Annotated in this window: 60 protein-coding genes; 35 read left to right on the top strand and 25 right to left on the bottom strand. The window is 31.9% G+C overall.

Annotated elements, in window-relative coordinates; genetic code table 11:
• Positions 1-190 precede the first annotated feature (190 nt).
• Positions 191-2446 (top strand): TonB-dependent receptor, encoded by a 2256-nt coding sequence (locus tag Q4Q47_RS06160; protein WP_303305775.1) that lies wholly within the window; start codon positions 191-193, stop codon positions 2444-2446.
• 50 nt (positions 2447-2496) lie between these two features.
• Here the strand turns inward: Q4Q47_RS06160 and Q4Q47_RS06155 are convergent, their stop codons facing one another.
• Positions 2497-2925: a Rieske (2Fe-2S) protein gene (locus Q4Q47_RS06155; protein WP_303305774.1), complete on the bottom strand. Its 429-nt coding sequence runs from the start codon at positions 2923-2925 to the stop codon at positions 2497-2499.
• Between the two features lie 172 nt (positions 2926-3097).
• Between Q4Q47_RS06155 and greA the strand changes: the two genes are divergently transcribed.
• Together greA and Q4Q47_RS06145 are read left to right on the top strand one after the other, a co-directional pair.
• Positions 3098-3571: a transcription elongation factor GreA gene (gene greA, locus Q4Q47_RS06150; protein WP_303305773.1), complete on the top strand. Its 474-nt coding sequence runs from the start codon at positions 3098-3100 to the stop codon at positions 3569-3571.
• A 73-nt stretch (positions 3572-3644) separates the two neighbouring features.
• Positions 3645-4034 (top strand): HIT family protein, encoded by a 390-nt coding sequence (locus Q4Q47_RS06145; protein ID WP_303305772.1) that lies wholly within the window; start codon positions 3645-3647, stop codon positions 4032-4034.
• On the opposite strand, the gene Q4Q47_RS06140 is transcribed toward Q4Q47_RS06145, so the two are convergent.
• Positions 4029-4379, bottom strand: a complete 351-nt coding sequence (locus Q4Q47_RS06140; protein ID WP_303305771.1) for a hypothetical protein — start codon at positions 4377-4379, stop codon at positions 4029-4031. The genes Q4Q47_RS06145 and Q4Q47_RS06140 overlap by 6 nt on opposite strands.
• A complete protein-coding gene (locus Q4Q47_RS06135) occupies positions 4372-5535 on the bottom strand; it encodes a sensor histidine kinase (protein WP_303305770.1) in 1164 nt (387 codons plus the stop codon). The genes Q4Q47_RS06140 and Q4Q47_RS06135 overlap by 8 nt, the downstream gene beginning before the upstream one ends.
• 214 nt (positions 5536-5749) lie before the next feature.
• On the opposite strand from Q4Q47_RS06135, the gene Q4Q47_RS06130 reads away from it, so the two are divergent.
• The 8 genes from Q4Q47_RS06130 (at position 5750) to Q4Q47_RS06095 (ending at position 11497) form a co-directional block, all read left to right on the top strand.
• The gene (locus Q4Q47_RS06130; protein WP_303305769.1) at positions 5750-6619 is read left to right on the top strand and encodes a flavin reductase family protein; all 870 of its coding nucleotides are present in this window, start codon (positions 5750-5752) and stop codon (positions 6617-6619) included.
• 26 nt (positions 6620-6645) lie between these two features.
• A complete protein-coding gene (locus tag Q4Q47_RS06125) occupies positions 6646-7023 on the top strand; it encodes a DUF3127 domain-containing protein (protein WP_303305768.1) in 378 nt (125 codons plus the stop codon).
• Positions 7024-7146: 123 nt separating this feature from the next.
• Complete coding sequence (gene aat, locus Q4Q47_RS06120; RefSeq protein ID WP_303305767.1) at positions 7147-7770, top strand: leucyl/phenylalanyl-tRNA--protein transferase; 624 nt, start codon at positions 7147-7149, stop codon at positions 7768-7770.
• Between the two features lie 245 nt (positions 7771-8015).
• Positions 8016-9008, top strand: a complete 993-nt coding sequence (locus tag Q4Q47_RS06115) for a WG repeat-containing protein (RefSeq protein WP_303305766.1) — start codon at positions 8016-8018, stop codon at positions 9006-9008.
• Positions 9009-9260: 252 nt separating this feature from the next.
• Positions 9261-9734: an RNA polymerase sigma factor gene (locus Q4Q47_RS06110; protein WP_303305765.1), complete on the top strand. Its 474-nt coding sequence runs from the start codon at positions 9261-9263 to the stop codon at positions 9732-9734.
• 4 nt (positions 9735-9738) lie between these two features.
• Positions 9739-10290 (top strand): hypothetical protein, encoded by a 552-nt coding sequence (locus tag Q4Q47_RS06105; protein ID WP_303305764.1) that lies wholly within the window; start codon positions 9739-9741, stop codon positions 10288-10290.
• A gap of 87 nt (positions 10291-10377) precedes the next feature.
• A complete protein-coding gene (locus Q4Q47_RS06100) occupies positions 10378-10875 on the top strand; it encodes a sigma-70 family RNA polymerase sigma factor (RefSeq protein WP_303305763.1) in 498 nt (165 codons plus the stop codon).
• Positions 10859-11497 carry a hypothetical protein gene (locus tag Q4Q47_RS06095; RefSeq protein WP_303305762.1) on the top strand — a complete coding sequence of 213 codons (639 nt, stop codon included), beginning with the start codon at positions 10859-10861 and terminating at the stop codon, positions 11495-11497. Before Q4Q47_RS06100 ends, Q4Q47_RS06095 begins: the two co-directional genes overlap by 17 nt.
• Before the next feature lie 33 nt (positions 11498-11530).
• On the opposite strand, the gene Q4Q47_RS06090 is transcribed toward Q4Q47_RS06095, so the two are convergent.
• Positions 11531-12097, bottom strand: a complete 567-nt coding sequence (locus Q4Q47_RS06090; RefSeq protein ID WP_303305761.1) for a DNA-3-methyladenine glycosylase I — start codon at positions 12095-12097, stop codon at positions 11531-11533.
• 188 nt (positions 12098-12285) lie between these two features.
• On the opposite strand from Q4Q47_RS06090, the gene Q4Q47_RS06085 reads away from it, so the two are divergent.
• Positions 12286-12903: a thioredoxin family protein gene (locus Q4Q47_RS06085; RefSeq protein WP_303305760.1), complete on the top strand. Its 618-nt coding sequence runs from the start codon at positions 12286-12288 to the stop codon at positions 12901-12903.
• Here Q4Q47_RS06085 and Q4Q47_RS06080 read toward each other — a convergent pair.
• From Q4Q47_RS06080 to Q4Q47_RS06050, 7 genes are all read right to left on the bottom strand, one after another.
• Positions 12887-13603 carry an energy transducer TonB gene (locus tag Q4Q47_RS06080; RefSeq protein WP_303305759.1) on the bottom strand — a complete coding sequence of 239 codons (717 nt, stop codon included), beginning with the start codon at positions 13601-13603 and terminating at the stop codon, positions 12887-12889. The genes Q4Q47_RS06085 and Q4Q47_RS06080 overlap by 17 nt on opposite strands.
• A gap of 58 nt (positions 13604-13661) precedes the next feature.
• Positions 13662-14210 carry a hypothetical protein gene (locus Q4Q47_RS06075; RefSeq protein WP_303305758.1) on the bottom strand — a complete coding sequence of 183 codons (549 nt, stop codon included), beginning with the start codon at positions 14208-14210 and terminating at the stop codon, positions 13662-13664.
• Between the two features lie 37 nt (positions 14211-14247).
• Complete coding sequence (truB, locus tag Q4Q47_RS06070) at positions 14248-14967, bottom strand: tRNA pseudouridine(55) synthase TruB (protein ID WP_303305757.1); 720 nt, start codon at positions 14965-14967, stop codon at positions 14248-14250.
• Between the two features lies 1 nt (position 14968).
• Positions 14969-15766, bottom strand: a complete 798-nt coding sequence (uppP, locus tag Q4Q47_RS06065) for an undecaprenyl-diphosphatase UppP (protein ID WP_303305756.1) — start codon at positions 15764-15766, stop codon at positions 14969-14971.
• A 51-nt stretch (positions 15767-15817) separates the two neighbouring features.
• Complete coding sequence (locus Q4Q47_RS06060; protein ID WP_303305755.1) at positions 15818-16069, bottom strand: DUF3098 domain-containing protein; 252 nt, start codon at positions 16067-16069, stop codon at positions 15818-15820.
• Positions 16070-16235: 166 nt separating this feature from the next.
• Entirely contained in the window at positions 16236-17111 is an 876-nt protein-coding gene (locus Q4Q47_RS06055; RefSeq protein WP_303305754.1) for a cell division protein FtsX, read from the bottom strand.
• A gap of 187 nt (positions 17112-17298) precedes the next feature.
• Positions 17299-18216, bottom strand: coding sequence for a DMT family transporter (locus Q4Q47_RS06050; protein ID WP_303305753.1), 918 nt, complete (start codon positions 18214-18216; stop codon positions 17299-17301).
• Positions 18217-18453: 237 nt separating this feature from the next.
• Here Q4Q47_RS06050 and Q4Q47_RS06045 point away from each other — a divergent pair, with 237 nt between their 5' ends.
• From Q4Q47_RS06045 to Q4Q47_RS06025, 5 genes are all read left to right on the top strand, one after another.
• Positions 18454-21540, top strand: coding sequence for a leucine--tRNA ligase (locus Q4Q47_RS06045; protein ID WP_303305752.1), 3087 nt, complete (start codon positions 18454-18456; stop codon positions 21538-21540).
• Between the two features lie 49 nt (positions 21541-21589).
• The gene (locus Q4Q47_RS06040) at positions 21590-21988 is read left to right on the top strand and encodes a DUF302 domain-containing protein (protein ID WP_303305751.1); all 399 of its coding nucleotides are present in this window, start codon (positions 21590-21592) and stop codon (positions 21986-21988) included.
• Position 21989: 1 nt separating this feature from the next.
• Positions 21990-22256, top strand: coding sequence for a SemiSWEET family sugar transporter (locus Q4Q47_RS06035; protein ID WP_303305750.1), 267 nt, complete (start codon positions 21990-21992; stop codon positions 22254-22256).
• A gap of 80 nt (positions 22257-22336) precedes the next feature.
• Positions 22337-23035 carry a zinc metallopeptidase gene (locus tag Q4Q47_RS06030; protein ID WP_303305749.1) on the top strand — a complete coding sequence of 233 codons (699 nt, stop codon included), beginning with the start codon at positions 22337-22339 and terminating at the stop codon, positions 23033-23035.
• A gap of 250 nt (positions 23036-23285) precedes the next feature.
• Entirely contained in the window at positions 23286-25058 is a 1773-nt protein-coding gene (locus Q4Q47_RS06025; protein WP_303305748.1) for a MutS-related protein, read from the top strand.
• A 545-nt stretch (positions 25059-25603) separates the two neighbouring features.
• On the opposite strand, the gene Q4Q47_RS06020 is transcribed toward Q4Q47_RS06025, so the two are convergent.
• Together Q4Q47_RS06020 and Q4Q47_RS06015 are read right to left on the bottom strand one after the other, a co-directional pair.
• A complete protein-coding gene (locus Q4Q47_RS06020; RefSeq protein ID WP_303305747.1) occupies positions 25604-27145 on the bottom strand; it encodes a glycoside hydrolase family 5 protein in 1542 nt (513 codons plus the stop codon).
• Between the two features lie 186 nt (positions 27146-27331).
• Positions 27332-28222, bottom strand: a complete 891-nt coding sequence (locus Q4Q47_RS06015) for a thioredoxin domain-containing protein (RefSeq protein WP_303305746.1) — start codon at positions 28220-28222, stop codon at positions 27332-27334.
• A 390-nt stretch (positions 28223-28612) separates the two neighbouring features.
• Between Q4Q47_RS06015 and Q4Q47_RS06010 the strand changes: the two genes are divergently transcribed.
• The 5 genes from Q4Q47_RS06010 (at position 28613) to Q4Q47_RS05990 (ending at position 32632) form a co-directional block, all read left to right on the top strand.
• Positions 28613-29386, top strand: coding sequence for a sensor histidine kinase (locus Q4Q47_RS06010; RefSeq protein ID WP_303305745.1), 774 nt, complete (start codon positions 28613-28615; stop codon positions 29384-29386).
• A 57-nt stretch (positions 29387-29443) separates the two neighbouring features.
• The gene (locus tag Q4Q47_RS06005) at positions 29444-30139 is read left to right on the top strand and encodes a LytR/AlgR family response regulator transcription factor (RefSeq protein ID WP_303305744.1); all 696 of its coding nucleotides are present in this window, start codon (positions 29444-29446) and stop codon (positions 30137-30139) included.
• A gap of 80 nt (positions 30140-30219) precedes the next feature.
• Positions 30220-30681 (top strand): GNAT family N-acetyltransferase, encoded by a 462-nt coding sequence (locus Q4Q47_RS06000; protein ID WP_303305743.1) that lies wholly within the window; start codon positions 30220-30222, stop codon positions 30679-30681.
• 25 nt (positions 30682-30706) lie between these two features.
• On the top strand, positions 30707-31849 hold the full coding sequence (locus Q4Q47_RS05995) for a methionine aminotransferase (protein ID WP_303305742.1): 1143 nt from the start codon (positions 30707-30709) through the stop codon (positions 31847-31849).
• 3 nt (positions 31850-31852) lie between these two features.
• Positions 31853-32632, top strand: coding sequence for an amidohydrolase (locus Q4Q47_RS05990; protein WP_303308446.1), 780 nt, complete (start codon positions 31853-31855; stop codon positions 32630-32632).
• Here the strand turns inward: Q4Q47_RS05990 and Q4Q47_RS05985 are convergent.
• The 3 genes from Q4Q47_RS05985 to Q4Q47_RS05975 all read right to left on the bottom strand — a co-directional run bounded on the left by Q4Q47_RS05985 (position 32619) and on the right by Q4Q47_RS05975 (position 36229).
• A complete protein-coding gene (locus Q4Q47_RS05985; RefSeq protein WP_303305741.1) occupies positions 32619-34226 on the bottom strand; it encodes an Ig-like domain-containing protein in 1608 nt (535 codons plus the stop codon). The genes Q4Q47_RS05990 and Q4Q47_RS05985 overlap by 14 nt on opposite strands.
• A 521-nt stretch (positions 34227-34747) precedes the next feature.
• Positions 34748-35425: a ComF family protein gene (locus Q4Q47_RS05980; RefSeq protein ID WP_303305740.1), complete on the bottom strand. Its 678-nt coding sequence runs from the start codon at positions 35423-35425 to the stop codon at positions 34748-34750.
• A 72-nt stretch (positions 35426-35497) separates the two neighbouring features.
• The gene (locus Q4Q47_RS05975; RefSeq protein ID WP_303305739.1) at positions 35498-36229 is read right to left on the bottom strand and encodes a phospholipase D family protein; all 732 of its coding nucleotides are present in this window, start codon (positions 36227-36229) and stop codon (positions 35498-35500) included.
• 262 nt (positions 36230-36491) lie between these two features.
• Here Q4Q47_RS05975 and Q4Q47_RS05970 point away from each other — a divergent pair, with 262 nt between their 5' ends.
• Positions 36492-37103: a hypothetical protein gene (locus Q4Q47_RS05970; RefSeq protein ID WP_303305738.1), complete on the top strand. Its 612-nt coding sequence runs from the start codon at positions 36492-36494 to the stop codon at positions 37101-37103.
• A 180-nt stretch (positions 37104-37283) separates the two neighbouring features.
• Positions 37284-38825, top strand: coding sequence for a glycine--tRNA ligase (locus Q4Q47_RS05965; RefSeq protein ID WP_303305737.1), 1542 nt, complete (start codon positions 37284-37286; stop codon positions 38823-38825).
• A gap of 228 nt (positions 38826-39053) precedes the next feature.
• Here the strand turns inward: Q4Q47_RS05965 and Q4Q47_RS05960 are convergent, their stop codons facing one another.
• Both Q4Q47_RS05960 and Q4Q47_RS05955 read right to left on the bottom strand, forming a co-directional pair.
• Complete coding sequence (locus Q4Q47_RS05960; RefSeq protein WP_303305736.1) at positions 39054-39524, bottom strand: Lrp/AsnC ligand binding domain-containing protein; 471 nt, start codon at positions 39522-39524, stop codon at positions 39054-39056.
• A 284-nt stretch (positions 39525-39808) separates the two neighbouring features.
• Positions 39809-41173, bottom strand: coding sequence for a saccharopine dehydrogenase family protein (locus Q4Q47_RS05955; RefSeq protein ID WP_303305735.1), 1365 nt, complete (start codon positions 41171-41173; stop codon positions 39809-39811).
• Positions 41174-41254: 81 nt separating this feature from the next.
• On the opposite strand from Q4Q47_RS05955, the gene Q4Q47_RS05950 reads away from it, so the two are divergent.
• Entirely contained in the window at positions 41255-41653 is a 399-nt protein-coding gene (locus Q4Q47_RS05950) for a DUF423 domain-containing protein (RefSeq protein WP_303308445.1), read from the top strand.
• 60 nt (positions 41654-41713) lie between these two features.
• Positions 41714-43330 (top strand): phosphoenolpyruvate carboxykinase (ATP), encoded by a 1617-nt coding sequence (gene pckA / locus Q4Q47_RS05945; protein ID WP_303305734.1) that lies wholly within the window; start codon positions 41714-41716, stop codon positions 43328-43330.
• 81 nt (positions 43331-43411) lie between these two features.
• On the opposite strand, the gene Q4Q47_RS05940 is transcribed toward pckA, so the two are convergent.
• Together Q4Q47_RS05940 and Q4Q47_RS05935 are read right to left on the bottom strand one after the other, a co-directional pair.
• Positions 43412-44161, bottom strand: a complete 750-nt coding sequence (locus Q4Q47_RS05940) for a uroporphyrinogen-III synthase (RefSeq protein ID WP_303305733.1) — start codon at positions 44159-44161, stop codon at positions 43412-43414.
• 23 nt (positions 44162-44184) lie between these two features.
• Entirely contained in the window at positions 44185-44832 is a 648-nt protein-coding gene (locus tag Q4Q47_RS05935) for a DUF4271 domain-containing protein (protein ID WP_303305732.1), read from the bottom strand.
• A 295-nt stretch (positions 44833-45127) separates the two neighbouring features.
• On the opposite strand from Q4Q47_RS05935, the gene Q4Q47_RS05930 reads away from it, so the two are divergent.
• From Q4Q47_RS05930 to Q4Q47_RS05920, 3 genes are read left to right on the top strand one after another with little or no spacing between them, the layout of a single operon-like run.
• Complete coding sequence (locus Q4Q47_RS05930; protein ID WP_303305731.1) at positions 45128-45850, top strand: polyprenol monophosphomannose synthase; 723 nt, start codon at positions 45128-45130, stop codon at positions 45848-45850.
• 8 nt (positions 45851-45858) lie between these two features.
• On the top strand, positions 45859-47205 hold the full coding sequence (locus Q4Q47_RS05925) for a dihydroorotase (protein WP_303305730.1): 1347 nt from the start codon (positions 45859-45861) through the stop codon (positions 47203-47205).
• Positions 47202-47756: a DUF4296 domain-containing protein gene (locus Q4Q47_RS05920; protein WP_303305729.1), complete on the top strand. Its 555-nt coding sequence runs from the start codon at positions 47202-47204 to the stop codon at positions 47754-47756. The genes Q4Q47_RS05925 and Q4Q47_RS05920 overlap by 4 nt, the downstream gene beginning before the upstream one ends.
• Here Q4Q47_RS05920 and Q4Q47_RS05915 read toward each other — a convergent pair.
• On the bottom strand, positions 47731-48732 hold the full coding sequence (locus Q4Q47_RS05915; RefSeq protein ID WP_303305728.1) for an NAD-dependent epimerase/dehydratase family protein: 1002 nt from the start codon (positions 48730-48732) through the stop codon (positions 47731-47733). The two genes, Q4Q47_RS05920 and Q4Q47_RS05915, sit on opposite strands and share 26 nt — an antisense overlap.
• Before the next feature lie 321 nt (positions 48733-49053).
• Here Q4Q47_RS05915 and tyrS point away from each other — a divergent pair, with 321 nt between their 5' ends.
• Positions 49054-50349 carry a tyrosine--tRNA ligase gene (gene tyrS / locus Q4Q47_RS05910; RefSeq protein WP_303305727.1) on the top strand — a complete coding sequence of 432 codons (1296 nt, stop codon included), beginning with the start codon at positions 49054-49056 and terminating at the stop codon, positions 50347-50349.
• A 139-nt stretch (positions 50350-50488) separates the two neighbouring features.
• Here the strand turns inward: tyrS and Q4Q47_RS05905 are convergent, their stop codons facing one another.
• Entirely contained in the window at positions 50489-51469 is a 981-nt protein-coding gene (locus Q4Q47_RS05905) for a LuxE/PaaK family acyltransferase (RefSeq protein ID WP_303305726.1), read from the bottom strand.
• 208 nt (positions 51470-51677) lie between these two features.
• Positions 51678-52019, bottom strand: a complete 342-nt coding sequence (locus Q4Q47_RS05900; protein ID WP_303305725.1) for a T9SS type A sorting domain-containing protein — start codon at positions 52017-52019, stop codon at positions 51678-51680.
• A gap of 202 nt (positions 52020-52221) precedes the next feature.
• Here Q4Q47_RS05900 and Q4Q47_RS05895 point away from each other — a divergent pair, with 202 nt between their 5' ends.
• A complete protein-coding gene (locus tag Q4Q47_RS05895) occupies positions 52222-52902 on the top strand; it encodes a response regulator transcription factor (protein ID WP_303305724.1) in 681 nt (226 codons plus the stop codon).
• Positions 52902-53945 (top strand): sensor histidine kinase, encoded by a 1044-nt coding sequence (locus tag Q4Q47_RS05890; RefSeq protein WP_303305723.1) that lies wholly within the window; start codon positions 52902-52904, stop codon positions 53943-53945. Before Q4Q47_RS05895 ends, Q4Q47_RS05890 begins: the two co-directional genes overlap by 1 nt.
• On the opposite strand, the gene Q4Q47_RS05885 is transcribed toward Q4Q47_RS05890, so the two are convergent.
• On the bottom strand, positions 53919-54974 hold the full coding sequence (locus Q4Q47_RS05885) for a glycosyltransferase (protein ID WP_303305722.1): 1056 nt from the start codon (positions 54972-54974) through the stop codon (positions 53919-53921). The genes Q4Q47_RS05890 and Q4Q47_RS05885 overlap by 27 nt on opposite strands.
• 304 nt (positions 54975-55278) lie before the next feature.
• On the opposite strand from Q4Q47_RS05885, the gene trmB reads away from it, so the two are divergent.
• From trmB to Q4Q47_RS05870, 3 genes are all read left to right on the top strand, one after another.
• A complete protein-coding gene (gene trmB / locus Q4Q47_RS05880) occupies positions 55279-55956 on the top strand; it encodes a tRNA (guanosine(46)-N7)-methyltransferase TrmB (RefSeq protein ID WP_303305721.1) in 678 nt (225 codons plus the stop codon).
• Entirely contained in the window at positions 55956-56585 is a 630-nt protein-coding gene (locus Q4Q47_RS05875) for a lysine transporter LysE (RefSeq protein WP_303305720.1), read from the top strand. Before trmB ends, Q4Q47_RS05875 begins: the two co-directional genes overlap by 1 nt.
• Before the next feature lie 115 nt (positions 56586-56700).
• Entirely contained in the window at positions 56701-57030 is a 330-nt protein-coding gene (locus tag Q4Q47_RS05870) for an MGMT family protein (protein ID WP_303305719.1), read from the top strand.
• A gap of 15 nt (positions 57031-57045) precedes the next feature.
• Here the strand turns inward: Q4Q47_RS05870 and Q4Q47_RS05865 are convergent, their stop codons facing one another.
• On the bottom strand, positions 57046-57435 hold the full coding sequence (locus tag Q4Q47_RS05865) for a hypothetical protein (RefSeq protein ID WP_303305718.1): 390 nt from the start codon (positions 57433-57435) through the stop codon (positions 57046-57048).
• Positions 57436-57463 lie beyond the last annotated feature (28 nt).

Raw genomic sequence — 57463 nt, 5'->3', positions numbered from 1 at the left:
ATCAGTTTTCAGTTAGCAGTCTAAAACTTTTAGACTTTTTAACTTTTAACTTTTAATTTTTAACTTTCAGAAAGCTGAGATCATACCCAATGAACCTAGAACAGGTAATGCTGTTTAGGGATTTAAAAAATTAATTAATAACCATAAAGAATAATTACCTCTTTTTATTCGATTATAAGACATAATCGTAATGAAAAATTTATTTCTTTTTTTAACACTATTAGTGTTATCAGTCAGTGCCAATGCGCAAGAAAATCAAAGACAACAAGATTCAACCAAAACAGAGAAACTAGACGAAGTACTTCTTTCGGCAACTAGAGCTAAAGACAAAACACCAGTCGCTTTTACCAACATTAAAAAAGAACAGTTGGAGTCTATAAATCTAGGTCAGGATTTACCTATTTTATTAGATCAGTTACCATCTGTAGTAACTACAAGTGATGCAGGTGCAGGAGTTGGGTATACAGGGATTCGTGTACGTGGTAGTGATGCCACCAGAGTCAATGTGACTATCAATGGAATACCTTATAATGATGCGGAAAGTCAAGGGACGTTCTGGGTTAATATGCCAGATTTTGTATCCTCTGTAGAAGACATACAGCTACAACGTGGTGCGGGAACATCAACAAATGGATCAGGCGCTTTTGGAGCAAGCTTGAATTTAAAAACCTTAAACCCTTCAAGCCAAGGTTATGCTACAACTACGAATGCCGTTGGAAGTTTTGGAACCAGAAAGCACAATATTAGTATTGGGTCAGGTCTTAAAAATAACTTTTATGCAGAAGGAAGATTGTCTAATATTCAAAGTGATGGCTATATAGATAGAGCAAGAGCAGATTTAAATTCATACTATTTAGAAGCTGGTTTTTTAAATGAAAAAACAGCAGTAAAAGCGATTGTTTTTGGAGGAAAAGAAGAAACCTACCAGTCTTGGTATGGTACACCAGAAGCCGTTGTAAATAATGACAGAGATGGGATACAGGCATTTATTGATAGAAATTTTCCCTCTGATGAAGAAGCTCAGAATCTGTTAAATTCCGGAAGAACGTATAATTTTTACACTTACGATAATGAGGTGGATAACTATGAACAAACACATTATCAGTTACATTTTTCTCATCGATTTAATAGTCTCTTTTCTGCAAACATTTCAGGAAATTTTACCAGAGGAAAAGGGTATTTTGAACAGTATAAAGATGGCGAATCATTAGGTGATTACTTCCCTGATAATGTAAATGCATCTGATGAAGGAGACGTTATTAGGAGACGTTGGTTAGATAACGATTTTTATGCATTTGTTTATTCCCTTAACTATACAAAAGACAACCTAAATTTGTATTTAGGTGGCGGTTATAATACTTATAAAGGGGATCATTTTGGTGAGGTTATTTGGGATTCATTTGCGTCTTCAATACCAGTTAGAAGTCATTACTATTTTAGTTATGGAGATAAAACAGATTTTAATACGTATGTTAAAGCGGAATATAATATTAGTAGCAATTTATTTGCTTTGTTAGATTTACAATATAGAAGTGTAAATTATGAGTCTGTTGGAACAAGTTCAGATCTATTAAATATTAATGTAAAGGAATCGTATAATTTTTTCAACCCTAAAATAGGATTAACATATACAATAGATAATTATAATAGTATTTATGGTTCTTATGCTGTAGCTAACAGAGAACCGAATAGAGATGATTTGACTAAAAACCCTGTACGCCCAAAATCAGAAAAATTACATGATTTTGAGTTTGGTTACAAACTAAAAAGAGCAAACTTTTACGCAACTGTTAATCTATATCATATGAATTATAATGATCAGTTGGTTTTAACAGGAGATTTAGACGATGTAGGAGATCCTATTAGACAAAATGTAGCAAAGAGTTATAGGGCAGGAATAGAATTGCAAACGGGTTATAAAGTGTCTGATCAATTTAGAGTTGATGCGAATGCTACGTTTAGTCAAAATAAAATAAAAGCATTTGATTATGTAATTTATGATACTCAATATGATCCGAATACATTTGATAGCGTTTCTTATGAGCCCGTAGTTACACAATTTGAAGATACAGATATTTCCTTTTCACCAAGTATTATTTTTGGAAGTACTTTAACCTATTCTCCGATTAAAAATGGACGTATAGCATTATTGTCTAAATATGTTGGTAAGCAGTATTTAGATAATACGTCCAGTAATGATAAAAGCATGGATGCTTATTTTGTGAATAATTTGAATATATCTTATAAAATTCAACCAAAATGGATTAAAGAAATAGGACTTAATTTGTTGGTGAATAACTTATTCAATTCTGAGTACGTTTCTAACGGTTATACCTACAGTTATTTTTATAGACCAGTAGGATCATCTGATGCACCTATAACAGAGAATTTTTATTACCCACAGGCAACGACTAATTTTTTATTAGGCCTTACTTTAAAATTCTAATAAAATAAAGCCTTCTCAATTCCCCTCCAAAGGAGGGGTTAGAGGAGGCGTTAATTAAATATTAAGAGGTTATTTCCGTTTTTTTCTACTCTATAATTTTTTAAACCACATGGCAGGTTATTACTTCCTAATGGTTGTCCGGTAACTAAGCTATATTCATTGCCATCGTCACAGCCACAAGTAGCATTTAATCCGGAAGGAACAAGCGCAGAACAAGCGCTAGGTGTATGATTTGGGTCACTGGCATCCCATGCAAAAAAGTCGGCACCTGTACTGGCAACAATAATTCCCGCATTTCCTATGTTTTCTATGTATACAGAGTTTCCTGCAAAAGGTAATTGACTATATTGTGGTAAACTAAGATTGATATTAAGGTTGACGCCTAAGTCTAATAAAAATTTACAATTTTTATTATCAACAGAGTTTTTACTGCAAGATGATAAAATAATGAGGCTAATGAGGCAGAAAATGGATTTCATAGTAATTCTAAAAATTAAGAATGCAATTTACAACAAAAAGCAAATTGAGTTAAATATTTTGTATATTTGTTATACAATCTCGTGTAAGCGGGATTTTTTTATGCTGAACTCTTGCACTGAGCTATGTCAAAGTGTGTTTTCAGCATCTTTTATTAAGTAAAACGATGAAGTTATGAGTAAAGTATCATACTATACACCTGAAGGGTTAAAAAAATTAAGAGAAGAGCTAAAGCAGTTAAAGGATGTAGAGCGTGTAAAAGCTTCTAGAGCTATTGCTGAAGCTAGGGATAAAGGTGATTTAAGTGAAAATGCCGAATATGATGCTGCTAAAGAAGCACAAGGAATGTTAGAAATGCGCATTTCTAAATTAGAAGATGCATTAGCGGGAGCTCGTGTTATTGACGAGTCTCAGTTAGATAACTCTAAGATATTAGTATTGTCTAAAGTTAAAATAAAAAACCAAACCAATGGTATGGAAATGAATTATACTTTGGTAGCCGATGGAGAAGCAGATTTAGCTTCAGGCAAAATTTCTGTAAATTCTCCCATAGGTAAAGGGTTACTTGGTAAATCTGTTGGAGATGTTGCTGAAATTCAAGTGCCTAATGGGGTTATGAAATTTGATATTATAGAAATTTCCAGATAATTGATATACCTACACGCCATATTAGATTTAACGAAATGATGGCGAGAAACTCTAACAAAACCCTCTCAATAATATGGCTTCAATTTTCACAAAAATAGTTAACGGAGAAATTCCCTGTTATAAAGTTGCTGAAACAGACGACTTTTTAGCATTTTTGGACGTAAACCCAAATAGTAAAGGGCACACACTTTGCATTCCTAAACAAGAAGTTGATAAAATTTTTGATTTAGATGAAGCTACTTACAATGGTTTAATGAGTTTTTCAAGATATGTTGCTTTAGCCATAGAAAAAGCAATACCCTGTAAGCGAGTAGGTGTGTCTGTTATAGGTTTGGAAGTGCCACACGTGCATGTGCACTTAATTCCATTACATACTATGGAAGATGCTCGTTTTATTCAGAAGGTAAAACTTTCAACAGAAGAATTCCAAAACTTAGCAGAAACTATTAAAGCTCAATTATAAATTAGGATACATTGCTAACAATATTATGGCAATAGCTATAATAATAATTAAAATAATAGCAATCCATGAAGTTTTCTTTAAATAGGTTGATGCCCTTTTGGGAACAAATGCTTTTTTCTGATATTCAAAAACACGTTCAATATCATCGGTCCATTTTACTGGATAAATAATGGTATTGCATATTTTACAGGCAATTTCATGGCTAATTTGAGAAGTCATGGATCTATAAAACTTAGTGTCAATCACTTTTTGCTTGAAAGTTAAACGTAAACCTTCATTACTATAACACTCGGGGCAGTTGTTTTTTAATATAACTTCTTTTATGGTAACTAGTTTTTCAGACATAATAAGGGGCGCTTTTTAAACTAATCTGTATAGTGGTTCCTTTATCTTTTTGAGATTGTAAAACCTTTATTTTTCCATTGTGAAAATCTTCGATAATGCGCCGGGTGAGTGACAAACCTAATCCCCAGCCACGTTTTTTTGTAGTATATCCAGGGCTGAAGATTTTATTGAAATCTTTTTTAGGGATGCCTTTTCCGGTATCGGTAATGCTAATTTTTACATTGTCTTCTAACTGAGAAATTTCAACTATAAGCTTCCCTCTGCCTTTCATGGCATCAATAGCATTTTTAACTAGGTTTTCGATAGTCCAACTGTATAATTGTTTATTAAGATTTACGGGAATATCGCCATCTGGGATTATAATTTCAAAGTCTATAAGGTTTGAAGATCTTGCTTTTAAATAATCGTAAGAATCAATAGTTTCTTTAATAATATCGGAGACTTCTAAAGTAGGTAGAGAACCAATCTTACTAAAGCGTTCGGTAATGGTTTGTAATCGGTCAACATCTTTTTCAATTTCAGCAATATAATCTGGGTTAACATGTTCACTTTTTAAAATTTCGGTCCAACCTATTAAAGAAGATAGGGGGGTTCCAATTTGATGGGCTGTTTCTTTAGCCATACCAGACCATAATTTATTTTGGGTAGCATTCTTATTGCTACTATAAAAAAAGAAAATAACAGCACCGAATAAAAAAACAATAAGTAACAGTGCTAACGGATAATATTTTAATTTGTTTAGTAAGGGGGAATTGCCGTAGTATATTTTGCTAATAAGTTTACCATCAATTTTTACATTAATCGGAGTGTTTTCTTTTTCAAATTTTAAAATTAGTTTTTTAATATATGCCGAATCCTTAGCTTTATCTTCGTCTATATTATTAAAGTCAAAACTACCATCAGTGTTAACTTTAATCATAGGAGTTGTTTTGTTACTTGTAATCACCTTTAAAGGTAATTCACCTATATCTCCATTAAGATTATCAGTTTTTAATAAGTCAGATTGAGCAAACGACCAATTTTCCATTTTGGTGCGTTCTTCTTCCTTAAAATGCTGAAAAAACTCATAGGTTTTCCATAAAATGAGAGAGACAACAACGAAAGATGCTATTATAATAATCCAACGAAATGCGTTACCATATTTTGTAAAAACCATTAATAATCAAATTGAATTTGTAATATAATGCAAATCTGTTAAAATTATTGTTCAAGATGTTAGTAAATTGGTTTTTAGTAGAACAAGATATTTATTTGTTTGCTTTTTTAGATAGGATAAATTAGTTTATTTTGACAGAGGTAAACTAATAATAACCACTAGATTAAGTTTTAACGAATTTTTTAATTAGTTTTGTTGAAACTAAAAAAGGTTAATGACATCGTTTGAGCCAAAAAGCTTATCAACCAGTAAATTACATGGTTATTTGTTGAGTGCAGTTGCACCAAGACCAATTGCTTTTGCCAGTACTATGGATGCAGATGGAAGTCCAAATTTGTCGCCATTTAGCTTTTTTAATGTGTTTAGTGCGAATCCGCCTATCATGATATTTTCACCTGCACGACGTGTTAGAGATAATACGACAAAGCATACATTGCAAAATGTTGAAGCGACAAAAGAAGTGGTTATTAATGTAGTGAATTACGATATGGTTCATCAGATGTCGTTAAGTAGTACGGAATATCCGGCAGGAGTTAATGAGTTTGATAAATCGGGGTTAACCATGTTAAAATCTGATATTGTTAAACCATTTCGTGTAGCAGAGGCACCAGTACAGTTTGAATGCAAGGTGAACGATATTGTTAAGTTAGGAACAGAAGGAGGTGCTGGAAATTTAATTATTTGCGAAGTTGTTAAACTTCATATAGATAAGGATGTGCTTGATGAAAATGGTATTATAAATCAACAAAAATTAGATTTGGTTGCCAGAGCAGGCGGCAGTTATTACACGCGTGCTAAAAAAGGCTTTTTTGAAATACCAAAACCACTATCAACATTAGGAATTGGTGTTGATAATTTTCCAGATCATGTTAAAAATAGTATGGTTTTAACTGGAAATGATTTAGGTATGTTAGCCAATATAGAAACGTTGCCTACAGATGAAAGTGTGAAGCTTTTTGTTGAAGATTTAGGGGCACGGTATTCGAATATTAAAACGGCTACTCATAGACAAAAACATAAATTGGCACGTAATTACCTGAGTTTTGGTGATGTTGAAAGTGCTTGGAAAATATTGCTAAGTTAAATTTAAATAGATATAAATAATAATTAATGGAAGTTCAAGGAAGAATAAAAATGGTAGGAGAAACTCAAACTTTTGGGAGTAATGGGTTTAGAAAAAGAGAGATCGTAGTAACAACAGAAGAGCAATACCCACAACACATTATGGTGGAGTTTGTTCAGGACAAAACAGATTTGTTAAATAGTTACCAGGTAGGACAACAAGTTAAAATTAGTATTAATCTAAGAGGTAGAGAGTGGGTAAATCCGCAAGGAGAAACTAAATATTTTAACTCGATTCAAGGATGGAGAATTGAGGCTTTACAAGCTGAAGCTTCAGGTGAAAATTTACCACCAGTACCACCAGCGGATGCTTTTGAACCTGCTGGAGATTTAAAAGAAGACGATCATGATGATCTTCCTTTTTAAATAAAATGATTACCATTCCCGTCTTTCGAGTTCGCTCAAGATAGACTTCGGCGGGAATCTTAATAATATGGACCTCTTTGTTTATTGAAACTTGGAGGTTTTTATTTTTGAAATAAAACTATAATGCAATACCTAACAGAAAATATATGGTTTCCAGATGTGAATGAAGCTACCGAAGATGGTTTATTAGCTATAGGAGGCGATTTATCTGTTAAGCGTTTAGTGTATGCCTACCAAAAAGGAATTTTCCCGTGGTTTGAAGCAGAAGAGCCTATTTTATGGTGGTCGCCAAATCCACGTTTTGTACTATTTCCAGATAAATTAAAAGTATCAAAAAGTATGAAACAGATACTCCGTAATAAGGATTATATAGTTACTGTTAATAAGGCTTTTAAAGAAGTGATTATCGCATGCTCCGAAATAAAACGTGATGGCCAAAAAAGTACCTGGATTACAGATGATATGATTGGAGCTTATATGAAACTTCACGAATTAGGTTATGCAAAATCTGTTGAGGTTTGGAAAGGTGATACCTTAGTTGGTGGACTTTATGGAGTCGATTTAGGTAATGATGTGTTCTGTGGAGAAAGTATGTTTGCCAAAGAGAGTAATGCCAGTAAGGTAGGTTTTGTCACGTTTATTCAAAATACGCATTATAAACTTATAGACTGTCAGGTATACACAAATCATTTGGAAAGTTTGGGAGCTGAAGAGATTTCAAGAGCTATTTTTTTAGGGTACTTATAATAACTTGATTTTATAAAAATTTCCAACTAATTTCGTTCAACATTAGATGTAGAATAACTTGTGCCGAACTTATTTCAGTATTAAAAGGGTTTTATATCCTCAATGGTTAGCTGTAATTAGAATACTCATTTGCATATAAATTTGATGCTTAAAACCAAATGTCGTACAAATGTCGTCTATAAAACACTACTGATTTTTGGAAAGTTTTATGATTGAAGATAGTTTTACTTAAAATTTCAATTTGAATGGATAAGCTTGATTTTGGAAAAGAATTAATTAAAGTAAGAAAGGCTAGAGGCTTAACACAAGTAGAAGTTGCAGAAAAGTGTAATGTAACTGTACGCACAATTCAGAGAATTGAATCTGGTGCTGTAAAACCGAGAAGTTCTACTATTAAAATTATTTCTAAATCTTTAGAAGTTGATTTTTTTGAAATTTCAAATCAAAATTCAAAATTGAAAAACTATACTATTTTATGGTATCTAAAAGACCTTTTTAATTTTAAAACTAATGCAATGAAAAAAATTTCAATCCTATCTACTTCAATTTTAATTTTAACTTTTATATGTGTTAATATATTTAGCACCGAAGCACAATCTAAAAGCCCTAAAAAAGAAAAGAAAACAGTATTAAAAAGTCAAGACAAAAAAGTTGATTTGTCTAAAGGTTATGACGAATTTAAAATAGAAGGGAATTTTGTATTTGTCACAAAAAACAATAAGCATGGTTTGATGACTCTAGATGGAAAAACAATTATTCCTTGCGAATATGATAGGTTTGAAATAGAAGGAAGTTTTGTCTTTGTCCTAAAAGGCAATAAACGAGGATTGATGACTCTAGATGGAAAAACAATTATTCCTTGTGAATATGATAGGTTTGAAATAGAAGGAAGTTTTGTCTTTGTTCTAAAAGGCAGTAAACGTGGATTGATGACTTTAGATGGAAAAACAATTATTCCTTGCAAATATGATGGGTTTAAAGTAGAGGGTAGTTTTGTCTTTGTTTCAAAATACAACAAACGAGGATTGATGACTCTAGACGGAAAAACAATTATTCCTTGCGAATATGATAGGTTTGAAATAGAAGGAAGTTTTGTCTTTGTTTCAAAATACAATAAACATGGATTGATGAATCTGGATGGAAAAGTAATTGTTCCTTGTGAGTATGATACTATGAAAATTGAAGGTTCCATTGCAATTGTCACAATAAACGGAAAAACAAAACAAATACAAATTTAAAACTACCACTAACAAAGGTATAAGTAATTATTTGTTCTCGTTTCTTCTGAAAATCCTTGAGGATTTTTCAGTTTGGTGTGTACTGGCAAAGTTAGTTGTTAACTCACGACGAAACTGCCCATATCCAAAACGTTAAACAAAAACACTGATTTTTCAAACCCAAACCAAAATAAACACCCCTTTCTGTAATAATTTAACCATTTCTACAACGTATGTGGAAATAAATAATAATTACTATTAAAAATAAGAAAGGTGCCTGCACAAAACGAAAATTTCTTAAAAATCATCCATAAGCATCAAGCTTTAATTCATAAGGTTTGTAATATCTATCGTGATAGCAAGGAAGATAAGGAAGACTTATTTCAAGAAATAACTTACCAGTTATTTAGAGCTTACCCCAAGTTTGAGGGACGTTCTAAAGTAACCACATGGATGTATAGAATTGCATTAAATACAGCCATGGCAAGTTTTAGAAAAGCTAGAATTATTATATCCAAAGTTAAAGAAATTCCAGAATTACCACTTGAAGAAAAGCATGAAAGCATTAATAGAGAACGGTTATTTTCAGGAATTAGGCAATTAGATGATGCAGAAAAAGCAATAATTTCATTGTATTTAGATGGAGTTGATCATTCAGAAATTGCAGATATTATGGGTATTACCAAAAACAATGTAGGCGTACGCTTAAATAGAATTAAAAACAAATTAAAAACATTAATAAAATAAAATTATGGAATTAGATAATTTAAAACCTGAGTATCACAGTATGGATAATGATAATTCAAAATCTATTGAAAGCCTAAATAAAATGAAGTATTCAGGAAGCCATCCAGTTTTAAAAGGGATAAAAAAACAACTCGTTTTTGAGGGTATATTATGGACACTCATACTAATTGTATTTTATGATTTTTTCGATGGCCACTTGAAGGCATTTTATTGGAATGTACTTTTGGTAATGTCAATACTGTTAGTGTTATTACACAATGTGTTGGGGTTTATTATAGTTAGGGCACCAATTAACGATAGTAGTATAAAAGACTCACTAAGAAAGTATTTGAATAAAATAAAGAGTTATTCCAGAGTTTCTATTATTTCTAGAGTATTAGCTGTTGTTATTTTTATGGGATTTTTAACTTCTAATGTTGTTTGGGATAGTCGCAAAATTTGGACGAGTCTCGTATTTTTAGTTATTATGATGGTAGCGCAAGTCTATTTTCTGAATAAAGTTTGGAGACAACGTGTTAAAAAGATTGAAAATCAGATTGATGTATTAGAGAAATAAGTTGGCCCTATTAGGTAGATTTTTAAAAAAATCTCTGTGAGTGTGTAATAATATTTAATTTCTAGCACTAACCTTAAAAAACAATAGTTGAGTAACGATTTTTATACATTATCAATTTTACCCTATTCAGGAATAATTATAAAGATATGTAGGGCATATACTGATTCGCAAGAGGATTTTGAAGATTATTATCAAGAAGTCTGTTTGCAAATTTGGAGGAGTAAAGATAAATTCCGTGGAGATTCTCAATGGTCAACTTGGATATATAGGCTATCATTGAATATATGTTTAACGTTAATTAGAAAAAAGAAAAAAAATCGCCAGCATTATGCTTCAGATTATACACTTCAAAATCAAGTAGGAGAAGATAATAATTTTGCGTTTTCGGATGAATCACTTAATTTATTGTATGCAGCTATTAAACGATTGTCTGAATTAGATAGGGCTATTATTTTATTGTATCTAGAGGAAAAACCAAATAAAGAAATTGCAGATATAATTGGAACTACTCCTAATAACATTGGGGTTCGAGTTAACAGAATTAAGGAACGATTAAAAAAATTATTAGATGGAAAAATCAATTGAATCGATTTGGAAACAAGGGTTTTTAGAAGATAGTGCTATGGTGGCACCAAAGCTTAACAATCTTTACAATCAAAAGTCTATCCATATCATTGATAAATTTAAAAGAATGTTCAAAATAAACTTGAATGCCTTAGTGGTGTTTTCTTTTGTGCTTTTGCCTGCTTCATTTTTAGTGAAAATTCCAGTTATGGGTGTACTTATGTTTATTCTATTGAATGTCATAGTTATTGTCAATAAGAAACTACTAAAAGGTTTAAATAACATTGATAAAAATGAAAATAGTTATGAATATCTTAAATCTTTTGATAGTTGGATGAAAGTGCAGATTTCTATTAATAAAAAAATGTCTCGATACATTTACCCATATGTTTTTCTTGCTATGGTTTCTGGCTTTTGGTTTTCTAGCCCTTTCCGTGAGTCTATGCATAGAATATTAGGGAGCCATGAGGTGTATTTTATATCTGGCATACCTGTATTTTGGGTACTTGCCATGTTAATAATTGTAGTCCTGTTAGCAATTTTTGGTGCAAGGATTTATAAATGGGATTTGTACTTAGTTTACGGACGCATTTTAAGAAAACTAGATGAGTTAATTACCGATATGGAGGACTTAAGAGCATGACCCATAAATCACCAAGCTTATACTCTTTTAGAATCATACCTCATTATATCTAAAACAATCCACAACATGATCGTTTACCATACCCGTTGCTTGCATATGAGCATAAACAACCGTAGTGCCTACAAATTTAAACCCTCGTTTTTTCAGATCTTTACTAATAGTATCACTTAAAGGCGTATTAGCGGGAACATCTTTTAGAGTTTTATAGCTGTTTTTTATAGGTTTACCATCTACAAAGCCCCAAATGTATTTGCTAAAACTCCCAAACGCTTCCTGAACTTTTATAAAAGCTTGTGCATTAGTAACTGTAGCATTTACTTTTAATTTATTTCTAATGATGCCTGTGTCTTGCAGTAGTAAATCAATCTTATCTTGTTTGTAATTAGCAATCTTTTTATAATCAAAATAATCAAATGCTTTTCTGAAATTTTCACGTTTTCGTAAAACGGTAATCCAGCTTAAACCAGCTTGAAACGTTTCTAAAATTAAAAATTCAAAAAGAGTGTCATCATCATAAACAGGCTTGCCCCATTCTTCATCATGATAAACTTCATATAACTCATCACCGACACACCAATTGCATTTGTATTTTGTTTTCATGTTGTTTGTATCTATTGTTTTTTATTTGTCACATGTAGCATCCATATAATCATTGTCCTTGGGTATCGAACTTTTAGTTATGGATGTTTCATAAAATATTAAGTAAGGTTTAACGTAAAAGTATGACAAATATCATCTTAATTAAAAAATCAAGATGCTAATTTTGCATGATTCATTAAAAAAAGATTATGGACATCATTATAAAAAATAGTTTAGGTAAAAGTATTTCGTATCAGGCTTATAGAGATTTGGTAAAACAATTAGCCAAAGATAATTCGACTACTGGAAACGAAAAAACAGAAGCCTTAATTAATTATACAAAGCTTAATGATCGACGTATGAAACGTTGGGATAAAACTATCAAGATAACCGATGAAGCCATAAATAGAATAGGAGCTTTTAAAGAACCTATGACCTGGTTGGTAATTACAGAAAGTTGGTGTGGTGATGCTGCACATGTAATCCCTGTTCTGAATAAAGTAGCTGAGTTAAATGACAATATTGATTTTAAAGTGGTACTTCGTGATGAAAACCCTGAATTAATGGATGCCTTTTTAACTAATGGAGGTAAAGCTATTCCTAAATTAATCATGTTAGACAATAACACAGGAGATGTCTTAAATACATATGGGCCAAGACCAAGTGAGGCGACTAACTATGTTAATAGATTTAAGGCAAAACATGGTAAGTTAACTCCTGAATTTAAAGAAGATTTACAGCATTGGTATAACACTAATAAGGGACAAAATATTATAGACGATTTAATTGATATACTTTGTGAGTTGGAGTCTAGTGTTTGCCTATAAAGTAAAATGTAATAGACCCTAGTTGTGTTTTCTTTGTCGGATTTTTACTAAATTGAGAATCTTTAGCATACTCTAAAGCGTGTTCTATAAGACATTCGTTATCTGAAGTTGAAGAAGTATTTATATATGCATCTGTTACATTTCCGTTTTCGTTAACTGTAATATTCACAACTATTTTACCGTCAACCTCACATAAATAAACAGGAATTGGTATATATATTTTTTCTCTATCAACTAGTGAAAAACTAATGGTGCTTTTTGTGTTAGCACCTTCTCCTTGTTGCTTCTTTAATAAATCATTCACTTTGCTAAATGATGATAATTCATCTTCATTTACTTTAGAGTCATTAGAAGCTTCATACTTTTTAGTATAAGATTCTGTATTTTCTAAATCGCCATTAGATTTTGGCACATAATCTTCGGGAGGCGCAATAGGCTTAAAAGCTTCCGCGAAATGTTTATTATCTTTTGTTTCGTTAAAAGCGCTATTCGTTTCTGCTTTACTTGCATTTAGCTTCTCTAAAGCCTCTAATACTTTGATTTCTTCTTCAGTTAGCTCTTCTTCAGGCTCTATTTCATAATAGCTTTCTGAAGCAAATTTGTCCTGTTTTTTAAGGCTTAAGTTAAATACAGACATAATCACTGTTCCTGTGATCAAGAAGGTAATTAATAGGGCTTTATGTTGATTTGTTAGGTTCAAATCGTGTTTAATTCTTGAGAGTTATTTACGTAATATACGGCAAAATACACTAAAAAGTTTAAAATAGCATAAATTCTAAGAAAATTGAAACACTAGATAACCCTTCCAAGGTTTTATATCCAAACCGTTTTCTTGTGAAATCTAACCCAATTAAAAGTGAATTCCTAAAATCATCATCAAACATTTGAACTCCAATACCAAGCTTGTACATATTGCCTTTTTCAAAATCCTTACTAACCCCTAAAAGACTTCCGTAGCCACCTCGAACAAAAAAATTACTATCATCTGCGATAATATTATGTTGGAGACTTAAATAAGTGGGAAAAAAGTGAAGTCCTTGCTGTGAGTGGTAATCATACTCAAAATTTAACCCTAGTGAGGTGCGTTTGTCAAATTGATAACCAATAGTATTATTTACAAAAAACGCACTTGGATTTATTAATGTTTCACCATCATCATTATTAACAGTATAGTCCTCATTAATTGTTAATGTTGTAGCCAATGATATTTTATAAAAAAAACCACTTGTTTTTTCTTCACGTATTTGTGAATGACATAAATAAGATAAAAAAAATAGCAGAAAAAATAAAGGATAAATTTGCTTCATAAACGTTTAGATTTAATAAAACAATTTTTATCAACAACTATTCCGAATTAAGGTTTTTGATGAAGTTTTCAATAGTAACCGAATTATCAACATGGAAGTCGCCAATTTTAGTACGTCTTAGCGCAGATAAGTGTGCTCCGGAATTTAATGCTTTACCAAAATCGTTTGCTAAAGAACGAATGTAAGTACCTTTACTGCAAATCACTCTAAAATCAATATTTATTGAGCCTGTACTGAGCGCAGTCGAAGTATCAATTTTTGTGATTTCGAATTCTGAAATATGCACAGTTCTTGGTTTTATTTCAACAGTTTCACCCGCTCTGGCAAATTCGTATAATCGTTTTCCATCTTTCTTTAATGCTGAAAAAATAGGCGGATATTGTTGAATATCTCCAATAAATTGCTTCGTTGCCTTATGAATTAATGCTTCGGTAATATGACTGGTAGAGAATGTTTCGTTAATTTCAGTTTCTAAATCATAAGACGGTGTTGTGCCACCTAAAACAATAGTACCTGTGTATTCTTTAACCTGTCCTTGAAATGTATCAATTTGTTTGGTCATTTTACCTGTACAAATAACCAATAACCCAGTCGCTAAAGGATCAAGAGTGCCAGCATGCCCTACTTTTATTTTTTTAATGTTAAAAGCTTGTCGGATTTCCCAGCGTAATTTATTAACCACTTGAAAGGAAGTCCAGTTTAAAGGCTTGTCTATTAACAAGATTTGTCCAGAAAGATAGCCTTCTTTCGTTATCATCCTACGAATTTAATAATGAAAATACAATGGCAATAATACCAACGATGATACAGTAAATTGCAAAATAACTTAGCTTACTCTTTTTTACCAAAGAAATCATCCAAGTACAAGCAAATAATCCAGCAATAAAAGCAGCAATAAAGCCAATAGATAGTGACGTGAAATTTCCACTATCATAAGCTAAATCTCCACTAAAAATATCTTTAGCAATTTTACCAAATATTAGAGGAACAACCATTAAGAATGAAAAACGAGCAGCTTTTGTTTTATCGTTTCCTAATAAAACGGATGTTGAAATAGTAGCGCCAGAGCGCGAAATTCCTGGAATCATAGCAATGGCTTGAGAAATTCCAATGATAAAGGCGTTTTTAAAAGATACTTTTTTATTTGTGTCTTTAGCTTTGTCTGCTAAAAAAAGTAAAATAGCCGTAATAATCAGCATACATCCCACTAGTAGAATATTGCCCCCAAAAAGTTGTTCTAATTGTTCTTCAAAAAATAACCCTACAATAACCGCAGGAATCATAGACACTATAATTTTTGAAATGAATTGTAAATCTTCATTCCATTCAAATTTTAGAATACCCTTAATAAGATCTAAAATATCTTTTCTAAAAACAACAATAGTACTTAAAGCAGTAGCAAAGTGAAGCACCACTGTAAATAGCAAACTTTCTTCAGGAATTGAGTTGTCTCCAAGAATGGCTTTCCCAAGCTCTAAATGGCCGCTTGATGATACAGGTAAAAACTCAGTAAGCCCTTGAATAATACCTAAAATAATTGCATCGATTATATCCATGGGCGCAAAAATATTAAAATAGAAATAGCTAAACTTAGAAAGTTTTAAATTTTATTTATCAGGATTTAATAAAATAGCATAAATTTCAATACCAAACCCAATTAAAATAATAGCAGGAGCAAGTCTTATACGTCTCCAGTGAAAGATTTCAGGATTAAAAACATTAGGATCGTCACTACCGCCGCCAGACATTAAAATAAAGCCTAAAGCGATACACGCTAAACCAATAAACATAAATTTATAGTTTTTCTTTCCAAAAACAAATATGCTTTTAGCTTCTTCTTTTCGTTTTTTTTCTCCCATAGCTAATTAAATTTAGTATAAATAATATCCTCTTTAATGGTCATTTGCGAAATATATTCGGAGGTTGCACCACCATTTAGAACTTTTGTTAATACCAATTTGAGTATAAGTGCAAAGTAACAGTTTTATTTAAAACTTTTGCGTTAAGAGAATCTAAATTTAATTATCAATACAGCTGATCCGTTTTGAGATTCAAAAAACGCTGTGTTGCAAAATGAGTGCTTATCCATGTAATAATTATGCCTAAAGCAAAAACAAAAACAAATAAGAGCGCCATTAAAATAGGATTACTCAATAACTCTAGTTCTAAAAATGTTTTATTAAGATAATATAAAACAATGGCCATGCCTATTAATGCCAGAACAGCCCCAATCATTCCCAAACGAACACTTTTCCAAATGAAGGGGAGTCTAATAAATTGCTTTGTAGCGCCAACCATTTGCATGGTTTTAATAGTAAAACGTTTAGAATAAACGGCTAATCTTATGGAACTATTAATAAGTAAAACAGCAATTAAGGTAAAAATAGCACTTATAATGAGCACCCAAAAACTAATCTTTTTTACATTGTCATTCATCAAATTAACTAAGTCATTATCATAGTTAACCTCGTCAACAAAGTTTTTGTTCAACGCTTCCGCGGAAATTTTTTCTAAATGCTCAGAAGTCACAAAATCAGCTTTCAAATGCACATCGATTGAATTTTGTAACGGGTTATAGCCAACAAAATCCATAAAATCTTCTCCATTTTCAGCTTTCATAAATTCGGCAGCTTGATCTTTAGATACATATTCGGTAGATTTTACGTAATCTGCCATTGCTAAACTTTTTTCAAGCTGTTTCGTTTCAACTTCTTTGGCAGAATCTTTTAAATAGATGGTTACAACCACCTGCTCTTTAAAATGATCAGATACCTTTTTAGCATTCAGAATGAGCATCCCTAATAAGCCCAATAAAAACAACACCAAGGCAATACTTAATACGACTGAGAAGTAAGATGAGATAAGTCTGCGTTTTTGATGTTTTTCAAATGATGAACTCATAAAGTAATGGATTGATGTCGTAAAAATAATAAAGTATATGAAAAGAAACTTCAAAAGATTTAAGTCTTTTTATTTCAAATAAAATGTCTTTCCTATGACGTACTCTTTATAAACTAATCTAATAATTTTAAAATTATATATGAATATAAACTAAAACATATCAACAATGTTGTTTCGTGTTTTGAGTTTAGGTCCGTTTTTTTGACGTTTTACTAATTAGATATACACCAGCAACTACCATTAAACAGCTTAATATTTTTATAAGACTAATATCTTTATTGTATTGGTCTTGCATTAAAATATAAGCGTAAATACTTACCATAATAAAACTTATTGCTGGTTGTAAATAAATATAACTACTATTCACAGAAGGTGATACATAGTTAAGTGCATAGATATTAAATAAGTATGCGAAAAACGTGGTAAAAATCACTACAAATCCAATAACCAAATAGGTATTCAAATCAAAAGCAGTGAAATCTGTCAATATAAAATCTGGGAGCCCAAAAGGAAGCATAAAAACAAACCCAAATAAGAATACCCAACTTATTAAAGTAATAGCATGATATTGTTTCATGAGTGGTTTTAAAATGACCAAATAGAGACCATAACTAGAGGCATTTAAAAAGATGAATAGGTTTCCAAGAAAAGTGCTGGTTCCACCAGCATTATTTCCATATATGATAAGCGTAATAGCTCCAATACCTGCAATAAAACTCCCTAACAGTTTGTTTGAAGTCACTTTTTCCTTTAGAAGAATGAAACTAAAAATTAAAACTAATACAGGTGTAGAAGTCATAATAATAGAAGCATCGATTGGAGAGGTCAGGTTTAAACCACTAAAAAATAGTAACTGATTTGCAGCAGCACCCAATAATCCACATAAAATGATGCGAGGCATATGTTTACGTTCAACCTTTTCTTTAATAAATAATAGTTTAATGACCCAAAAGAGAATAGAAGCACAAAAAAGACGAATAAAAACAAAAGCCGAAGGCCCTATTTTATTAGGCATAATGCCTTTGGCAATAATGTAGTTTACACCATAAATAATATTAGCTCCAAGGAGTGCTAAGTGTGCTTTATATATATTTTTAATGGACAATTTTTAGTTGATTAAAATAATTAGGGATCAAAAGTAATTCTATTTATTCTACAAACATATATTTAGTAACATAATCAAATGTATTAATAAAGTAATCTCTTTACCGTTTTCTATTTAAAACGTAAATTTGCGACTTCAAATTCGTCATTACGAGGAGCGAAGCGACGTGGTAATCTCATGAAATGAAACAGATTGCTTCACTTTGTTCGCAATGGCATTCAGATATGAAAATTTAAGATGAAATATAATTTCAACGAAATTGAAGCCAAATGGCAAAAGTATTGGGCAAAGAACCAAACGTTTAAAGCTGTTAATAATAGTGAAAAACCAAAATACTATGTATTAGATATGTTTCCTTACCCAAGTGGTGCGGGTTTGCATGTTGGACATCCATTAGGGTATATTGCTTCAGATATTTATGCACGCTATAAACGTCATAAAGGCTTCAATGTATTGCATCCTCAAGGATATGATAGTTTTGGTTTGCCAGCAGAACAATATGCCATTCAAACTGGACAACATCCTGCTATAACGACCGCTGAAAATATAAAAACGTATCGTCGACAGTTAGACCAAATAGGTTTTTCGTTCGATTGGTCTCGTGAGGTTAGAACATCGGATCCGAGTTATTACAAATGGACGCAATGGATTTTTATTCAATTATTCGAATCCTGGTATAATAATGTTACTTGCAAAGCTGAAGATATTTCAGGTTTAGTAAGCATTTTCGAAACAGAAGGAAATACAAATGTGAATGCGGTTTGTGATGATGACATTGAAACATTTTCTGCGGATGAATGGCATGGGTTTTCATCTGAAAAACAACAAAAAATATTATTACAATATAGATTAACATATTTAGCAGAAACTGAAGTAAACTGGTGCCCGGCTTTGGGTACTGTTTTAGCAAACGACGAAATTGTAAATGGCGTGTCTGAACGTGGCGGACATCCTGTAATTCGTAAAAAAATGACTCAATGGAGTATGCGTATTTCTGCTTATGCAGAACGTTTGCTTCAAGGACTAGATACCATAGATTGGACGGATTCTTTAAAAGAAAGCCAGCGTAATTGGATTGGAAAGTCGGTTGGAGCTTCGGTCTCTTTCAAAATTTTAGCCGAAGGCAAAAATTTTGAAAAAAATATAGACGTTTTCACAACAAGACCAGATACCATTTTCGGAGCCTCGTTCATGACCCTAGCACCAGAACACGAACTAGTATCACAAATAACAACATCAGAACAAAAGGAAGAAGTTGAAGCTTATATCTTAGCAACTGCAAAACGTAGTGAACGTGATAGAATGGCAGACGTAAAAACCATTTCAGGAGCATTTACAGGCGCTTATGCGGAACACCCATTTACAAAAGAGCCTATCCCTATTTGGATTGGTGATTATGTGTTAGCTGGTTATGGTACTGGTGCGGTGATGTCGGTACCATGTGGTGATCAACGCGATTATGATTTTGCAAAACATTTTAATATACCTATCCCTAATATTTTTGAAGGAGTTGATATTTCTGAAGAAGCCTTTGCTGATAAAGAGAAAACCATCATAGCCAATAGCGATTTCTTAAACGGAATGAACTCTAAGAAAGCTACCAAACGTGTTATTTTTGAGTTAGAACAATTGGAACAAGGTCAGGGAAAAACCAATTACAGATTGCGCGATGCCGTATTTAGCAGACAACGTTATTGGGGAGAACCATTCCCGGTATATTATGTGAATGGCATGCCGCAAATGATTGCTAAAGAACATTTGCCAATCAAGTTGCCAGAAGTTGAGAAATATTTACCAACCGAAACAGGTGAACCACCATTAGGGAACGCCACTATTTGGGCTTGGGACACAAATACGAATCAAGTAGTAAGTAATGACCTTGTCACCCTGAGCGCAGTCGAAGGGTCTCAAGATAACGGCATCTATCCTCTTGAACTTAATACCATGCCAGGTTGGGCAGGAAGTTCACAGTATTTTAATCGTTATATGGATCCACATAACGAGGATGCTATTTTCTCTAAAGAAGCCATTGATTATTGGCAACAAGTAGATCTATACATAGGTGGAAGCGAACATGCCACAGGACACTTATTATATTCGCGTTTTTGGCAAAAATTTATGTTTGATAAAGGGTTTGTACCTTATGATGAGTTTGCAAAAAAACTAATTAACCAAGGGATGATTTTAGGGACAAGCGCTTTTGTTTATAGACTCGAATATGAACCAAGTAGTACTTTGTTAGATAGTTTTAAGAATGATGACGATCTTAAATTTGGTTTGATGGTTAAACCTGTTTTTATTTCTAAATCAAAATATGATACTATTGAGAAAGAAGATTTGCAAACATATTTTAATCAAAACTTTGAAGAAGTAATTAGAAAGGGTTTAGTTGATTTTATTGACGAAGGAAATAAAGATATGTCAATAGCTGATATGTACCATGCATTTCGATTTACTCCCGTACATTCAGATGTATCTTTTGTAAATGCTTCAGATGAATTAGATATAGAAGCTTTTAAAAATTGGAGGGAAGAATTTAAAGACGCTATATTCATAGGAGAAAAAGGAGAAATAATTCAAGAGAATAATGATATTTACAAAGTAGGTCGCGACGTTGAAAAAATGTCCAAGTCTAAATACAATGTCGTCAACCCAGATAACATTTGCGAACAATATGGTGCAGACAGCCTACGCCTTTATGAAATGTTCCTAGGACCTTTAGAACAATACAAGCCATGGAATACAGCAGGTATCACAGGTGTACACTCATTCCTTAAAAAACTGTGGAGACTATACCATCAAGGAGAAAACGAAACTTTTTACGTTGACTCTTCCCCTTTGGGGAAGTCGGATGGGGCTGCTAGGGATGCTCTCAAAACCCTCCACAAAACTATCAAAAAAGTAGAAGAGGATATCGAGAATTTTTCGTTTAATACATCGGTGTCTACTTTTATGATAGCTATTAATGAATTGACATCTCAAAAATGCACCAGTAAGGACATACTTGAACCACTATTGATTTTAATATCACCTTACGCACCGCACATTGCAGAGGAGTTATGGAGTCAATTAGGGCATAATGAATCTATATCAACAGCAAGCTTTCCAAAATTTGACGGCAGCCATTTGGTAGAGAGTAGTAAAAATTACCCAATTTCATTTAATGGAAAAATGCGTTTTACACTAGAGTTGCCATTAGACATGAGTAAAGACGCTATTGAAAAAACAGTTTTAGAGCACGAAAAAACAAAAGAACAATTACAAGGACGAGAACCTAAAAAAGTGATTGTAGTTCCTGGAAAGATTGTCAACATTGTAGGTTAATGTAGTTTTTGGAGACAAAGTCAATAGAAAATAAAAAGTATTATTATTTATGACTAAAACAGGAATTATCTCAAAAACAAGCCATCAAGATTTTGATACAACCTATCAAACATTAAAAAGAGTTATTGAAAACAACCCAAATTTAAAGATTATAGCAGAGCTAAATCATCAAGCAAATGCTTCTTCTGTAGATTTAGGGCTAAACCCAACAAGAATCATTATGTTTGGAAATCCTAATTTAGGGACACCTTTGATGCAAAACGCCCAAGCGATAGGTTTAGATTTACCACAAAAAATACTGGTTTATCAAAATGATGAAGGCGTTGTAAAAGTATCGTATAACGATCCTTCGTATTTAAAAGATAGGCATGGCATTACTAATCAAGAAGACGTATTAAATAAAATAGCTGTTGCATTGGATAAAATTACAAATGCAGCAATAGGATAACATGCAGGATGATTTTATAGAAATAATAGGTTTTATTGCAGCGATACTTACTACAGCAGCATTCTTGCCACAAGTATACAAAACATGGAAAACCAAGGATGTTTCTAGTTTGTCTTTACCAATGCTTCTTATATTTTTTATTGGTGTTTTTTCCTGGTTAATTTATGGTTTTCTAAAAAATAGTCCTCCTATAATTTTTGCAAATAGTATTACTATAGTGTCTGCATTTTTGTTGATGTATTACAAAATTAGATATGGTAAAAAATAATGTAACAATCTGACAAAGTTTCAGACTATTAAATTGGCGTTATTTTTGCTATATTTATTATAAATTAAAAAAAGAAAACAATGTTAATACAATATTATATATTATTAGGTGCTATTGCTTTAGTCAGCTGGTTAGTGAGCAGTACTTTAAAAAGAAAATTTGAAAAGTATTCGAAAGTGCAGTTACGTAATGGTATGAGCGGCGCCGAAATTGCAGAAAAAATGCTGGCAGATCATGGCATTAGTGATGTCGAAGTAATTTCAACACCTGGGCGTCTAACCGATCATTATAATCCAAAAAACAAAACTGTTAATTTAAGTGAAGCGGTTTATAATCAACGTAATGCAGCTGCAGCTGCAGTGGCAGCGCATGAATGCGGTCATGCTGTGCAACATGCTCAAGCTTATAGTTGGTTACAAATGCGATCTACTTTAGTCCCAGTGGTTAGTGTAACATCAGGGATGTCTCAATGGGTCGTGGTTGGTGGCTTGATGCTAGGAGCTGCAGCTGGTTTAGGATTTGGGTATTATGTAGCAGTTGCTGGTTTAGTGATGATGGGATTTGCTACCCTATTTAGCTTTATAACACTCCCTGTAGAATACGATGCAAGTAACCGAGCTCTGGCTTGGTTAAAAAACAAAAACATGGTATCTCAACAAGAATATGCTGGTTCGGAAGATGCGCTTAAATGGGCAGCAAGAACCTATTTAGTTGCCGCCATTGGTGCTTTAGCATCTTTAGTATATTGGGGACTTCAAGTATTTGGAGGTAGAGATTAATAATAAAATTATAAATGACTTAAGCTCTGAAACGTTTCAGGGCTTTTTTATTTCTTTACTCGCAAAAGAATGAAGCTATTTAAAAAGTATTACGTTTTGTCAGAGTATAGTGAAGAATCTTATGTTTTGTAAATCAACATATTATATTTTAAGAGATTCTTCATTGCATTCAGAATGACATTTTTCAAACAGAGACTTCCGACGAAATTCTATACTGAATGTGTTTTAGCAAAAATCAAAATTAAAAAAAATGGATAGCCCGAAATCATATTATAAACAACATTCAGAAAAGTATAAATCTGAAGTCCAAAGATTATTCAAAAAAATGACAGCCTTAAGCATGTTGAGGTTATTGGTATTTTTTATAACAGGGTTTGGGATTTATTTTATGTTTCATTATTGGCAAGCTGCTGTTGTTATTGCTATTGTTGGGATTGCAGTATTTGTTTATTTATTATCAAAATACACCGATATAAAATCGCAAAGAAGCTTCAATAAAGCTTTAGCTGAAATAAATGAAGCAGAAATTAAAATAGCTTCAGGTGATTTTCATGGGCGAGATAAGGGCTTGCAGTTTCAAGATCCTAATCATTTTTATAGTTTGGATATTGATTTGTTTGGACGTGGTTCTTTTTTTCAATTTGTAAACAGAACAACTATTAAGGAAGGTACCCAAAAACTAGCGGATGCTTTAAAAGCAAATGACGTTAATGCTATTAAATTACGTCAAGAAGCGATCATAGAATTAAGTTCTAAACCAAAATGGAGGCAATATTATTCAGCGACATCAAGTTTGGTAGAAGTTGAAACACCTGCTAAAAATATTATAAGTTGGTTACAAAGCTATCATTCTTTTTTACCAAAAGTAATGCGATGGTTGCCAATAACTTTTATCATATCTTCAGTGGCAATATTTGTATTAACGTTTTTGGATTTTATAAACCCGGAGCTTATTGGGTATTGGTTGCTTTTAGGACTTGGAATTACGGGAGTTTATGTTAAAAAGACGAATGTTTTATCTTCAAATACAGATCGGGTTAAAGATACCTTTCGCCAATATGCTTTGTTATTGGACTTAATCGAGAACGAAACGTTTACTTCAGAATTATTACAGCAGAAACAGCAACAAATTCAATTAGATACTGAAAAAGCATCTCATATTTTTAAAAAGCTTTCAAAATCTTTAGATGCCTTAGATAATAGAAATAATATTATTGGTGCTATTTTCGGTAACGGGTTGTTTTTAACAGACTTAAAAAATAGCTATCATATTGAAAAATGGATTGAACAATATACGAATAAGGTTGCCGATTGGTTTGATGTTGTGTCGTTTTTTGATGCCTATAATTCATTAGGGAATTTTGCTTTTAATCACCCGAACTTTATATATCCGGAAATACAGGGAAAAGGAGAAACGGTTATTAATGCTAATAGTTTAGGACATCCTTTATTAGATAAAAGCAAACGAGTAGATAGTGATTTAACAATAGAAAATGAGCAATTTTTTATTGTTACTGGAGCAAATATGGCGGGGAAGAGTACATTTTTACGTACGGTGTCTTTGCATATTGTTATGGCCAATGTAGGACTTCCAATTTGTGCTGAAACGAGTAAATATTCACCAGTTAAATTAATTACCAGCATGCGAACAACAGATTCTTTAACAGATGATAGTTCGTATTTCTTTTCAGAATTAACACGTCTAAAATATATAGTTGACGCTATTGAAAAAGAGCCTTATTTTATCGTTTTAGATGAAATTTTAAAAGGTACAAATAGTACAGACAAGGCCATAGGTTCCAGAAAATTTGTTGAGAAACTAGTCGCTTCAAATGCGACAGGAATCATCGCAACGCACGATTTAAGCTTATGTGAAATTGAACAAGAGTTAGAAGATGTAAAAAACTACTATTTTGACGCCGAAATTATCAATGATGAGCTTCACTTCGATTATAAATTAAAAGCTGGAATTTGTCAAAACATGAATGCTTCCTTTCTTTTAAAGAAAATGAATATTGTTTAAACAATTTAACGAGGTTTAAAAGCACTTATATCAAATCAATTATTAGCGTTATTTTAACTCGATACATTGTTAGTTGATAATCAACTGATTAAGTGTTTTTATAAGAAAAATTGTCATTCCGAACGCTATCGAAAATAAAATATATTTTGTTTGAAGATATTAAGCGAAGCTTACGAGGAGGAATCTCATCCTTCTGAGATGTCTCGTCGCTCATGCTTCGCTCTGTCGACATGACAAAGCGCCGTTTATCAGAAATATAATCACTATTTGTCTATTGAAATTTATCTTGATTCACGTTATTATAAAGCCTTTTTTGAGATTAGTTGACCGTTCGAGCATTACTTTCACTACAAATTTTGTAGTGAAAGTAACAAGCTATGCCTGTTGGGGCTTTTAAACATCTTAATTTTTAAGATATTCCGTTTAGCTTAGCTAGTTATCTTCAATATAAAATATATTTTATATTTCGATAATACTCGGTGGGACAATTTTTAGTTTCCATTCTTATACCATTTTATTTTTGAATTTATAGTAAAAGAAATTTATTAAGGATTAGGTTCTATCGTTAATGTCCTTTCTGTTAAATTTGAAGGGATATTAATGTTCCAGCCACCTTCAGTTTTTATAAGGGAAAACCCTTTCCCTTGAGGAGATAACATAATTTTACTAAGGTCTAAATTATAAAATTTAGGAATAAAAATACTACTGGTACTTTTTACAGTTTCAATCCATTTAAAGGACGCTTTCTGTTTTTCAACATTAGTAGAATAAGTTGTTAAATTGCCAGCTATTGTTTTAGGGTAGGCTCTGCTTATAGCTTTTAAAAGTTCACTGTCATCTAAATGTGTGGTGAAATCCCAGTAGGTATCACTAGACAAGGATTTTTCGAAAAAACGAACCACTTGAAATGCAGATTGTAATGCCTTTCCGTTGGCACCAAAAGCACCCCATTCACCAATCATTATAGGCATTTTTAAACGTTTAGAGCTTTCTAAATGTCTGTCAAATATTAAATTTATTCTGTTATTGTTTGTAGTCGCTGCATCTGGTGTATCTACAACCAGATCGTACCCATGAGGTGCATAAACTAATTTGTCCTCATTAGAAATTCTTTCAATGCCTGTGTAAACACCCATATTTGAAGACATAGAAGTTTCTAAGAAAATAAGATGATTATTGTTTACCTCTCTAATAGCTTTGGTGGTTTTTGTGAAAAAAGGCATTAATATTTCTTTTTCAAAAGCATTGTAAATGGGATGCATAGCATCCACAATTTGTGCATAAAGGCTAGGATCTGAAATAAATTCTAGTATCTCCTTTCTACCATCTTGTGTAAGCCATTTACCAATCACGTCTTCTCCAGAAAGTATATCTCCTGTTTCTTGCGCATAAGCTTTTATAAAAGCTTCTACCATTAATTCCTGGCCTTTTATATTGCCCCAACCCATATTAGGTTCATTCATTAAATCAAAACCAATAACAGACGTATGATCTTTATATCTTTCAGCTAACATTTTCCACATGGTAATATAGTGATCCTGAACACCTATACCATCTTTAGCAGGTTTGTTATTCCAAAAATTGGTAACGGCTGTTTTTACAGCTGGACTTGTAAAATAGGCATCACTCCAAACAGGATTGTCTGATACATGAACTTCGCCATCGGTTAATGTAGCCCATTCTGGAGCACCATCGCTAAATAATTGACTATATAGATCCTGATGCATATCTAGAAACACATAGATGCCTTGCTCTTTGGCTAATTGAATTTGATAATCTAGATCTTTTAAATAGGCTTCGTCATAAACTCCAGGTTGGGGTTCTACACCTTGCCAAATAATCCCTAATCGGATACAGTTAAACCCCCATTTTGACATTAATTTGAAGTTTTCTGGATTCGAAAATCTTGTAGTATCAATTTTAGCACTTTTATTTACATAATTAATACCATGTAAAATAATCTGACTTCCATCTTCAGTTATAAACTTGTTATCTTTTACATTTACAAAATGGTCTTCTTTAACTTTTAGACTACAACTTTGAGTTAATAATATTAAGCTAATAGTTAATGCCTTTAATACTTTCATGCTTTATTTTAAATTAATTTTAAAATTTAAAAATAGAAAGTATGGTAATTATAATATACCAGTATTAGTAAAAAGGGGTATAAATGCTCTATTTGGGGTAAACGGATATGGAATTATTTGTGCAAACCATTTAATCGAGGTTTAAAGTTTTATTTGATGAGCTTATACTAAATAAACTTCAAAATATTAATTAGTAAATTTTATGGCCTCGATCATTTTTAGTGCGTTCTTATCATCTGGTTTTAAACTCAACACTTTGTAATAGTTTTTTAAGGCTTCATTGATGTTTTTAGTTTTAAAATAGGCCTCACCCAGACTGTCATATACGTTGTGTTTATATGGAAATATTTTAGTGTTTAAATCAAAAACATATAAAGCTTTTTTTGTTTGGTTAGAACTTAAGAGTGAATAACCATATGTGTTCAATTCTCTACTCCCTTTTACAAGCTCAGCCAATTTAGACACTAATACGAGCTCTTCTAACTTTAAATCATCTATGGTTTTAGAATTGAGTTGGTGATCTATATAATTAACGGCCATATAGTTTGAGCTATATGTCTCATTAGAAACAATCTTAAGCATATCGCGTTCTAAAGTTTCTTTTGGGGACTCTACAATCCTATTAACTTCTTTGCCATCTTTATAAAAAATAAAAGTTGGTACGCGATGTATGTTTAGGCCTTTCTCTTCATGATTTGGACTTTGCTTATAGGCTTCAGTAGTTCTATTAACGGCCACTACTTTTAATCGGTTTTCTGGAAAATTAGCAGCATCTAAAACTTTATAAAACCTCGGAACTTCTCGTTTGCTATCACCACACCAAGTGCCTAAAAAAACCTTGACTTCATAATCTTTTAAAGCATTTTTTAAAAGCTTTACAACTTTTGTATTAACTAAGTAATTACTATGGTTTTTAGAAAACCAATCGTTAAAACTGTTTTTTGTTAATCCATGTCTATTTATTTCACCAAGCAAAAGCTCGTTTCCTTTCTTATCTAGAGAAAGACTATTTAATGTTTGAGAAAATCCAAAATGCAGGTTAAGTAAAATGATTAAAAGGGTGACTGTTCGTTTCATGATTTTGATTGTTTTAAACCAAAAATAGATAACCATATCATGCGATTCCAGAAAAACGGATAGGTTGCTTAATTAATAATGCGAATGATAATAGTCTATTTATAAACTGCATTTTTGACGTTTGTAACTACAAAACGGATTTTTGTACATATTCTTTGATAGTTATAGCTTTTCTGTTTACTTTCATTTAGTATAATGACTTTTGTAAAAAAACATAGCTCACAAATTTTAGTTCACATCCTATTCTGGATGTTGTTTGTATTTGTATCATTGTTTTTGTTTTCAGATTTTTATTGGAAAGAAAATCCCTTTCTCCAGTACCTCATACTTTTAGTTATTATAGTTTATGGAAACAATTTTTTACTGCTTCCGTTTTTTGTTAAGAAGAAAATGTACCTGCTTTACACGCTTGTATTTGCAACCATTTCATTTTTAGCAACACAATTATATTGTTATTCATTTGCTAAATGTGGATGTACTATTGTTAAATGTTTAAGTGATTATTTATGGCAATCACTAGTACCTTTAATTTTCTTTTCCTTTATATGGATACTATATCGCTTTATTGATAAAGAAAATGAGATTGAAGCCATTAAGAAGGAGCATGTTGAAATGGAATTGAAGTTTTTGAAATCGCAGATAAACCCACATGTGTTGTTTAATAACCTAAATACCATTTATTCTTATTCATTAGAAAATCCAAATGAGGTTCCAGAGATGATTTTAATGTTGTCTGATAACCTTAAACATGTACTGTATGAAAGTAATTCTAAAACAATTTCTTTAGAAAAAGAGATTCAGTTTATAGATAACTACATGAAATTTCAAAAAATTAGAACAGAAGGTGTTAAACAAATTCATTACAAAAAAGAAATTGATTTCAATAAATACCAAATAGCACCACTACTTTTAATAACCATTATAGAAAATGCTTTTAAGCACAGCACATTACATAGCGATATTTCTATTTCTATTAGGGTTAAAAATGGTATTTTAGAATGTGTTTGTGAAAATGATTATGATAAAGAAAAAGTAAGTACAACCGATTTTAGGATTGGTTTACAAAACCTGGAGAAAAGGCTAGAGCTTATTTATAAGGATGCTTATGAATTTAGAATCGATAAAGGTGAAAATTTTAAGGTGCATTTAAAACTTAATTTATAATAGAATAATGTCCCTCCGAGCTTAGTCGAAAGGCTCGACCAGATAATTAAAACGTAAATGATGAATTGTGTTATTATAGAAGATGAAATTCCCGCTCAAAAAATCTTAAAGAATTTTATAGGCAAAATACCAAGTCTTAATTTAGTTGAGACCTTTAAAGCAGCGATTGAAGCGAATTCATTTTTAAATACGAATAAAATGGATGTCATTTTTTTAGATATTAATTTACCAGATATGTCTGGATTAGACTTTATAAAAACGGTTAAAAATCCACCAGCAATTATAATGACCACAGCATATCCGGAGTATGCGGTAAGTAGTTTTGAATTACCAACGATTGTTGATTATTTGGTAAAACCTTTTTCTTTCGATCGATTTTTAAAAGCAATTAATAAAGCAAAAGACAGAATAGAGATACCAGAAAGTACATTGGAGGAAGACAATGATGAAACCATTTTTTTAAATGTAGATAAGACCCTGCATAAACTTATTTTGAGTTCTATATTATACATTGAATCTGATAGAAATTACATCACTGTAGTCACCGAAACTCAAAAACTATCCTATATAGATTCGTTAAAAAACTGGGCAGTAAAACTTCCAGAAACCCAATTTATTCAAGTCCATAAATCATACATTATAAACAGTAAATTTGTCGATAAGATTTCTGGTAATACCATTTTTGTAATGGCTAATAAGATTCCCATTGGCAGAACTTATAAACAAGAACTATTAAGAACATTAGGGGTATAGACTTTCAAATCATTCCAACGCTTTTCATTAGTATGAATTTGTAAGTTGTTATATTTACATTGGTTAACAATTGAATATATATGAAATTTAGAAAAGCTACAAAAAAAGACATTCCTATGATAGTAGGAATGCTTGCCGATGATGAACTTGGAAAGGCAAGAGAAAATTTTCAGATGCCATTACCGACTGAATACTTGCAAGCATTTTCTAGAATTAATTCTGATGAAAACCAAGAGTTGATAGTTGTAGAGGATGAAAGTTCCGAAATTATTGGAACCTTACAGCTTACGTTTATTCAATACCTTACCTATCGTGGTGGGATTAGAGCTCAAATTGAAGCCGTTCGAATTAAAAAAGAGAAAAGAGGATTAGGCATTGGAAAAGCGATGTTTGAATGGGTCATTAATAGAGTAAAAGAGCGAAAGGCACATCTTTTACAATTAACCACTGATAAAAAAAGACCAAAAGCAATTAAGTTTTATAATGATTTGGGGTTTGTTCAATCTCATGAAGGTATGAAGATGCACTTTACTTATAATTAAATTAGGAATTATTAGATATTAAAATATGCAGCACCCATCCAAGCTTCCTAATGTAGAAACTACTATTTTTTCAATGATGAGTCAGTTGTCTAATGAGCATAATGCCATTAACTTGTCTCAAGGGTTTCCAAATTTTGACAGTGACCAAAAATTAACTGATTTAGTTAGTAAGGCCATGAATTCAGGGTACAACCATTATGCGCCTATGGCCGGAAATTTAGAACTAAGAGAAGCTATTGCTAAAAAAATAGAGTTATTATACAATACAAGCTATCATCCAGAAACCGAAATAATGGTTACTGCTGGAGCAACTCAAGCTATTTTCACCATTATTACAACATTTATAAACCCAGATGATGAGGTTATCATTTTTAGACCAGCTTACGATTGTTACGAACCAGCCATAACGCTTAACGGGGGTAAAACGATTTCAATTCAATTAGAAGCACCGGGTTTTAGTGTGGATTGGAATGCTGTAAAAACCGAGGTGAATCGTCGAACAAAAATGATTATTATCAATACACCACATAACCCTTCAGGTACGGTGTTCTCCAAAGAAGACATGCAGCAATTAGAAGCAATCACTAGAAATACTAACATTATTGTGCTGAGTGATGAGGTTTACGAGCATATGATTTTTGATGCCGAAAAACACCAAAGCGTCTGTTTATTTCCCGATTTAAAATCACGGAGTTTTGTAGTGGCATCTTTTGGGAAAACGTTTCATAATACAGGTTGGCGAGTGGGCTATTGTTGCGCACCAAAAGAATTGATGGAAGAATTTATGAAAGTACATCAATTTAATGTCTTTTGTGTGCATCATCCAACACAAAAAGGCATTGCAGATTATATGCAAGAGCCCAGCCATTATTTAAATTTGCCTGATTTTTATCAAGAGAAAAGAGATTTGTTTTTAAACCTTATTAAAGATTCCAGGTTTAAATTTATACCATCAAAAGGCACCTATTTTCAAGTGTTGGATTATTCAGAAATCACTAAAGAATATGATGTTGATTTTGCGAAACGATTAACGATTAAATCTGGAGTGGCTTCCATACCGTTATCAGTTTTTAATAGTCATAATTTAGATCATAAAGTACTTCGGTTTTGCTTTGCTAAGACGGATGATACTTTAAGAAAAGCTGCTGAGATATTAAACCGTATTTAAATGATGCAAGAAACCCTTAAAATAGCCTTAATTCAATCTGATTTAGTTTGGGAAAACCCTAAACAGAATCTTGAGAATTTTTCTAAAAAAATAGACAACATTTCAGAAGTCGTTGACTTGATTATACTTCCAGAAATGTTTACAACTGGTTTTACCATGAATGCAAAAGATATTGCTGAACCTATGGATGGAGAAACAGTTGAATGGATGCAATCCATAGCGTCGAGATTAAATACAGCCATTGTTGGTAGTCTTGTTGTTGTAGAAGAAAACAACTATTATAACCGCTTGCTTTTTGTGGAGCCATCAGGAGTTGTTCAGCATTACGATAAGCGACATACCTTTACATTGGTTGGAGAGGATAAAATATATACAGCAGGTGCTAAAAAGATTATTATAGATTATAAAGGTTGGAAGATTTGTCCGTTAATTTGTTACGATTTACGTTTCCCGGTTTGGGCAAGAAATACTGAAGATTATGATATGTTATTTTATGTAGCTAACTGGCCAAAACCAAGAATCTCTGCCTGGGATGCTTTGTTAAAAGCGCGTGCTATTGAGAATATGAGTTATTGCATTGGTGTAAATCGCGTTGGTATGGATGGTGTTAATAGTGAATATTCAGGGCATTCTGCAGCATATGATGTACTGGGAAATAGAATCACTTCCATAGAAGCTGGTAAGGAACAAACTCAAATAGTCGTTTTAGAAAAAAGACATATTGAAGCTTACCGAAACAAACTTAAGTTTTTAGACGATAGAGATATGTTTACTCTGAAGTAAACTGAAGCGTTTCATCTTCACCCCAATCCGCTCTAATTTCCATTTCTTTAAAATGACTAACACGTTCTGGCTGAGTTCTTTTAAGATAACTCCCTGTGTCATACTTTTTGTTGCCATTAGTGTCATGTATAACACGAATGTGATAAGTGCCAGGAGGTAAATTTAAAAATTCTACAGGATCAGCGTTTTCAACGAACTTTTCAAATTCTACATTTTCATCATTATCAGTTAGTTGTATGATAACTGGAAACTTAGCATTTACTAATGTAAAACGAGCATAACCAAAATCAGACGCTTTTTTTGTTTTAAGAGAATAATTTAAAGTATCATTTTTATCATCAAAAAAATCTACAAAAGTTTCAGGAAGTATTTGAATATTATATGCATTGTCTAGTTTCTTATCAAAATTAAAGATATACGTGTTTGTAATAGTATCAAAGTCAGTAGTAAAATCAATTTGAATAGAATCTTTATCGATGAGTCTAATTTTAGAAGTATCTATGCTAGTAAAAGGTGTACTACCAGCAATTCTAAAAGGTTCATCATAACGAATGGTGCCAGATGGCGATGCTTGAATTACTAAAGTGTCTCTTTTTTGCTCGCTAATTCTTACCGTATAGTCTTTTTCAAGAGTAGGATGTGTTACCTTAAAGAGTAGTGAGTCAACCTCAAGACGTGGATTGTACCAATACAAAAGACTGTCTGCTTTCGGGTCTTTTGTGACGCGGTATTCAAACTCAGGAGGTGTCTCAGATATGATGTTAATAGCCATACCCTTGTAATCACCTTCATACCCAAAAGCAATTTTTTCACCAGATAATAATCGAGGTCTGGTAGTCTTAAAATCTAATGCTTCTGAAAACAATTTTAAAGTATAAGTGGAATCTGTGGGTACATCAATAAAGTCTTTATAAAATGCGATTTGATCTGTTTTTTGTTGAAACTTATTGTCGCCATTATTATCTTTTAAAGCGATGAGCATGTACTTCCCTTCTTTAAGATTTTCAATAGAAAACGTCGTAACACTATCTAAAGTGTTGGTGATATATTTAGGGTTTTCTTTATAAATAATGGAATCGTTAAAAGTAGAATCCACTTCGTATAAAACCACCGAAACGAAAGTTTCTGGTTGTTTTTTTAAAGCATCTACTATATTGCCATTTACACTAAGGGAATCGATATAATCACCCGTTGATAGCACATATCTGTAATATGGATAGGGGTTTCCTTCATTATTATCGGTAATACTATTTCCAAAGTTAAAGGCATATGTCGTATTGGGTTGCAGCGTATCGTGGATTTTAATAGTAATATATTTACTTGCACCACCCAAAGGTGTCACTTCAGGTTGTGTTTCCATTGGCGGCGAAATAATGAGCTGCTTTTGCAAGTCTTTAATTTTAACATATTCGTCAAAATAGATCTTTATTTCGTTACCACTAAAATGGGTTGAATAATTTTCTGGAATAGACTTAATAATGATTGGAGGATCTTCATCTTTTGGGCCTCCACCAGGTGTGCCTCGATTAGCACAGTTTATAAAAAGGACGCTTATAAAAACGACTAAAATAAAATTTGAAAGGGTTTTATTCATTACCAATTTTAAATTTTGCACAAACCTACATAATTTAACTCAAAATATGTGCTAGAAAGCCGTTATGAAGGTAAAAACTACAATAAAATATGACTTTTTATAAGTTTTAGCATAATATCTATTATGGTTAAACTTTAAAAAGTAGTGAAACATTATATTTTGCAGTAGTTTTAAGGTGCAATAGGTTTTCTAGTGCATACTTTGAGTTTATAGATATAACGGTTAATACCAATTCAACATTGTAATATCATGGCTAATTTATTTAGTTCACTATTTCCTATTTTTAAAATTAGGAGTTCGTGAATCTACGATTTCTTTTTCATTTTATGTCTTCATAAAGGAATGTGCCCAGCTTGTCTGGGTATATACCGTAGTTATAGCTCAATGTTATTAAGTTAAGGATAAAACCTATCAATACTGTCATTCCGACAAAGGAGGAATCTCATAATTTGATTTATTTAATGGGATTTCTCCTATGGTCGAAATGACAATGAAATTACTTAATTTAATGATATTGACCGCTAAGCTATTGCCATAGTGGCTATGCTTATTTTTATGTTTTTTGCTTGATTTAATACCGTTATACAGGCTTCTAAAGTAGCACCAGTAGTCACAATATCGTCTACCAACAGGATATGTTTGTTTTCAATAGTTTCAGAATTAGTAAGTGTAAATAATTCGTCACTAGCATTCCAGCGTGCCAATCGTTTTTTATTGACCTGCGATTTTGAAGCTGTTACTTTTAGAAGTACATCGGCTTTATAGTCTGCTTTTATAGCCTTAGCAATTTGTTGTCCAAATTTTGCGACTTGATTAAAACCTCTTTTTTTAAGCTTCTTTTTATGAAGCGGTACGGGAATCACAAGATCAATAGGTTTATACGCTTCTATATTTTTTAATTCGCCACCCAGCCAATTTCCAAGAAAAAAACCAATGTTTTCGTAACCTTTATATTTTAATCCATGAATGAGTTGTTGAACAATCCCTTTTTTTTCAAACCGAAAAAGCGCCGTTCCAACTTCAATTTTTGCACGTCCATAAAAGACTTTTGTAACGGTGTTGTCATTGTTAAAATGAAAATTTGTAACCGGTAAATCATGTCTGCAATCTGTGCAGAGAGTATTTTCATTATCATTTAATAGGTTGAGGCAAGCATAACATATTTTTGGAAAGAATAAGTTGACTATTGGTTTGAGCATTTGTTTAAGAAAATTATGCTTTGAATAACTAGGCTAGTACTTTTCGTAGTATCCCTTGTTGTAAATAGTTTTTTATTTCAATATATGTTTCGAAACATCTTCAGGCCAAATGACAAATTTACCATATTGTCCACTTTTTTCAATTCCGCCAATTTCCTTACCTCTTTTAGTAGTTATCCAATCATCACCTTTCTTATACATCAATTTGTTGTCAGTAAACCAATTATTTATTTTGCGACTACTCAAACTCGTTAATTGCGATAATTCTTTTGTTGTCAAAAGTTTTGATTTTGAATTATCTTTAGTTTTTACAATTTCAGAAACTGTCTTTTCAGATTTCTTTTCAATTTCTTTATCAACTTTTTTTACTGAAACTCTAATCTCTTCACTTATTGTTAAAAGTCTCTGAACTTCCTGAGAAATATCGTTATATAGGTCTGCGTCCTTTTCCTTCGTGACGTGAATTCCCATTTCGTCATTATTTTGTTGAGAAAAAGAATATAAATTCATTGAAGTCACAATCGCTTCATTTTCATTTATATAACATTTAGCGTGAAGTGAATTGCAAAGACTTGTTCTAATTCCTATTTGAGTTTCAAGCCAATTACTTTCTTCAACTTGAAGTTTGTTTTCTCGGTAAATAATCCGAATATCTCGTTTTTGAATATTCAGGTTTTCTAAATGGTCTTTAACTCTCTTATGAAATTGAAGATATGGACTTATTAAAATTAGTCGGTCTTTTGTGTTTTTTATGAGTTCCTCTAAATGATATGATATGCCTGTTGTGTTTAAAAATTTCGCCATTTTTATTACAGTTTTTCTGTTTTCTTAAATTGTTTACAACAAGTGTATAAGCACTAGTGTCTTTAGATCTAAAATAGATCCAATATAATGAGTTTCTCTAAAATACGTAAAGAATTATCTTACAATATAGGATTTTTCCTTTAAATAATTGTAGTCTCTCCTAGACCTTAATATTCATAATTAATTCTCATATCATAAAAAATTTATTAAGAATAGTATTATAATTTGTAGATTTGATAATACACTATAACCTAACCTATTCATGAAAAAGCACCTACTATTTAGTATCACCCTATTATTAATATGTAATAAAACCTATACTCAAAACGCTCAAGAAGTTGCGGGGTCAGACGCAATTACCTTTATTACAATTGAATCTGACAAAAAAGCTGTTGCTAAGGAAATAGCACAATTTAGATCTAAAGAATATATCATTAATCATATAATAGGTAGAACAAACGGAAAAGATATTCAATTTGAAACTGAAAGTTTAGCTTCAGATGATAGTTCAGGTTTAGTTTCAATTGCCTTTAATTGTAATGAACTAAATGAAAAAGGCTTGCTTCTTGCTTTTTTTGGACCTAATACAGACACAAATGGACAATTAAAGGATGCATATGGATTTAGGTATATTCCTCTAAAAAAGGCGCAAGATTTATTTATGAGAATAGATAAAGTCCAAGATGATAATAAAAAATATATGTCCAGTGATAATGACGTTAACAACGTTTTTATAGAATTTGAGGATATTAAATTCATTATTTATAGAGATGATGGTGAACAAATAAGAGTTTTTTGGAATGGCTTTCAGATTGTTTGGGAAAGAGCTGCTTTTGATAGAAGTAAAAGACGATTAAAGAAATGGTTTGATTAATATATTAACTTTATATTAATTCTAGATTTAAGGTCAAACCAAGACCAGAACCATAGTTTCTAACCTCTAACGATACTTATTTTAAAGTAATAAAACATCAATAGCTAAAAAAATGCTTACCCATGGTTATTTTTTAGTAAAGAACCCCCTTAGTTTAAAGCGGTTTTTTATTTTTGCAGCATGGCAAATCAAGACGATCAATTTAAGAAGGTTATTTCGCATGCGAAAGAGTATGGTTATGTATTTCAAAGTAGTGAAATATATGATGGATTAAGTGCAGTTTACGACTATGCGCAGAATGGTGCAGAGTTAAAGAAAAACATACGCGATTACTGGTGGAAAGCGATGGTCCAGATGAATGAAAATATTGTAGGTATAGATGCCGCTATTTTTATGCACCCAACCACATGGAAAGCTTCTGGTCACGTAGATGCTTTTAATGACCCGTTAATTGATAACAAGGACTCTAAAAAACGTTATCGTGCCGATGTTCTAGTTGAAGAGTTTAGAGAAAAAATATCTGAAAAAATAGAAAAGGATATTAGTAAAGCAAAAAAACGTTTTGGAGATACCTTTGATGAACAACAATTTAGAGAAACCAATCCAAATGTAGTTCGTCGCCAAAAACAGATAGATAAAATTACAGAACGTTTAACTAAAGTTCAAGAGGAAGGAGATTTAGAGGGATTTAAACAATTAATATTAGATTTAGGAATAGCATGTCCTGTTTCAGGAAGTAAAAACTGGACTGATGTTAAGCAGTTTAACCTTATGTTTGGTACCAAACTTGGTGCTTCAGCAGAATCTGCGATGGATTTGTATTTACGCCCTGAAACAGCACAAGGTATTTTTGTGAATTTTTTGAATGTTCAGAAAACGGGACGTATGAAGATTCCATTTGGAATTGCGCAAACAGGTAAGGCTTTTAGAAATGAAATTGTAGCCAGACAGTTTATTTTTAGAATGCGTGAGTTTGAACAAATGGAAATGCAATTTTTTATAAAACCCGGTACTCAAAAAGAATGGTACGAGCATTGGAAAGAACATAGAATGAAATGGCATTTATCCTTAGGCATGGGTGCAGATAATTATCGTTTTCACGATCACGAAAAATTGGCTCATTATGCCGATGCTGCTGCCGATATTGAGTTTAAATTCCCATTCGGTTTTAAAGAATTAGAAGGGATTCATTCACGTACAGATTTCGATCTAAAAGCACACGAAGAATATTCAGGAAAGAAATTGCAGTATTTTGATCACGAAGATAATGCGAGTTATACACCATACGTTTTAGAAACTTCTATTGGTCTAGACCGCATGTTTTTAGCTGTATTTTCTAATTCGTTACAAGAAGAAACATTAGAAAATGGAACCACACGTACTGTTTTAAAATTACCAAGTGTTTTAGCACCGGTGAAAGCTGCTATCTTACCATTGGTTAAAAAAGATGGTTTACCAGAGGTTGCCCGTAAAATTGTAGACGATTTGAAATGGGACTTCAACGTCATTTATGATGAAAAAGACGCCGTTGGAAGACGTTACAGGAGACAAGATGCTAACGGAACACCATTTTGCATCACTGTAGATCATGATACATTAGGAGATAATACGGTTACCATTCGACACAGAGATACCATGGAACAACAACGTGTTAAGATTGAAGATTTAAGAGGGATCATTAAACAAGAAGTAGATGTGCGCTCTTGGTTAATGAAAATGTAACAAATAAATTCCTTTGAAAAAAGGAATCTCAAATTTTATGTCATTCAGAGCATTCCGACAGTTGTCGGAGTCGAAGAATCTCTCTATTGTTATGTTAATAAGGAAAACCAAAGATCATATAGCTAATACGTTTATATATTTATTCGTAAAAAAAGAACAGTTTTAGATTTTTCAGTCGTTTCCCCTTCTGAATGACAAAATATATTACTTTTTAGACAGCCTCGCCGTTTAAATCTTTATTTGCCTATTAATTTGCTGGTCTAAAGAAATGATAGATTCTGTTCTTAAAACACCTGCTATGGTTTGAATTTTGTTATTTAATAATAGCATTAAATGGTTGTTGTTATAAGCTAACATTTTTATAAAAATATTCCAGTCGCCAGTGGTGTAATGACATTCTAAAACTTCGGGAACTTTCTTTAAAGCTCTAATAACATCTTCATTATCCGCAGCTTTTTCAAGATAAATACCAACAAAAGTCATGGTAGAGTAGCCTAAAACTTTTGGATCGATAATAAACTGTGAACCAGAAATAAGCTTAGACTTCTCTAATTTTCGTAGGCGTTGATGAATAGCGGCACCAGAAATACCAACATGACGTGCAATTTCTAAAATAGGTGTTCTAGCATCTGCCGTTAACGCACGTAGAATTTTTTTGTCGATACCATCTATTATTATAGGCTTACTTTTAGACTTCATTAGTTGCATTTTAAAACATAAAAATAACTATTTGATTTCAAATTGAAACTATTTGACAAGATTATCTGCTGAGTTATACTTTATAACCAGAGTTTAATCAATAAAAGAATTATGTATAGCTATTATGTTAAATAAGCGAAAAGATTTTCAATGCGTCTCCTCGAGCACAGTCGAGAGGTTGTTAATTTTTAATAGATCAAAAGATCTCGACTTTAGTTTGTCTTAAGCAAAAAAAATCGAAATTATATTTATATTAATGGAATCGCGAATGTAATAACCAAATATTAATTGTTCAAAGGATTATAGCCTAAGTAAGGCACTTCTTTTTCATTAAAAGTCACACCAAAAGTTTCTAGCTCTTTTAAAATAGGTTCATAAATTTCTTTAGTTATAGGGATTTGAACACCGGGCGTGGTGATCTTTTTGTTAAGAATGGCAAGTGTAGCCATAGCAACAGGCAAGCCCACCGTTTTTGCCATAGCCGTATAAGTTTGGTCTTCGCCTAAAACGACCATATTGGCATCTATTTGATATTTTTTACCATCTTTTTCGTAACCGAATTTATGATACATAACAATCATATCTTTATCATCGGTATCAAGCGTCCAGCTATCCATGAGTATTTTTTGAAGTATTTGTGCTGGGGTTGCTTTTTTAAGACCTACCTTTTTTTCAGCATTAAAAATATCGAGTTCTACAAGTTTATCCCACATAATATCATCTTGATCAATTTTAAGCGCGTGCCTTAATTTTAATTCTACAGAATCAGTAGGGCTGTAAGTTAAAAAAGCATTTACAAAATCACGATAACTCATATTTTCGCTATCATCTATAGTATAGCTATCATCAGTCATTCCTAATGTGACGAAAATATTCCATGCGCGACTAAAACCGACACGCCTCATGGTACCTCTATATAATGTTTTAACATTATCAAGCCCATAAACATTCTGATACTTTAGAGAATCTCTATTTGCATAAACTTCGAAACGCCCAAAACCCTCAATGTCTAAAAATTCAGTGCGTCTAAACAAATGGTTATAAGGTATATATTTATAAGTGCCTTCTTGTAAAAATTTTGCTGCTCCGCCTTGTCCCGCAGTGACTACATTTCTGGGGTTCCAGGTAAATTTATAATGCCATAAGTTATTATCACTTTCGGGAGCTACTAAACCACCCGTGAAAGATTCAAACAAGATTATTTTTCCACCGTTGTTGCGGATACGATCTAAAACCTGCATCGCACTCATATGATCTATACCTGGATCGACGCCAATTTCATTCATTAGTACAAGTCCTTTGGCTTTTGCATCCTCATCTAAAGCTTGCATTTCTGGACTTACATATGATGCAGTAACCATATGTTTTCCCAATAAGACACAATCTTTAGCGACCTCAATATGAAAACGGGCAGGTAGCATAGATACTACAATATCAGCATCTTTTATAGCGTTGGTACGAGATGTTTCATCGAAAATATCCAGTAACATGGCTTTAGCATTTTGATGGTTGCCAATTAATTTTTTTGCCGTGTTAAGGTTTAAATCGCCAACAGTAATAAAAAGATTTTCTGAAGCCGATTTATCCAATAAATATTTTAGAAGACTGGAAGCCGATTTTCCTGAACCAATGACTAAAATTTTTCGCATAATGAAGAATTGTTAATTAGTTTTGCAATGACGAATTTAATAAATACATTAGGTATTTATAGCTATAAAGAAACACATATTATGAACAAAAAAATATTAATTACAGCATCAATTTTTGGGCTATTGGCTGTTGTTTTTGGAGCATTTGGAGCACATGCATTAAAAGAATTAATTACAGTTGAAGCACAGCAAACTTTTGAAACAGGGGTGAGATATCAGATGTATCATGCTATTTTACTATTATTTATAGGTTGTACTGGATATATTCAACAAAAAACTAAGAAAGTCTTATACTATTTAATCGTATTGGGAATCATTTTGTTTTCAGGATCTATTTATGGACTAGCAACAAATTTGTTAACAACTTTTGATTTTAAAACCATTGGTTTTATAACTCCAATAGGGGGTTTACTTCTAATTTTAGCATGGGGATTCCTGTTTATGAATTTCTTAAAAATGGCATCTAAAAACGACAATTAATAATAAATAGTTTAAAATAATTGTCTTAATTTTGCGCAATAAATAATTTTATAACAAATTATGGTAAACTATAATCAAGTTACGAAAACGATTTCGTTGGAGGCATACGGAATAAAAAATGCCAAAGTCAAGTATCAACTTTCGCCAGAACAACTTCATGATATTACTGTTGAAAAAGGCTTAGGGTTAGAAGCTTCATCTGGAGCTTTGGCTGTTAATACAGGTGAATTTACAGGACGTTCTCCAAAAGACCGGTTTATTGTTAAAGATGATATAACACAAGATCGTGTTTGGTGGGGAGATATCAATATCCCATATGAAGCAGATAAGTTTGATGCATTATATAATAAGGTCGTTGACTATTTGTCTAATAAGGAGGTTTTTGTGAGAGATAGTTATGCCTGCGCAGATGAAGATTATAGGTTGAATATTCGTGTTATTAATGAATATCCATGGAGTAATCAATTTGCTTATAATATGTTTTTGCGGCCAAAAGATGATGAGCTAAAAGATTTTGACCCAGAGTGGACAGTAGTTAACGCACCAGGCTTTATGGCAAATCCTGAAGTAGATGGTACGCGTCAACATAATTTTGCCATTTTAAATTTTTCTAAAAAAATAGCATTAATTGGTGGTACAGGGTATACGGGTGAAATTAAAAAAGGCATTTTTTCTGCTCTTAATTTTATACTTCCAGTATTTAAAAATACATTACCAATGCATTGTAGTGCTAATGTAGGCAAAGAAGGCGATACAGCTATTTTCTTTGGATTATCAGGTACAGGAAAAACAACCTTATCTACAGATCCAAATAGAAGTTTAATTGGAGATGATGAACATGGTTGGACTGCAGAGAATTCAGTGTTTAATTTTGAAGGCGGATGCTATGCTAAGGTTATCAATCTTTCTAGAGATAGTGAACCAGAAATATATGATGCTATTAAAAAGGGAGCGATTCTGGAAAATGTTATTTTAGATAAAGATGGACACGTAAATTTTGAAGATACTTCCATTACCCAAAATACAAGAGTTAGCTATCCAATTGAGCATATTGAAAATATTCAAGTGCCTTCAACTGGTAAAAACCCTAAAAATATTTTCTTTTTAACAGCGGATGCTTTTGGAGTATTACCTCCAATATCTAAGTTAACACCTAGTCAGGCGGCTTATCATTTTATTTCAGGGTACACAGCAAAAGTAGCAGGAACAGAAGCTGGGGTTAAAGAACCACAACCATCCTTTTCGGCATGTTTTGGAGCGCCTTTTATGCCATTACATCCGGCTAAATATGCGGAAATGTTAAGTAAAAAAATGAAAGACTCCGGAGTTAATGTATGGTTGGTAAATACTGGTTGGACAGGTGGCCCTTACGGTGTTGGTACAAGAATGAAATTAAAATATACAAGAGCAATGATTAGCGCTGTGTTAAATGGTGATTTAGGTTTATATAACTATGATGATTATCATATACATTCTGTTTTTGGTGTAGCACAACCTAGAGAATGCCCAGGCGTACCGACAAGTGTTTTAAGTCCTAGAGCTACTTGGAATGACGATGAAAAATATTATAAAACAGCTTTTAAATTGACTAATGCGTTTCGTGAGAATTTCAAAAAATTCGAAGCCCATTGTAATGAGGAGATCAGACGTGGCGGCCCGCAGCGTTATGCTTTTTAATATAAGCGGTTAAATAAAATAAAAAAGGGATGATTTTTTAAATCATCCCTTTTTCTTTATGAGTTTTATAAGGATATTAAGTTATTTTCCTTTATTAACTTTATCAATATATTTCTGTAAAGCCATGGTCATTGAAGGCGTTTCTGGAGTCGGAGCAGCAATATCTACTCGCAACCCTTTTTCTTCTACGGCTTTTATCGTCGTATTTCCAAAAACTGCAATTCGTGTGTCGTTTTGTTTGAAATCTGGAAAATTATGAAATAAAGATTCTATCCCAGAAGGGCTGAAAAATACTAAAACATCATAATACACATTAGCTAAATCGGATAAGTCGCTAACCACTGTTTTGTAAAATGTAGCTTGTTTCCAATTAATGCCTAGAGCATTTAACATTTCTGGAACTGCCGGTTTTACTTTATCCGTATTAGGCAATAAGAATGTTTCTTCTTTATACTTTTTAATTAATGGAGATAATTCTGAAAACGTACGTTTACCAACATAAATTTTACGCTTTCTATATACCACATATTTTTGAAGATAGAAAGCTACAGCTTCAGACTGACAGAAATATTTCATAGAGTCTGGAACTTTAAATCGCATTTCTTCTGCAATTCTAAAAAAGTGATCTACAGCATTTCTACTAGTTAGAATGATGGCTGTGTAGTTATTCAAATCTACTTTTTGTTGCCTAATATCTTTTGCAGATACACCTTCAACATGAATAAAAGGTCTGAAATCTATTTTTACCTTTTGTTTTTCTTGTAAATCAAAGTAGGGTGAGTTCTCTATTTTGGGTTCAGGTTGAGATACTAGAATTGTTTTTACTTTCATACTGGTAAGTAGTTTGTTCTCTATTATTTGGTAATAAACACCTTATATAAAATGATGTAAGGTGAGATTTCGAGAGTGCAAAGATACAAAATAAAATAAAAATAATTGCGTTTTATTAAACTTTGATGTGTTTTAAAAGAAGTAATGAGGCCAACAATATTCACAATTAACAATAAAATAATTATCAAATATATAATTGGTAAAGACGGTTTAAAACTAAATAATAACAAGGCGTTTATAGGGAGTAATAAAATACCTAAGTAATTTTTATAGCTAATTTTCTGAAATAGGTATTGATCTATTAACTTATCAATTTCAAAAATGCTTCCAATAAGTCTTTCAATAAGAACCTTTATCAAAATAAAAACACCAATGCTAAAAGTTAGTTTAAACATCGTGTCTATTGAAAGTAGCTGATTATCAGTAATGTGTTGGTAAACAATAAAGCTAAAAACAGATAGGGAAAGAATTAAGTTGCCAAATAATAGGGCATCAAATTGATCGAGGAATTTTTGATCTCTGGAATAAATTTTAAGGTATTTAGAGTTTCCCAGAACGAATATAAAATCATCAAAACGCTTAGGAGAGTTCAACTTTGCGATAGCTACAATAAGTAGCCCAGCAACTAACAAAACTGTATATAATTCATTTGATATAATATCCCGAAGCATGCTATAAAATTATTATAATTATTAACACTACGCTTATAATTATTAAAGAATATTTAAAGAAGTGGTTTAAACTACCCAGTCAAGCTGAGCACATGTTTTTATAATTGGCTGTAAAATGTCCTTTCATTCCCATATTTTGTCTTTTTATTACTCCGTAGCGGCACTATGCAGCTCAAAAAAGCCTTCAATTGGGAATAAAATTACTATTTTTCGCTTCAATCAAAAAAGTTTAAACCACTTCAAAAAAATAAACGGTTATTAATGTACATTTGCTAAAATTTAATAAAATTAACGAATGAACGATACGGTTGTTATCATTCCAACATATAACGAGATAGAAAATATTGAAGCTATTGTAAAGGCTGTCTTTTCTCAATCGGACAACATTCATATCCTTATTGTTGATGATAATTCACCAGATTTAACAGCTTTAAAAGTAAAAGAGCTTCAAGCCGATTTTCCAGAGAGATTGTTTTTAGAAACACGAAAAGAAAAATCGGGGCTAGGAACTGCTTATATTTATGGTTTTAAATGGTGTTTGAATAAGACTTATAAGTATATCTTTGAAATGGATGCAGATTTCTCACATAATCCAAAGGATTTAATAAAACTGTATAACGCTTGTCATATAGATGATGCAGATTTATCTATTGGCTCTAGATATGTAAAAGGTGTAAATGTTGTTAACTGGCCAATGAATCGTGTCCTTATGTCTTATTGTGCATCAAGGTATGTGCGTATTATTACTGGTATGAGAATTCATGATACTACAGCAGGTTTTGTTTGTTATAAACGGCATGTGCTTGAGACAATAAACTTAGATACTATAAAATTTATTGGTTATGCGTTTCAAATTGAAATGAAATTTAAGGCCTATCTAAAGAAGTTTAAGATTATTGAAGTACCAGTTATTTTTACAGATAGAACAAAAGGAGAATCAAAACTAAGTTCAGGGATTATTTCTGAAGCCGTTTTTGGAGTTATTTCTATGAAGTTAAAAAGTTTTTTTAAAAAATAAAAACGTATATGAAATCGAAATCAATACTTATTAAGAATGCAAATATTGTAAATGAAGGCGTTATTTTTAATGGAGATATCTTAATTGAAGGGGAATTTATTAAAGAGATAAGTCATTCAATAAGTGTTAAATCTGCCGATGTGATTGTTATAGATGCCGAAGGGAAGTATTTATTACCTGGAGCTATTGATGATCAAGTGCATTTTAGAGAACCAGGATTAACTCATAAAGGTAATATAGAAACAGAATCTAAGGCAGCTATTGCTGGCGGTATTACCTCTTTTATTGAAATGCCTAATACAAATCCTCAAACGACAACTATTGAGAAATTAGAAGAGAAATTTGAAACAGCTTCAAAAACGTCCTCTGCTAATTATTCGTTTATGTTTGGGGGAACCAATGATAATTTAGATGAAATTTTAAAATTAGATATAAACCAAGCTGCTGGTCTAAAATTATTTTTAGGTTCTTCAACAGGTAATATGTTGGTTGATGATCTTGAAGTGTTGGAGAAAATTTTTGAAAGCACTGATATGCTTATTTCTGTTCATTGTGAAGATGAGGCAACTATAAAAAAGAACTTTCAAGAGCACATTGATACGTATGGAGATGATATACCTATTAAATATCATCCTACCATTAGAAGTGAAGAAGCCTGCTATTTGTCATCTTCAAGGGCTATTGAGTTAGCAAAAAAAACAGGAGCAAGGCTGCATGTGTTTCATCTTTCAACAGGAAAAGAAACCAATTTGTTTAGTAATAAAATACCTTTAAAAGAAAAAAGAATTACATCAGAGGTTTGTATACATCATTTATGGTTTAGCGATGAAGATTATGATAAGAAAGGCACTTTTATAAAGTGGAATCCAGCGGTAAAAACTAAAGAAGATAGAGCCCAATTATGGGAGGCTTTATTAGATGATAGAATTGATGTTATAGCTACCGACCATGCGCCACATACTTTTGAGGAAAAGAAAAACGTTTATACTAAAGCACCATCTGGTGGTCCGTTGGTACAGCATGCGTTACCTGCCATGTTAGAAATGTATCATAAAGGTAAAATTTCTGTGGAAAGAGTGGTTGAAAAAATGTGTCATAACCCAGCCATTTTATTTCAAATTGAAAGAAGAGGTTTTATTAAAGTAGGCTACTATGCAGATTTGGTATTAGTAGATTTAAATAACCCATGGACTGTGAATAAAGATAATATTTTATGTAAATGCGAGTGGTCTCCTTTTGAAGGAGCGACCTTTAAATCTAGAATTACACATACATTTTTAAATGGTAGTTTAGTGTATGAAAATTCTAAATTCAATAATGTGAAAGCTGCTAAACGATTAACTTTTAATAGATGATTTTAAAACGACTTACCATATATTTAAGTATTATTTTACTTGCTTCAGCTTGTTATAATTTAGATAAACCAAAGAAACCGGATAATTTAATATCTAAGGAGAAAATGGTTGATATTTTAATTGACGCTAAAATAATAGCATCGGCAAATTCTGTAAACAGAAAAATAATGGAAGATCATGGCGTTAAATTAAACACCTATGTTTATACAAAACATAATATAGATAGCTTGCAATTTGCTTTGAGCAATGAATATTATGCATTTCATATAAAGGATTACGAAGCTATTTATATTAAGGTTAAAGATAGCTTAGAATTACTTAAAGTTAAGTTTGAAGAAGAGGAAGAGAAAGAAAGAATAGAGGAAGAAAAAAGAATAACAGATTCACTTAAATTGCTATTTACAGAAAAGGATTCTCTAAGTTTAATAAAAATTAAAGATTCATTAAAAGTATTGACAGTAAAAGATTCAATAACAGAAATGTTAATAGAGGAAAGACTTGAAGAAATAAGAGGTTTGATTGAACCTATTTCAGATAAAGATCACCAATAGTGGCAATCGTTTCATCAATAGATTTAAACTTGTAATCTAAAACCTTTTTAACTTTTTTATTATTGTATTTGGTTTCTGTTGATAGGGAAATAACAATATGCCTTGTTAATTGTCTTCGTTTACCTGTTAATTTAGTTTTTAACCAATCTAATTTCCAGGCCAATTTTAATAACCAACTACTAATCATTTTTTCTGGAGGCTTCACATGAACCGATTTAGATAAAGTCTGTAAAAACTGTTTATAGGTCCAATGTTCAGCAACTAATACGAAGCGCTCATTTATTATGTCACTTTTTGTAAGTGCTATCATAATGGATACCACATCTTCAATAGCTATAAGCGCAATGGTTCCAGATGTGTAATACTTAAAACCCTTATGTGCTTTTTTAAATAAACTTCCAGTTCCATAACGCCAAATGCCAGCACCTAAAATAACGCCAGGATTAACAATTACAACATTTAGGCCTTCTTGAGTAGCACGCCAAACTTCCATTTCTGCACCATACTTTGTAATAGCATAAACATTATGATCATCTTCAGGGTTCCAAACAGTATCTTCTGTTATTTCTTCGTTATTAATAGTGCGCCCTAAAGTTGCAATAGAACTTACATAACAAAGTTTACTAATCGTATTTGATAAACAGAGGTTTACAATATTTGCAGTACCTTCAATATTTGTTTTCCGTAGTATTTGATATTTATCTGGTTCAAAAGATACGAATGCAGCACAATGATATACATAAGTAACATGTTTAAATGCTTCAGATAAAGCGGGAATATCTAAGAGGTCTGCCTTTACCCATTCGATCTCTTTAAAAAGAGGCTCGTAGTTGGACGTATACGTAGCAAAAACAGATTTTACATTAGCAAGTTTGCGTTCTGTTCTATAGATAGCTCTAACTTTCTCGTTATTACTGACAAGCTTATAAAGTAAATGAGAGCCAACTAAACCCGTACTTCCTGTTACTAAAATCATGCAACGAAAGTAATAAATATTTAGTGACTGGTCGGAAACAGACTAATTTTCTAAAAAGAAACTTTTTTAATTTTGCTATGTTTCCGACCAGACACTATTTAAGAGTACTTAGATTCAAAATGTTATGATTTATTACTTAGATTTTCATTTTTGCAGAAATGAATTGTGCATAAGCCGGAGAATGGCCATAAGAATTGAAATCGAGGACATTTAAACACGTTTTAGATACCCTCATGTTTTCGAGTAAAGAATTATTCATAATACTAAAGTAATTATACATTGATTTTTATCTTTGCATAGTTTTGTAAAAATTGAAGAATAATGATAAAGAACTTTGTTGAAGAATTAACTTGGAGAGGTATGATACATACCGTAATGCCTGGAGCTGAAGCCCATTTAATGGAAGGTATGCGTAGTGCTTATGTGGGTTTTGATCCTACAGCTGATTCTTTACATATTGGAAACCTGGTGCCTATTATGCTTTTGGCACATTACCAACGTTGTGGGCATAGGCCCTTGGCTTTAGTAGGAGGGGCAACAGGAATGATTGGAGACCCATCAGGTAAATCAAACGAGCGTAATTTGTTAGATGAAAAAACATTACGTCATAACCAAGACGCCATTAAAAATCAATTATCACATTTTTTAGATTTTGAAAGTGACGCTGAAAATGCAGCGATTTTAGTGAATAATTATGATTGGATGAAAGACTTTTCATTTCTTGAATTTATTCGCGATGTTGGTAAGCATATTACGGTAAACTATATGATGGCAAAAGATTCTGTAAAAAATAGAATTTCATCTGAGTCGTCCGAAGGGATGAGTTTTACGGAGTTTACATATCAATTAGTTCAGGGATATGATTTTCTTCATTTATATAAAGAAAATAGCTGTTCCATTCAAATGGGAGGAAGCGACCAATGGGGAAACATTACCACAGGAACTGAGTTAATTAGGAGAGTTGGCAACGGAAAGGGCTTTGCCATAACCTGCCCATTGATTACAAAATCTGATGGTTCAAAATTTGGAAAATCAGAGGGTGGTAATGTGTGGCTAGATGCTAATAGAACATCGCCATATAAATTCTACCAATATTGGTTGAATTCCAGTGATGAAGATGCTGAAAAATATATAAAAATATTTACTTTTCTAACAGAGGAGGACATTAATGCTTTAGTTGAAACGCATAGAGAAGCACCTCACTTGCGTGCATTACAAAAACGTTTAGCAGAAGAAATCACCATGATGGTGCATTCTAAAGACGATTTAGAAAATGCTATAAAAGCCAGTGATATTCTTTTTGGCAAATCTACCAGTGATGATTTAAAAGGGTTGAATGAGCAAACATTTTTAGATGTATTTGATGGTGTGCCACAAACAGAAATATCTCAATCAGATATTGACAATGGCTTAGATATTATTGCAGCCTTAGCAGAAAAAGGAGGGTTTTTAAAATCTAACGGAGAAGCAAGGAGAGCCCTTAAAGAAAACTCTATTTCTGTAAATAAAGAGAAAGTAAAGGATGATTACAGTATTACAGTAAAAGACTTAATTAATAATAAGTTTGTGTTATTACAGCGTGGTAAGAAAAACTATTTCGTACTACGAATTGTATAAAAATAACAAAGCCTGATTTTAAAAATCAGGCTTTGTCTTAACCAACCAACTAAAAACTAAATTTTTCTTTTTCTTAGCTCTTGTTTTGTCGTAGCTATTCTAAATAACTTACACAAAAATTAAATTATTTTCTAGAAGCTTAAAAGACCATAAGATTACAACCACGAATATCTGAATTATCAAAACGGCCAATAACTTCAAATGTCCCATCATTATTGATGCGGCCTAAATCTTGAGTGGCAATAAAGGAGCAGGAATTTATATTAGCCAGATCAATAACATTTATCCCTCCTGTTTTGCCTGATGACTGTATAGAGAGCGGATCTTCGGTGTCACGTGTTAAAATACGCATCCAATTAGGGTAATTAAAAACACCATGTCCTTTAGAATACCCTTGGCTTAAAAGTTCGGTCATGCCATATTCGCTATGAATTGTGTCTACTCCAAAACCTGTTTTTAATTTTGTATGTAGATCTTCTCTAATAAGTTCTTTCCTCCTGCCTTTCATACCACCAGTTTCCATTATAATGGTATTGTTTAAATCAAATTGATATCTTTCAACCAGATCTAATAGGGCAAAAGAGACACCAATTAGTAAGACCTTTTTTCCATGGGAGTCCAATGCCACTAATGTATCTTTCAGTTCAGAATAGTTATTTAAATAAAACCCGCTTTCAGCATATTTTGATTGTTTAATCATAACATCTACCATATATATTAGTGAAGAACCTTCACGCTCTAAATAAGAAGGTAATAATGCTAGAATGACATAATCTTCAATAGGTCCGTAGAATTGCTGAAACCCTTGGGTAAAACTTTGGGTATAGATATTTAAATCTGTTACATGATGTTTACTAGTAATATCTCCAGTAGTACCAGAACTTGAGAAAGTGATTTTAATGGAGTTTTTAGAACTTAGTATCTCATGAGATTTAAAGAATTGAATGGGTAAAAAAGGAATATCCTCAATAGTTTTTACATCGCTAGGGTGCTTATATAGTAAATCGCAAAAAGAACGATAAACAGGATTGTTTTCAAATTGAAATTTAAAAATTTGCAGTGATAAATCTTCAAATTCAGTTTGGTTATTAATGTTGAAAATAGAATTAGTGTCAATCATAATTAATCGAAAAAAAATTCCTCGAGGTTTAATCTCGGGGTTTTCCTTGAAATTACCATTCCCGTGAACCTGTCTACAGGCAGGCAGGAAAGGGAATCTAAATATAGAATTTCGATTTCAAGAATTTCTTTATTTGAAAGACAAAAGTATGTAAAATAAAAAAGCGTTACCATTGGTAGCGCTTTTAAAATTTATTAATTGTGTGATATTACTTAATCACTAATTTTCTTGTTTCGCTAATAGCATTTTCAGTAATCTTTAGAATATAGACACCTTTACTTAAATTTGAAATGCTTAATTCTTTACCAGTTAAAATAGTAGAATATACCCGTTTGCCCAAAACATTAAAAAACTCAATTTTCTTAGTTAAATTACGTTTTGATGTTAGATATATAAATGTTTTACCACTATTAACGGGATTTGGATATATAGATAAGCCTTCTATATTTTGTTGTATAGGATTCTTGTTAACATTGTTCTGAGAAAACCCATATTGGGTAACTGTTAATGTTAAAGTTAAAAATAAAATGAATAGGTAGTTTTTTTTCATACGTTCTTTTCAACATCATAAAGGTAATAAATTACAACAAAAGTGATGCCAAAAAAGTGTTAAAGATTTAGTTATTTTGTCGAAAGATTAAATTACTGTAAATTATCAGTTACGTTAATGTTATTAATTTTATAATGTCAATAAAACGGTATTATAAGTTTTATCTTTACTTTAAGAAATAAATATAATTTGTTATTTAGGTATGAAAAAGAATGATATAAAGATATTATTAGTTGATGATGAGCCAGATATTTTAGAGATAGTTGAATATAATTTATCTAGTGAAGGTTATCAGGTTATTACTGCAGAAAATGGGTATGAGGGTGTTAAAAAAGCAAAAAAAGAACTGCCACAATTAATTATTTTAGACGTCATGATGCCAGAGATGGATGGTATTGAAGCTTGTGAATTAATAAGAAAAAACCCAGATTTAAAGAATAGTATCGTTACTTTTTTAACAGCTAGAGGAGAAGATTATTCTCAGGTTGCAGGATTTGATGCTGGTGCAGACGATTATATAACTAAACCCATAAAACCTAAAGTTTTAGTTAGTAAAGTAAAAGCACTTTTAAGACGTTTTAAAGAGGAAGATGTTGCCGATACTGTTAAAATAGGGAGTTTGGTAATCGATAGAGATGAGTATAAGATTATTTCTAAAGGAGAAGAAATTATTTTACCAAGAAAAGAATTTGAATTACTATCTTTATTGGCTTCAAAGCCAGGGAAAGTTTTTAAAAGAGATGAGATTCTTGATGCAGTTTGGGGTAACGAGGTCGTTGTTGGAGGTAGAACCATAGATGTACATATTCGTAAATTAAGAGAAAAACTAGGAGATACTAGTTTTAAAACCATAAAAGGAGTGGGCTACAAGTTTGTAGAATAATGCAGACAAAATTTAAAAGATCATATAGATTTTCCATAAAAACGTCATTATATATAACCTTATATACAACGCTCTTAATGAGTGTTTTTTTATATTATTTATATGAGTTTAACTGGCTACATATACTTGCTTTGTCAGTGAGCGTTTATGTCTTTTCTTTTTTAGTCATTCAAATTAGTGTAGAACGATTTATATATAAACGTGTTAAAAAAATATACGACGATTTAACACTTTTAGAATCTGCCAACCTAAATAAGGGGCCTATTACGACAGACATGAGAACACTTACCCAGGAGATTGATAAGTTTGCCCGTGATAAAAAGCTTGAAATAGAGACTCTAAAAGTTCGTGAAAAGTATAGGAAAGAGTTTTTAGGAAATGTATCACATGAACTAAAAACGCCTTTATTTACAGTGCAAGGGTACATTCTTACATTGTTAGATGGCGCCATGAATGACGAAAAGATCCGAGAAAAGTATTTAGAAAGAGCCAGTAAAGGTATTGAGCGATTAGGCTATATTATTAAGGATTTAGATATGATAACCAAATTAGAAGTTGGTGATTTAAGTTTAAATATAGAAACATTTGATATTGTAGAGCTGATTGAAAATGTATTTGAAATGTTGGAGATGAAAGCCAGCAAAAGGCGAATTACACTTACTTTTGATACAGAGTATAATAGATTGGTACTGGTTAAAGCCGATAAAGAACGGATACAGCAAGTATTGGCGAATTTAATCGTGAACTCTTTAAAATACGGAAGAGAAAAAGGAACCACAGAAGTTAGTATTGAAAACTTAATAAAAAATAAGGTTATTGTTCGTGTTACAGATAACGGTGAAGGTATTGAAAAGAAACATCTTCCTCGTTTGTTTGAGCGTTTTTATAGAGTTGATAAAAGTGGCTCTCGTAAAGAGGGAGGCTCAGGACTAGGACTTTCTATAGTGAAACATATTATTGAAGCTCATGACGAAAAAATATATGTAGAGAGTGAATTTGGAGTCGGTAGTGAGTTTTCATTCACACTCGAAAAGGTTGAATAGTTTTTTAAAATCCACGCTATAATCAAAAGATTTTAAACCTTTAAAAGATGTGATATTTTTTAATTTGTCCAATGTGAAACCCTCTTGACTACAACTCGGAACTAATTCTAAATCCGTCAATCTTTTTGCCAGGTATTCTTGTTCAAATTGCCCAGGTGTAGGTATAAAAAAAGCTTTTTTATTAAGTTTTGCTAAATCCATAATGGTAGTATAGCCAGACCTTGATAAAATTAATTCACTTTGATTAATGGTTTTTTCTAATAAATCCGAGGTCATAAAATTATAAACCGTTATATTTCCTATCATCTGGATAGTTTGTTCCTTTTCCATAATACCTTTAACAAAAACGACTTTTCCAGTATAATTTTTTAACTTTAAAAAAAGGGCGTCTTCAAGTAATGTGCGTTGTGGTTCGGGGCCAGAAAGTAGCACCATTAAATCATTTTTAACTTTTAAGCGTTTGTTTTCAAGCCTACTTAAAGGTCCAATATATTCTATAGGTATTTCAAAACTATTAGTATGTCCAAGTTTACCACTTAAATTAATTTTCTCTTTAGTGTCAGGAACCCAACACACATCAAATTTCTTTATGATTTTTTGATGCATTTTAGTGCTTAACCATGTGGTGCTTCCTGTTAAAACATTTAATTGATGTGTTATAAAAACAGACGGCACTTTTTTACTATAAACTCCCAGTCGGTTATCTGAAATGATGCCTTTAATATCATGGATTTCTATTATAAACTTCGTTTCTTTTTTCTCAGCTTTAATGGCTTTAATAAGTTTTGGTGAATCCTTAATTAGTTTTAATTTAAAATGCTTTCCTTTTTTAGCATAGGTTATATTATAAGATGGCAATTCTATGGACGAAAGCGATGGGAATTCTTTTTGTAAAAGTGTTAAAGCAACCCCGTCACTAGCAATAACAGGCTCAAAGCCATGTTTTATTAACTCATAAATAATAGGAATACTTCTTGTGGCATGCCCCAAACCCCAATTTAAAGGAGCTACTAAAATTCGTTTTTTCATCTGTTTATAAGCCTTCTTTAAAGATATGTACACATGGTAATTGCCGAAAGGTAGTTGTCATTTGCAAATAGTGATTTTGATTGATATCGAATTTTTTGGTTATACTCATTTTGTAAGTAATTAATAATCTGCCTTTAGCTTCATAAAAGGCAGTTTTTGCACTATATCTTCTTTAATTTAACTATGAACTAAATTAAAAAAAGGACCTTGCCACAATGCATCACGCAAGTTTTCAATAAAATCAAAGATAAGCATATAAACACTCTCGTATATTTCCTTAATTTTACCAAAATTTTAAATAATAGTGGGAAGTAAAAATAAACTCAGAAGATTTAAAGAGAACGAAACCTTTTCAAATGTATTTCAACCAACTAGAGATGAATTGATTCATGGTGAATATGAGTTAAAAGGTAATTGGAGAGCATCAGTATTTAAAAATGAAAACCCATTAGTATTGGAGTTAGGTTGCGGAAAAGGTGAGTATTCTGTAGCATTGGCGAAAAAATACCCCAACAAAAATTTTATAGGAATAGATATTAAAGGAGCACGTTTTTGGAGAGGTGCAAAAACGGCCATAGAAAAAGATATTTCAAATGTTGCTTTTTTAAGAGCGCAAATCGAATTAATAGACCATGCTTTTGCAGAAAATGAAGTGGACGAAATTTGGATAACCTTTCCTGATCCGCAAATAAAATACAAACGTACTAAGCATAGAATGACTAATGAGGTGTTTTTAAAACGCTATAAAAAAATATTAAAAACAGAAGGTGTTGTTAATCTAAAAACCGATAGTGAGTTTATGCATGGGTATACACTCGGGTTATTGCACGGTGCAGGGCACGAGATACTTTATGCCAATCATAATGTGTATAAACAGGAAGGCAGTCCGGAAGAGGTAACAAGTATTCAAACCTTCTACGAATCTCAATATTTAGAACAAAACAAACCAATTACGTATATTCGGTTTAAAATTAAGCATTAGTGAACATAACTTTTATCTTCATTTTAGGATTATTCATAGCTTTAATAGGGGTTATTCCTCCAGGGTTGTTAAATATGACGGCTGCTAAAATAAGTTTAAAAGAAGGTCACGCAAGAGGTATTATGTTTTCTATTGGTGTTTGCGTTATTGTTTTACTTCAAACTTATGTTGCTGCTGTTTTTGCAAGATATTTAAGTAAACATTTAGAAGTCGTAGACATTCTACAACGCGTAGCGTTCGTTATTTTTGTATTAATAACTATCTATTTTTTACTTATTGCGAAATCGAACCCTCAACAACAAATTGAACCACAAATGCGTAGTAAGCATAGTCGGTTTTTTCAAGGCATGTTTCTCTCGGCAATAAATGTGTTTCCTATTCCTTATCAAGCTTATATGACGATCACATTGGCGTCTTTTGGATGGATGTCTTTTGATCAAACCAGGATAATATCTTATGTAGCGGGAGCAGCCATGGGAACTTTTGTTATGTTATATATGTATATTTTCTTTTTTGATAAAATAAAAGGAAAATCGTTTACATCTCAAAAAAACATGAATTATGTCATTGGCGGTATTACAGGCGTTATTTCAATTATCACACTAATCAATATAATCAAGGAATTGTAGATTATGAAACTTCCATAACGAGATTTTGATTCCTAAGGGAATTACTATATGGAAGCTACATGTGACAAATAAAAAACAATGAAAAAGTTTAAACCACTTCAATATATATAAACACATGAAACGAGAAACCCTCAATTTTTTCGATAAAGTTTACGAGGTTGCCAAACTCATCCCTTATGGTAGAGTAACAAGTTATGGTGCTATTGCTAACTATTTGGGAGCAGCGAGGAGTGCACGTATGGTAGGTTATGCTATGAACGGTGCTGGAGGGAAAGATGTTCCTGCGCATCGTGTTGTAAATAGGAAGGGCTTATTAACAGGTAAACATCATTTTGATGGAACGAATCTTATGCAACAATTATTAGAAAGCGAAGGTGTTAAAGTTGTTGATCACCAAATACAGGATTTTGATAAGGTTTTTTGGAACCCTAACGAAATTGAATAGCCAACATTTATATTTTTAACTTGTTTTGAAGTTAGGTTTAATAATATAAGGATTATTCTTTTTTGTTGATAGGTTTAAAATTTTTGAGAGAAGTTCTGTTTCATTTTTAAAAAGAGATTCCTTTAAAAATTGCATTTCTTGTTCCATGGCTTCTTTTATTTGTTTTTTAAGCCTATCGGTAAGTGATAGGTTAAATAGCTTTTTATATAGAAAGGCATGATTAGATAGTGTAACTTCTCCATCACTTATACAAATAGATATTTTGTTTTTATCATCTATCAAAAAATATTCATCAGAAATAGGAGAAATCAATTTTTTTATAGATTCATCATTGGAATAATTAGATACTATATCAATAATAAATTTAGCATCTTCTTTTATTGCCTTTTTCTTAAATGTAAACATCTTTTTTTGTTTAAACTTGATTCATATT

Origin of the sequence: Flavivirga spongiicola, assembly GCF_030540825.1 — a bacterium.
GTDB lineage: Bacteria > Bacteroidota > Bacteroidia > Flavobacteriales > Flavobacteriaceae > Flavivirga > Flavivirga spongiicola.
This window is presented reverse-complemented; position numbering and strand designations above follow the sequence as displayed.

What these genes read in the sequence shown, in the direction of transcription:
- Q4Q47_RS05925 (WP_303305730.1), top strand. Translation starts at nt 45,859, where the DNA reads ATGAAATCGAAATCAATACTTATTAAGAATGCAAATATTGTAAATGAA.
- Q4Q47_RS06055 (WP_303305754.1), bottom strand. Translation starts at nt 17,111, where the DNA reads ATGAGTTCATCATTTGAAAAACATCAAAAACGCAGACTTATCTCATCT.
- Q4Q47_RS06015 (WP_303305746.1), bottom strand. Translation starts at nt 28,222, where the DNA reads ATGAAACGAACAGTCACCCTTTTAATCATTTTACTTAACCTGCATTTT.
- Q4Q47_RS05930 (WP_303305731.1), top strand. Translation starts at nt 45,128, where the DNA reads ATGAACGATACGGTTGTTATCATTCCAACATATAACGAGATAGAAAAT.
- Q4Q47_RS05970 (WP_303305738.1), top strand. Translation starts at nt 36,492, where the DNA reads ATGAAAAAGCACCTACTATTTAGTATCACCCTATTATTAATATGTAAT.
- Q4Q47_RS05915 (WP_303305728.1), bottom strand. Translation starts at nt 48,732, where the DNA reads ATGATTTTAGTAACAGGAAGTACGGGTTTAGTTGGCTCTCATTTACTT.
- Q4Q47_RS05960 (WP_303305736.1), bottom strand. Translation starts at nt 39,524, where the DNA reads ATGAAGTCTAAAAGTAAGCCTATAATAATAGATGGTATCGACAAAAAA.
- Q4Q47_RS06000 (WP_303305743.1), top strand. Translation starts at nt 30,220, where the DNA reads ATGAAATTTAGAAAAGCTACAAAAAAAGACATTCCTATGATAGTAGGA.
- Q4Q47_RS06030 (WP_303305749.1), top strand. Translation starts at nt 22,337, where the DNA reads ATGTTAATACAATATTATATATTATTAGGTGCTATTGCTTTAGTCAGC.
- Q4Q47_RS05920 (WP_303305729.1), top strand. Translation starts at nt 47,202, where the DNA reads ATGATTTTAAAACGACTTACCATATATTTAAGTATTATTTTACTTGCT.
- Q4Q47_RS06075 (WP_303305758.1), bottom strand. Translation starts at nt 14,210, where the DNA reads ATGAAGCAAATTTATCCTTTATTTTTTCTGCTATTTTTTTTATCTTAT.
- tyrS (WP_303305727.1), top strand. Translation starts at nt 49,054, where the DNA reads ATGATAAAGAACTTTGTTGAAGAATTAACTTGGAGAGGTATGATACAT.
- Q4Q47_RS05965 (WP_303305737.1), top strand. Translation starts at nt 37,284, where the DNA reads ATGGCAAATCAAGACGATCAATTTAAGAAGGTTATTTCGCATGCGAAA.
- Q4Q47_RS06155 (WP_303305774.1), bottom strand. Translation starts at nt 2,925, where the DNA reads ATGAAATCCATTTTCTGCCTCATTAGCCTCATTATTTTATCATCTTGC.
- Q4Q47_RS06020 (WP_303305747.1), bottom strand. Translation starts at nt 27,145, where the DNA reads ATGAAAGTATTAAAGGCATTAACTATTAGCTTAATATTATTAACTCAA.
- Q4Q47_RS05865 (WP_303305718.1), bottom strand. Translation starts at nt 57,435, where the DNA reads ATGTTTACATTTAAGAAAAAGGCAATAAAAGAAGATGCTAAATTTATT.
- Q4Q47_RS06095 (WP_303305762.1), top strand. Translation starts at nt 10,859, where the DNA reads ATGGAAAAATCAATTGAATCGATTTGGAAACAAGGGTTTTTAGAAGAT.
- Q4Q47_RS05870 (WP_303305719.1), top strand. Translation starts at nt 56,701, where the DNA reads ATGAAACGAGAAACCCTCAATTTTTTCGATAAAGTTTACGAGGTTGCC.
- Q4Q47_RS05980 (WP_303305740.1), bottom strand. Translation starts at nt 35,425, where the DNA reads ATGCTCAAACCAATAGTCAACTTATTCTTTCCAAAAATATGTTATGCT.
- Q4Q47_RS06040 (WP_303305751.1), top strand. Translation starts at nt 21,590, where the DNA reads ATGACTAAAACAGGAATTATCTCAAAAACAAGCCATCAAGATTTTGAT.
- Q4Q47_RS05995 (WP_303305742.1), top strand. Translation starts at nt 30,707, where the DNA reads ATGCAGCACCCATCCAAGCTTCCTAATGTAGAAACTACTATTTTTTCA.
- Q4Q47_RS06085 (WP_303305760.1), top strand. Translation starts at nt 12,286, where the DNA reads ATGGACATCATTATAAAAAATAGTTTAGGTAAAAGTATTTCGTATCAG.
- uppP (WP_303305756.1), bottom strand. Translation starts at nt 15,766, where the DNA reads ATGGATATAATCGATGCAATTATTTTAGGTATTATTCAAGGGCTTACT.
- Q4Q47_RS06010 (WP_303305745.1), top strand. Translation starts at nt 28,613, where the DNA reads ATGTACCTGCTTTACACGCTTGTATTTGCAACCATTTCATTTTTAGCA.
- Q4Q47_RS06130 (WP_303305769.1), top strand. Translation starts at nt 5,750, where the DNA reads ATGACATCGTTTGAGCCAAAAAGCTTATCAACCAGTAAATTACATGGT.
- Q4Q47_RS05990 (WP_303308446.1), top strand. Translation starts at nt 31,853, where the DNA reads ATGCAAGAAACCCTTAAAATAGCCTTAATTCAATCTGATTTAGTTTGG.
- Q4Q47_RS05975 (WP_303305739.1), bottom strand. Translation starts at nt 36,229, where the DNA reads ATGGCGAAATTTTTAAACACAACAGGCATATCATATCATTTAGAGGAA.
- Q4Q47_RS05890 (WP_303305723.1), top strand. Translation starts at nt 52,902, where the DNA reads ATGCAGACAAAATTTAAAAGATCATATAGATTTTCCATAAAAACGTCA.
- Q4Q47_RS06105 (WP_303305764.1), top strand. Translation starts at nt 9,739, where the DNA reads ATGGAATTAGATAATTTAAAACCTGAGTATCACAGTATGGATAATGAT.
- Q4Q47_RS06090 (WP_303305761.1), bottom strand. Translation starts at nt 12,097, where the DNA reads ATGAAAACAAAATACAAATGCAATTGGTGTGTCGGTGATGAGTTATAT.
- pckA (WP_303305734.1), top strand. Translation starts at nt 41,714, where the DNA reads ATGGTAAACTATAATCAAGTTACGAAAACGATTTCGTTGGAGGCATAC.
- Q4Q47_RS05950 (WP_303308445.1), top strand. Translation starts at nt 41,255, where the DNA reads ATGAACAAAAAAATATTAATTACAGCATCAATTTTTGGGCTATTGGCT.
- truB (WP_303305757.1), bottom strand. Translation starts at nt 14,967, where the DNA reads ATGATAACGAAAGAAGGCTATCTTTCTGGACAAATCTTGTTAATAGAC.
- Q4Q47_RS05900 (WP_303305725.1), bottom strand. Translation starts at nt 52,019, where the DNA reads ATGAAAAAAAACTACCTATTCATTTTATTTTTAACTTTAACATTAACA.
- Q4Q47_RS05935 (WP_303305732.1), bottom strand. Translation starts at nt 44,832, where the DNA reads ATGCTTCGGGATATTATATCAAATGAATTATATACAGTTTTGTTAGTT.
- Q4Q47_RS05905 (WP_303305726.1), bottom strand. Translation starts at nt 51,469, where the DNA reads ATGATTGACACTAATTCTATTTTCAACATTAATAACCAAACTGAATTT.
- greA (WP_303305773.1), top strand. Translation starts at nt 3,098, where the DNA reads ATGAGTAAAGTATCATACTATACACCTGAAGGGTTAAAAAAATTAAGA.
- Q4Q47_RS05985 (WP_303305741.1), bottom strand. Translation starts at nt 34,226, where the DNA reads ATGAATAAAACCCTTTCAAATTTTATTTTAGTCGTTTTTATAAGCGTC.
- Q4Q47_RS06115 (WP_303305766.1), top strand. Translation starts at nt 8,016, where the DNA reads ATGGATAAGCTTGATTTTGGAAAAGAATTAATTAAAGTAAGAAAGGCT.
- Q4Q47_RS05955 (WP_303305735.1), bottom strand. Translation starts at nt 41,173, where the DNA reads ATGCGAAAAATTTTAGTCATTGGTTCAGGAAAATCGGCTTCCAGTCTT.
- Q4Q47_RS06160 (WP_303305775.1), top strand. Translation starts at nt 191, where the DNA reads ATGAAAAATTTATTTCTTTTTTTAACACTATTAGTGTTATCAGTCAGT.
- Q4Q47_RS06125 (WP_303305768.1), top strand. Translation starts at nt 6,646, where the DNA reads ATGGAAGTTCAAGGAAGAATAAAAATGGTAGGAGAAACTCAAACTTTT.
- Q4Q47_RS05940 (WP_303305733.1), bottom strand. Translation starts at nt 44,161, where the DNA reads ATGAAAGTAAAAACAATTCTAGTATCTCAACCTGAACCCAAAATAGAG.
- Q4Q47_RS05885 (WP_303305722.1), bottom strand. Translation starts at nt 54,974, where the DNA reads ATGAAAAAACGAATTTTAGTAGCTCCTTTAAATTGGGGTTTGGGGCAT.
- aat (WP_303305767.1), top strand. Translation starts at nt 7,147, where the DNA reads ATGCAATACCTAACAGAAAATATATGGTTTCCAGATGTGAATGAAGCT.
- Q4Q47_RS06060 (WP_303305755.1), bottom strand. Translation starts at nt 16,069, where the DNA reads ATGGGAGAAAAAAAACGAAAAGAAGAAGCTAAAAGCATATTTGTTTTT.
- Q4Q47_RS05895 (WP_303305724.1), top strand. Translation starts at nt 52,222, where the DNA reads ATGAAAAAGAATGATATAAAGATATTATTAGTTGATGATGAGCCAGAT.
- Q4Q47_RS06045 (WP_303305752.1), top strand. Translation starts at nt 18,454, where the DNA reads ATGAAATATAATTTCAACGAAATTGAAGCCAAATGGCAAAAGTATTGG.
- Q4Q47_RS06145 (WP_303305772.1), top strand. Translation starts at nt 3,645, where the DNA reads ATGGCTTCAATTTTCACAAAAATAGTTAACGGAGAAATTCCCTGTTAT.
- Q4Q47_RS06140 (WP_303305771.1), bottom strand. Translation starts at nt 4,379, where the DNA reads ATGTCTGAAAAACTAGTTACCATAAAAGAAGTTATATTAAAAAACAAC.
- Q4Q47_RS06025 (WP_303305748.1), top strand. Translation starts at nt 23,286, where the DNA reads ATGGATAGCCCGAAATCATATTATAAACAACATTCAGAAAAGTATAAA.
- Q4Q47_RS06005 (WP_303305744.1), top strand. Translation starts at nt 29,444, where the DNA reads ATGATGAATTGTGTTATTATAGAAGATGAAATTCCCGCTCAAAAAATC.
- Q4Q47_RS06135 (WP_303305770.1), bottom strand. Translation starts at nt 5,535, where the DNA reads ATGGTTTTTACAAAATATGGTAACGCATTTCGTTGGATTATTATAATA.
- Q4Q47_RS06035 (WP_303305750.1), top strand. Translation starts at nt 21,990, where the DNA reads ATGCAGGATGATTTTATAGAAATAATAGGTTTTATTGCAGCGATACTT.